The 56,983-nt window shown below is 70.6% G+C and carries 49 protein-coding genes, 1 tRNA gene and 1 other RNA gene (1 of these 51 cut by a window edge); 23 read left to right on the forward strand and 28 right to left on the reverse strand.

Going from position 1 to position 56,983, the window contains the following annotated elements:
- Positions 1 to 47: 47 nt before the first annotated feature.
- The gene (locus tag AC1Q49_RS08550) at positions 48 to 1,532 is read right to left on the reverse strand and encodes an APC family permease (protein ID WP_492491615.1); all 1,485 of its coding nucleotides are present in this window, start codon (positions 1,530 to 1,532) and stop codon (positions 48 to 50) included.
- 219 nt (positions 1,533 to 1,751) lie between these two features.
- On the opposite strand from AC1Q49_RS08550, the gene AC1Q49_RS08555 reads away from it, so the two are divergent.
- The 3 genes from AC1Q49_RS08555 (at position 1,752) to AC1Q49_RS08565 (ending at position 5,507) form a co-directional block, all read left to right on the forward strand.
- On the forward strand, positions 1,752 to 3,239 hold the full coding sequence (locus AC1Q49_RS08555; RefSeq protein WP_492491617.1) for an APC family permease: 1,488 nt from the start codon (positions 1,752 to 1,754) through the stop codon (positions 3,237 to 3,239).
- On the forward strand, positions 3,232 to 3,942 hold the full coding sequence (locus AC1Q49_RS08560; protein WP_492491619.1) for a helix-turn-helix domain-containing protein: 711 nt from the start codon (positions 3,232 to 3,234) through the stop codon (positions 3,940 to 3,942). The genes AC1Q49_RS08555 and AC1Q49_RS08560 overlap by 8 nt, the downstream gene beginning before the upstream one ends.
- A gap of 71 nt (positions 3,943 to 4,013) precedes the next feature.
- Positions 4,014 to 5,507 (forward strand): HNH endonuclease signature motif containing protein, encoded by a 1,494-nt coding sequence (locus AC1Q49_RS08565; protein ID WP_492491621.1) that lies wholly within the window; start codon positions 4,014 to 4,016, stop codon positions 5,505 to 5,507.
- Between the two features lie 42 nt (positions 5,508 to 5,549).
- Here the strand turns inward: AC1Q49_RS08565 and AC1Q49_RS08570 are convergent, their stop codons facing one another.
- From AC1Q49_RS08570 to ffs, 5 genes are all read right to left on the reverse strand, one after another.
- Complete coding sequence (locus tag AC1Q49_RS08570; protein WP_205282435.1) at positions 5,550 to 8,093, reverse strand: glycoside hydrolase family 65 protein; 2,544 nt, start codon at positions 8,091 to 8,093, stop codon at positions 5,550 to 5,552.
- 32 nt (positions 8,094 to 8,125) lie between these two features.
- Complete coding sequence (locus AC1Q49_RS08575) at positions 8,126 to 8,854, reverse strand: HAD family hydrolase (RefSeq protein WP_061782345.1); 729 nt, start codon at positions 8,852 to 8,854, stop codon at positions 8,126 to 8,128.
- A 67-nt stretch (positions 8,855 to 8,921) separates the two neighbouring features.
- The gene (locus tag AC1Q49_RS08580) at positions 8,922 to 10,112 is read right to left on the reverse strand and encodes an acetate/propionate family kinase (RefSeq protein ID WP_101305791.1); all 1,191 of its coding nucleotides are present in this window, start codon (positions 10,110 to 10,112) and stop codon (positions 8,922 to 8,924) included.
- A complete protein-coding gene (gene pta / locus AC1Q49_RS08585) occupies positions 10,109 to 12,259 on the reverse strand; it encodes a phosphate acetyltransferase (RefSeq protein WP_101305790.1) in 2,151 nt (716 codons plus the stop codon). The genes AC1Q49_RS08580 and pta overlap by 4 nt, the downstream gene beginning before the upstream one ends.
- A 103-nt stretch (positions 12,260 to 12,362) precedes the next feature.
- An RNA gene (gene ffs, locus AC1Q49_RS08590) (signal recognition particle sRNA small type) lies at positions 12,363 to 12,459 on the reverse strand.
- An 82-nt stretch (positions 12,460 to 12,541) separates the two neighbouring features.
- Here ffs and AC1Q49_RS08595 point away from each other — a divergent pair.
- From AC1Q49_RS08595 to AC1Q49_RS08605, 3 genes are read left to right on the forward strand one after another with little or no spacing between them, the layout of a single operon-like run.
- On the forward strand, positions 12,542 to 13,522 hold the full coding sequence (locus tag AC1Q49_RS08595) for an AAA family ATPase (RefSeq protein ID WP_101305789.1): 981 nt from the start codon (positions 12,542 to 12,544) through the stop codon (positions 13,520 to 13,522).
- 8 nt (positions 13,523 to 13,530) lie between these two features.
- Complete coding sequence (locus AC1Q49_RS08600) at positions 13,531 to 14,805, forward strand: DUF58 domain-containing protein (RefSeq protein ID WP_492491625.1); 1,275 nt, start codon at positions 13,531 to 13,533, stop codon at positions 14,803 to 14,805.
- Complete coding sequence (locus tag AC1Q49_RS08605; RefSeq protein ID WP_492491627.1) at positions 14,792 to 17,026, forward strand: transglutaminase TgpA family protein; 2,235 nt, start codon at positions 14,792 to 14,794, stop codon at positions 17,024 to 17,026. The genes AC1Q49_RS08600 and AC1Q49_RS08605 overlap by 14 nt, the downstream gene beginning before the upstream one ends.
- A gap of 36 nt (positions 17,027 to 17,062) precedes the next feature.
- Here the strand turns inward: AC1Q49_RS08605 and AC1Q49_RS08610 are convergent, their stop codons facing one another.
- Positions 17,063 to 18,472 carry a dicarboxylate/amino acid:cation symporter gene (locus AC1Q49_RS08610; RefSeq protein ID WP_082734188.1) on the reverse strand — a complete coding sequence of 470 codons (1,410 nt, stop codon included), beginning with the start codon at positions 18,470 to 18,472 and terminating at the stop codon, positions 17,063 to 17,065.
- Between the two features lie 403 nt (positions 18,473 to 18,875).
- On the opposite strand from AC1Q49_RS08610, the gene AC1Q49_RS08615 reads away from it, so the two are divergent.
- From AC1Q49_RS08615 to AC1Q49_RS08635, 5 genes are all read left to right on the forward strand, one after another.
- Positions 18,876 to 21,308, forward strand: coding sequence for an NACHT domain-containing protein (locus AC1Q49_RS08615; RefSeq protein ID WP_492491630.1), 2,433 nt, complete (start codon positions 18,876 to 18,878; stop codon positions 21,306 to 21,308).
- 113 nt (positions 21,309 to 21,421) lie between these two features.
- Entirely contained in the window at positions 21,422 to 22,348 is a 927-nt protein-coding gene (locus tag AC1Q49_RS08620; protein ID WP_492491632.1) for a hypothetical protein, read from the forward strand.
- Positions 22,349 to 22,637: 289 nt separating this feature from the next.
- The gene (locus tag AC1Q49_RS08625) at positions 22,638 to 24,764 is read left to right on the forward strand and encodes a KAP family P-loop NTPase fold protein (protein WP_492491634.1); all 2,127 of its coding nucleotides are present in this window, start codon (positions 22,638 to 22,640) and stop codon (positions 24,762 to 24,764) included.
- A 131-nt stretch (positions 24,765 to 24,895) separates the two neighbouring features.
- On the forward strand, positions 24,896 to 25,765 hold the full coding sequence (locus tag AC1Q49_RS08630; protein ID WP_492491636.1) for a hypothetical protein: 870 nt from the start codon (positions 24,896 to 24,898) through the stop codon (positions 25,763 to 25,765).
- 159 nt (positions 25,766 to 25,924) lie between these two features.
- Positions 25,925 to 26,830, forward strand: coding sequence for a hypothetical protein (locus tag AC1Q49_RS08635; RefSeq protein ID WP_492491638.1), 906 nt, complete (start codon positions 25,925 to 25,927; stop codon positions 26,828 to 26,830).
- Here AC1Q49_RS08635 and AC1Q49_RS08640 read toward each other — a convergent pair.
- From AC1Q49_RS08640 to AC1Q49_RS08650, 3 genes are all read right to left on the reverse strand, one after another.
- Positions 26,827 to 27,300: a hypothetical protein gene (locus AC1Q49_RS08640; protein WP_492491640.1), complete on the reverse strand. Its 474-nt coding sequence runs from the start codon at positions 27,298 to 27,300 to the stop codon at positions 26,827 to 26,829. The genes AC1Q49_RS08635 and AC1Q49_RS08640 overlap by 4 nt on opposite strands.
- Before the next feature lie 347 nt (positions 27,301 to 27,647).
- Positions 27,648 to 27,736, reverse strand: a tRNA-Ser gene (locus tag AC1Q49_RS08645).
- A 47-nt stretch (positions 27,737 to 27,783) separates the two neighbouring features.
- On the reverse strand, positions 27,784 to 28,494 hold the full coding sequence (locus tag AC1Q49_RS08650) for an NUDIX hydrolase (RefSeq protein WP_492491642.1): 711 nt from the start codon (positions 28,492 to 28,494) through the stop codon (positions 27,784 to 27,786).
- A 69-nt stretch (positions 28,495 to 28,563) separates the two neighbouring features.
- Here AC1Q49_RS08650 and AC1Q49_RS08655 point away from each other — a divergent pair, with 69 nt between their 5' ends.
- Positions 28,564 to 29,457, forward strand: a complete 894-nt coding sequence (locus AC1Q49_RS08655; RefSeq protein WP_492491644.1) for an ATP-grasp domain-containing protein — start codon at positions 28,564 to 28,566, stop codon at positions 29,455 to 29,457.
- Between the two features lie 10 nt (positions 29,458 to 29,467).
- On the opposite strand, the gene AC1Q49_RS08660 is transcribed toward AC1Q49_RS08655, so the two are convergent.
- The 5 genes from AC1Q49_RS08660 to AC1Q49_RS08680 all read right to left on the reverse strand — a co-directional run bounded on the left by AC1Q49_RS08660 (position 29,468) and on the right by AC1Q49_RS08680 (position 33,382).
- Positions 29,468 to 31,153: an ABC1 kinase family protein gene (locus AC1Q49_RS08660; RefSeq protein ID WP_492491646.1), complete on the reverse strand. Its 1,686-nt coding sequence runs from the start codon at positions 31,151 to 31,153 to the stop codon at positions 29,468 to 29,470.
- 5 nt (positions 31,154 to 31,158) lie between these two features.
- Positions 31,159 to 31,761: a PadR family transcriptional regulator gene (locus AC1Q49_RS08665; RefSeq protein WP_061782340.1), complete on the reverse strand. Its 603-nt coding sequence runs from the start codon at positions 31,759 to 31,761 to the stop codon at positions 31,159 to 31,161.
- A gap of 107 nt (positions 31,762 to 31,868) precedes the next feature.
- On the reverse strand, positions 31,869 to 32,423 hold the full coding sequence (locus tag AC1Q49_RS08670) for an NYN domain-containing protein (RefSeq protein WP_492491649.1): 555 nt from the start codon (positions 32,421 to 32,423) through the stop codon (positions 31,869 to 31,871).
- Positions 32,424 to 32,502: 79 nt separating this feature from the next.
- Positions 32,503 to 32,682 (reverse strand): hypothetical protein, encoded by a 180-nt coding sequence (locus tag AC1Q49_RS08675; RefSeq protein ID WP_060959994.1) that lies wholly within the window; start codon positions 32,680 to 32,682, stop codon positions 32,503 to 32,505.
- 55 nt (positions 32,683 to 32,737) lie between these two features.
- On the reverse strand, positions 32,738 to 33,382 hold the full coding sequence (locus AC1Q49_RS08680) for an NAD(P)H-binding protein (RefSeq protein ID WP_492491651.1): 645 nt from the start codon (positions 33,380 to 33,382) through the stop codon (positions 32,738 to 32,740).
- 63 nt (positions 33,383 to 33,445) lie between these two features.
- On the opposite strand from AC1Q49_RS08680, the gene AC1Q49_RS08685 reads away from it, so the two are divergent.
- Complete coding sequence (locus tag AC1Q49_RS08685; protein ID WP_492491653.1) at positions 33,446 to 34,480, forward strand: lactonase family protein; 1,035 nt, start codon at positions 33,446 to 33,448, stop codon at positions 34,478 to 34,480.
- A gap of 71 nt (positions 34,481 to 34,551) precedes the next feature.
- Here the strand turns inward: AC1Q49_RS08685 and AC1Q49_RS08690 are convergent, their stop codons facing one another.
- The 5 genes from AC1Q49_RS08690 to AC1Q49_RS08710 all read right to left on the reverse strand — a co-directional run bounded on the left by AC1Q49_RS08690 (position 34,552) and on the right by AC1Q49_RS08710 (position 39,395).
- Complete coding sequence (locus AC1Q49_RS08690) at positions 34,552 to 35,388, reverse strand: SDR family NAD(P)-dependent oxidoreductase (RefSeq protein ID WP_492491655.1); 837 nt, start codon at positions 35,386 to 35,388, stop codon at positions 34,552 to 34,554.
- An 18-nt stretch (positions 35,389 to 35,406) separates the two neighbouring features.
- A complete protein-coding gene (locus tag AC1Q49_RS08695; protein ID WP_101305782.1) occupies positions 35,407 to 36,717 on the reverse strand; it encodes an MFS transporter in 1,311 nt (436 codons plus the stop codon).
- Positions 36,718 to 36,864: 147 nt separating this feature from the next.
- Positions 36,865 to 38,166: a M18 family aminopeptidase gene (locus AC1Q49_RS08700; protein WP_492491657.1), complete on the reverse strand. Its 1,302-nt coding sequence runs from the start codon at positions 38,164 to 38,166 to the stop codon at positions 36,865 to 36,867.
- Positions 38,167 to 38,193: 27 nt separating this feature from the next.
- On the reverse strand, positions 38,194 to 38,574 hold the full coding sequence (locus tag AC1Q49_RS08705) for a DUF3054 domain-containing protein (RefSeq protein WP_060959988.1): 381 nt from the start codon (positions 38,572 to 38,574) through the stop codon (positions 38,194 to 38,196).
- A gap of 38 nt (positions 38,575 to 38,612) precedes the next feature.
- Positions 38,613 to 39,395: an isocitrate lyase/PEP mutase family protein gene (locus AC1Q49_RS08710; RefSeq protein ID WP_492491660.1), complete on the reverse strand. Its 783-nt coding sequence runs from the start codon at positions 39,393 to 39,395 to the stop codon at positions 38,613 to 38,615.
- A 93-nt stretch (positions 39,396 to 39,488) separates the two neighbouring features.
- Between AC1Q49_RS08710 and AC1Q49_RS08715 the strand changes: the two genes are divergently transcribed.
- The gene (locus tag AC1Q49_RS08715) at positions 39,489 to 40,124 is read left to right on the forward strand and encodes an NADPH-dependent F420 reductase (protein WP_061782337.1); all 636 of its coding nucleotides are present in this window, start codon (positions 39,489 to 39,491) and stop codon (positions 40,122 to 40,124) included.
- A gap of 16 nt (positions 40,125 to 40,140) precedes the next feature.
- Here AC1Q49_RS08715 and AC1Q49_RS08720 read toward each other — a convergent pair whose 3' ends face one another.
- On the reverse strand, positions 40,141 to 40,500 hold the full coding sequence (locus tag AC1Q49_RS08720; RefSeq protein WP_060959985.1) for a winged helix-turn-helix transcriptional regulator: 360 nt from the start codon (positions 40,498 to 40,500) through the stop codon (positions 40,141 to 40,143).
- A gap of 99 nt (positions 40,501 to 40,599) precedes the next feature.
- Here AC1Q49_RS08720 and AC1Q49_RS08725 point away from each other — a divergent pair, with 99 nt between their 5' ends.
- Positions 40,600 to 41,460 (forward strand): NmrA family NAD(P)-binding protein, encoded by an 861-nt coding sequence (locus tag AC1Q49_RS08725; protein WP_492491662.1) that lies wholly within the window; start codon positions 40,600 to 40,602, stop codon positions 41,458 to 41,460.
- Positions 41,461 to 41,488: 28 nt separating this feature from the next.
- Here the strand turns inward: AC1Q49_RS08725 and AC1Q49_RS08730 are convergent, their stop codons facing one another.
- A complete protein-coding gene (locus AC1Q49_RS08730) occupies positions 41,489 to 42,916 on the reverse strand; it encodes a dihydrolipoyl dehydrogenase family protein (protein WP_492491664.1) in 1,428 nt (475 codons plus the stop codon).
- Between the two features lie 96 nt (positions 42,917 to 43,012).
- Between AC1Q49_RS08730 and AC1Q49_RS08735 the strand changes: the two genes are divergently transcribed.
- From AC1Q49_RS08735 to AC1Q49_RS08750, 4 genes are read left to right on the forward strand one after another with little or no spacing between them, the layout of a single operon-like run.
- Positions 43,013 to 43,837, forward strand: coding sequence for an ABC transporter ATP-binding protein (locus tag AC1Q49_RS08735; protein ID WP_060959983.1), 825 nt, complete (start codon positions 43,013 to 43,015; stop codon positions 43,835 to 43,837).
- Positions 43,834 to 44,541 carry an ABC transporter permease gene (locus AC1Q49_RS08740; protein WP_060959982.1) on the forward strand — a complete coding sequence of 236 codons (708 nt, stop codon included), beginning with the start codon at positions 43,834 to 43,836 and terminating at the stop codon, positions 44,539 to 44,541. The genes AC1Q49_RS08735 and AC1Q49_RS08740 overlap by 4 nt, the downstream gene beginning before the upstream one ends.
- Positions 44,538 to 45,251: an ABC transporter permease gene (locus AC1Q49_RS08745; protein ID WP_060959981.1), complete on the forward strand. Its 714-nt coding sequence runs from the start codon at positions 44,538 to 44,540 to the stop codon at positions 45,249 to 45,251. Before AC1Q49_RS08740 ends, AC1Q49_RS08745 begins: the two co-directional genes overlap by 4 nt.
- Before the next feature lie 38 nt (positions 45,252 to 45,289).
- The gene (locus AC1Q49_RS08750; protein ID WP_060959980.1) at positions 45,290 to 46,219 is read left to right on the forward strand and encodes an ABC transporter substrate-binding protein; all 930 of its coding nucleotides are present in this window, start codon (positions 45,290 to 45,292) and stop codon (positions 46,217 to 46,219) included.
- Between the two features lie 185 nt (positions 46,220 to 46,404).
- Here AC1Q49_RS08750 and AC1Q49_RS08755 read toward each other — a convergent pair whose 3' ends face one another.
- The 5 genes from AC1Q49_RS08755 to AC1Q49_RS08775 all read right to left on the reverse strand — a co-directional run bounded on the left by AC1Q49_RS08755 (position 46,405) and on the right by AC1Q49_RS08775 (position 52,192).
- Positions 46,405 to 47,721, reverse strand: coding sequence for an LLM class flavin-dependent oxidoreductase (locus AC1Q49_RS08755; RefSeq protein ID WP_492491668.1), 1,317 nt, complete (start codon positions 47,719 to 47,721; stop codon positions 46,405 to 46,407).
- Entirely contained in the window at positions 47,718 to 49,031 is a 1,314-nt protein-coding gene (locus AC1Q49_RS08760; protein WP_205282415.1) for an O-acetylhomoserine aminocarboxypropyltransferase/cysteine synthase family protein, read from the reverse strand. Before AC1Q49_RS08760 ends, AC1Q49_RS08755 begins: the two co-directional genes overlap by 4 nt.
- A 107-nt stretch (positions 49,032 to 49,138) precedes the next feature.
- Positions 49,139 to 50,104, reverse strand: a complete 966-nt coding sequence (locus AC1Q49_RS08765; protein WP_492491671.1) for a squalene cyclase — start codon at positions 50,102 to 50,104, stop codon at positions 49,139 to 49,141.
- Positions 50,105 to 50,119: 15 nt separating this feature from the next.
- On the reverse strand, positions 50,120 to 51,196 hold the full coding sequence (locus tag AC1Q49_RS08770) for a DNA glycosylase AlkZ-like family protein (protein WP_492491673.1): 1,077 nt from the start codon (positions 51,194 to 51,196) through the stop codon (positions 50,120 to 50,122).
- A gap of 45 nt (positions 51,197 to 51,241) precedes the next feature.
- Entirely contained in the window at positions 51,242 to 52,192 is a 951-nt protein-coding gene (locus AC1Q49_RS08775) for an aldo/keto reductase (RefSeq protein WP_060959975.1), read from the reverse strand.
- A gap of 170 nt (positions 52,193 to 52,362) precedes the next feature.
- On the opposite strand from AC1Q49_RS08775, the gene AC1Q49_RS08780 reads away from it, so the two are divergent.
- The 3 genes from AC1Q49_RS08780 (at position 52,363) to AC1Q49_RS08790 (ending at position 54,857) form a co-directional block, all read left to right on the forward strand.
- Entirely contained in the window at positions 52,363 to 52,956 is a 594-nt protein-coding gene (locus tag AC1Q49_RS08780) for an FBP domain-containing protein (RefSeq protein WP_492491675.1), read from the forward strand.
- Positions 52,957 to 53,034: 78 nt separating this feature from the next.
- The gene (locus AC1Q49_RS08785) at positions 53,035 to 54,066 is read left to right on the forward strand and encodes an LLM class flavin-dependent oxidoreductase (RefSeq protein ID WP_060959974.1); all 1,032 of its coding nucleotides are present in this window, start codon (positions 53,035 to 53,037) and stop codon (positions 54,064 to 54,066) included.
- A 137-nt stretch (positions 54,067 to 54,203) separates the two neighbouring features.
- The gene (locus tag AC1Q49_RS08790; protein WP_061782334.1) at positions 54,204 to 54,857 is read left to right on the forward strand and encodes a dihydrofolate reductase family protein; all 654 of its coding nucleotides are present in this window, start codon (positions 54,204 to 54,206) and stop codon (positions 54,855 to 54,857) included.
- Between the two features lie 295 nt (positions 54,858 to 55,152).
- On the opposite strand, the gene AC1Q49_RS08795 is transcribed toward AC1Q49_RS08790, so the two are convergent.
- Positions 55,153 to 56,460 carry an alpha/beta hydrolase gene (locus tag AC1Q49_RS08795; RefSeq protein WP_101305775.1) on the reverse strand — a complete coding sequence of 436 codons (1,308 nt, stop codon included), beginning with the start codon at positions 56,458 to 56,460 and terminating at the stop codon, positions 55,153 to 55,155.
- A gap of 124 nt (positions 56,461 to 56,584) precedes the next feature.
- On the opposite strand from AC1Q49_RS08795, the gene AC1Q49_RS08800 reads away from it, so the two are divergent.
- On the forward strand, positions 56,585 to 56,983 hold the 5' portion of the coding sequence (locus AC1Q49_RS08800; protein ID WP_101305774.1) for a helix-turn-helix transcriptional regulator. 225 nt of this gene lie beyond the right edge of the window; only the first 399 of its 624 coding nucleotides appear in the window; its start codon is at positions 56,585 to 56,587; the stop codon falls past the right edge of the window.

Genomic DNA, 56,983 nt, shown 5'->3' on the forward strand with positions numbered 1-56,983 from the left:
GGCTTTCGTGGGGTGGGGCTTTCGTGGGGTGCGGCGTTCGAGGGTGCTCAGCCGGCGATGGCGTCGGTGAGCTTCGCGTAGGCGGCGGGGCGGCGCGCGCGGATCCACGCGGCCTGGACGTAGCCCAGAGCGGGGAAGAGCACGACGAGCCCGATGAGGAACCAGCTCAGCCCGCCGAACACCGGGGCGCCCTCGGCATCCACATCGCCCACCATGATCGGGAAATAGGCGATGATGAGCGCCGCCGAGATGACGAGACCCGCGAACCCGAGCGCCGGGGCGACGATGGTGTTCCAGACCCGCCGGTCGGAGCGCCGCCTCAGGAAGTAGACGATCACCGCCACCGAGGTGACGGCCATGAGGATCGCGATGGCGAGCGTGGCGACGCCGGCGAACCACGTGAAGACGGCCAGCACCGGGTCGAGCTGGAAGGCCGCGAAGATCCCCGTCAGCACGGCGGCCGTGACGGTCTGGACGATGGAGGACGCGTGCGGCGACAGGTGGCGGTGGTGCACGGCGGACAGCCGCTCGGGCAGAACGCCGGCGGTGGCCATCGAGTGCTGGTAGCGGGTGACGACGTTGTGGAAGGAGAGCACGCACGCGAACATCGACGTGATCAGCAGCACGTTCGTGACGATCTCCCCGATCGGTCCCAGGTAGGTGGCCATCGTGCGCAGGATGAGGCTGCCCGGATCGGCGGCCGCCTCGTCGACGATCGCGCTCGGTCCCCACGCCATCACGAGACCCCACGAGGCCACGGTGTAGAAGACGCCGATGCCGATCACGGCCATGTAGGTGGCCCGCGGGATGGTGCGATCCGGGTCGCGAGCCTCGTCGCGGAAGATGGCGGTGGCCTCGAAGCCGATGAAGGCCGCGATGGCGAACATGAGCCCGACCCCCGGCGAGCCGCTGGCGATGTTGGCGGGCTCGAAGGGGGCGAGGCTCAGCCCCTCGGGGGCACGGAACAGCACGACGGCGACGAGCACGACGACGACACCGACCTCCGCGATCAGCAGCACCCCGAGCACCTTGCTCGACAGGTCGATGTGCCGATAGCCGAGGATGCCGACCAGTCCGATGACCAGCAGCGAGAACAGCCACCACGGCAGCGAGATCCCGGCCGTCGACGCGAGCGTGTAGGAGAGGATGTAGCCGACGTAGCCGTACACCGAGACCTGGATCGTCGTGTAGGTCAGCATCGCGATCCATGCCGCCGCCAGTCCCGTCGAACGTCCGAGGCCGTAGCCGACGTAGGTGAAGAAGGCGCCCGGCCGCGGGATGTGCCGCGACATCGCGGCGAGACCCACGGAGAACAGCAGCAGGATGACGGCGCTGACGGCGTACAGGGCCGGGAAGCCGACCCCGTTTCCGATCAGGATGCCGAGCGGCGCCGCACCCCCGATGACGGTGAGGGGCGACGCCGCGGCGACGACCATGAAGACGATGGCCGTCGCGCCCAGCGAGCCCGTCAGGGCGCGGGCGGGCGACGCGGCGGACGGGGCGGCGGCGCCGGGTGAGTCGATTCTCGTCATGATGACCTCTCCAGATCGGGGTGCGGAGCGAGGTGGAAGGAACGGATACCGGGATCGTCGCGCAGGGCCGTCACGGCACCGTCTCCGGGCCGTGAAAATCCCGCGCTCCCGGAATGGGAGGGCCCGCCGACGGCGTCTCATTCGGGGAAACCAGGCGGAAACACGAGAGACGTGGGGCGGCAACGGCGCCGCCCTAGCATCGGCGGGCAAGGAGGGACGATGACCGCACTGGAGCGCGCGATCCGCAGCCCCGCGCCGGTCCGCGACTTCGGCGGACGCTCACCGCTGCACGGCCTGGACCGGCGCAGCGTCGGGTTCATCGACGTGATGGCGCAGTCGGTCGCCGCCGTCGCTCCGGCCGCGGCGGCGACCACGGTCACGGTCCTGGTCGCCGGCGTGTCGCCCGGTGGCGTCATCGTGTCGGTGCTCGTCGCCGGGGTCCTGAGCCTGCTGGTCGCCTCGGCCGTCGGCCAGTTCGCGCGCCGCCTCGCCGCGTCGGGCGCGCTGTACACGTACGCGGCGCGCGGACTCGGGCCGGCGGGCGGACTCGCGACGGGAACCGCCGCCGTGGTCGGGTACGCCGCCGTCGCGATGTTCGCGCTCCTCGGCGGCGCCTATTACACCGCCCTCCTGCTCCGGCCGTTCTGGCCGGCCGCCGACGCACCGCTCGGGATCGCCTGCGTCCTGCTGGCCGAGGCGGGACTGCTGACTCTCGTGCTCGTCCGCGGCATCCGCATCTCCGCTCGCGTCGCGCTGCTCGTGGAGTTCGCCTCCGTCGTGCTCATCGTCGTCCTGCTCGTGGTGCTGCTGACGCGGATCGGTCCGGTCGATCCGGCGGCGCTGCTGCCGTCGCCCGCCGCCGACACGCCGCTGGGGGTAGGCGCCGGGGCGCTCATCGCCCTGACCGCCTACGTCGGGTTCGAGAGCGCGGCGACGCTCGGGGTGGAGGCGCGCACCCCGCTGCGGACGATCCCCCGCGCCGTCCGCGCCACCGTCGTGATCTCGCTCCTGCTCTACCTCCTGGCCGCGGCCGCCCAGGTCGCCGGGTTCGCCGCGCTGGGCCGCGACTTCGCCGCCAGCGCGTCGCCGCTCAACGAGCTCGCCGACGCGTTCGGCATCGGCGGGTGGGCGAGCGTCGCCGACCTCGGCATCGCGGCATCCTTCCTGGCGTGCGCCATCGGGTCGACCACGGCGTTGGCGAGGGTGCTGTTCGCGATGGGACGCGACGACGTCATGCCGCGCCTCGCGGGACGCACCCACGCGCGCTACGGCACGCCCATCGGCGCCATCGCAATCGCCCTGCCCGCGGTGGTGGGCGTTCCGCTGGCGCTCGTCGTCTGCGGCGTCGACCTCCGCGACGCGATGCACATCACGATCGCCCTCGGCGGCATCGGCTACATCGTCTCGTACGTGTTCGCCTGCATCGCGGTGCCGCTGTTCCTGCGCAGGATCGGGGAGCTGACGCCGCTCGTCGCGGTGACGGCCCTGTGCGCCGCCGTCGCGCTGTCGGGGGCCGTGGTCGCCTTCGCGGCGGCCGACGTCGCGGCGGGCAGCGCCGCCGTGTGGATCGCCGCCGCGGTCGGCGCCGTCTCGGCCGCGCTGATCGCGTGGCGCCTGCGCCGCCCGATCGGGCCGTTGGGGGCGTACGACGTCCCCGTCGCCGCGGCCGTGCTCGGCGGCATCGCACGAGATGACCGGGATGGCTGAGACACGCGCCGGCCCCTCGCAGCCGACGCTCTCCGCGCGCCAGCCGCGCGCGATCCACAGCGCGCTCACCGTGCTCGAAGCGGTCGCGGAGCTCGGCGCCGGCGTGACGGCGCGCGAGCTCTCGACACGGCTCGCGCTGCCGCGCGCGACGACCTACCGTCTGCTCAACCTGCTCGTCGAGGACGAGTACCTCGTTCGCACCCCCGATCTGTCCGGATTCGCGCTGGGGTCGAAGGTGGCGCAGCTGGCCGCGGCTGCCGCCCCCGCTCGACTGCCCACCCGCGCCCACGACATGGTCGCCGACGCGCGATCGACCATACGAGGAGGCGTCCACGTCGCCGTGTACGTCGACCGCCGCGTGCAGTTGCTCGACGAGGACCCCGATTTCCCCTTCAGCGATCCGGTGCGCCTCGCGCGCGAGCCGGAGCGCTACGCGCTCGGCGCCCTCATGCTGGTCGCCGCGGGCGATTCCGGACCCACCGCGACGACCGCGGCGGCCGAGCTCGGGCGGATCGGCGGTGTGCGCCGGCTCGACGGCGGCGTGGCGGGGTTCGGATGCCTGGCCGTCCCCCTCCGCGGCGCCGACGGCGGCATCGCCGGCGCGCTGGCCTTCTCCGGCCCGCGGCACCGGATCGTCGAGGCGGACGAGCTGCTCGGGCGGCTGACCCCCGTCGCCGAGGACGTCGCGCCGTACGTCGCGTGATGCGAGAACTCTCCCGAACCCGTTGCGTCCTTCGAACTTTTGTTCTATACTGGGGCGGAGAAGTCCCGCGCGTGCCCACCTCCTTTCAGCGGGTTCTGCCTCCCGGCCTCGGCCGGGCGGAGGTGATGATGCACGCGATCCCGGATGCCCCGGCTCGAGGTTCGGCCTGGCCGGCGTTGGATGATCTGGTCACGCGTCTGCGGGCGGCCCGGCGCCGCATCGCCGCGGCGCAGGCGGAGGAAGCGGCCGTGCTCGCGGCGGCGGTCGAGCTCGTCGCAGACCGGGTGGCGGTGTCACGGCAGGAGGCCCAGCAGCAGGGCCGGGCTCTGCCGATGGGGGAAGCGGATTTCCCGGTGCGCGAAGTGTGCCTCGAACTGGGCATGGCGATCCGGGCTTCCGACAGGGGCGTGCAGCGGCGGATGTCCGATGCGCATCAGCTGATGACCTCGTTCTCCCGCACCCATGCGGCGTGGGCGGCCGGTGAGATCGACGCCGGTCATGCCTGGGCGATCAGCAGGACCGGGACCATGCTGACCGGCGACGAGGATCGCGCGCGGTTCGAGGATCGTGCGCTGGAGGTCGCCCGATCCGAATCCCCGACGCGCGCGGCGCCGGCGATCACGGCGATCGCCGCGAGCATCGACCCGGCCGCGTTCGAGCAGTCCGCCCGTCGGGGCTTCGATGAGCGCTCGGTGCGCCTGTTCGACCTCGACGACGGGATGGCGAGGTTGATCGCCGACCTCCCGGCCCCGCTCGCCCACGCGATCCACGACGCCCTGACCACCTGCGCCCGCGCGATCCTCGACCGCGAGCCGGAGGCCGACGCCGACGCGGCCACGCCGCGCGCCGACGCCGATTCCGATGGCGGACACGACGGCGACGAGGATGCCGTGGTCACCGGGAACGGCAGGGGAACCGGCCAGGGAACGGGCGGGCGAACCGGCAGCCGCCACCGGGCGGACGCCCGCACACTGGCCCAGGTGCGCGCGGACGTCTTCAGCGACCTGGTGCTCACCGGCCGGCCGACGACCCGCGCGACCGGCGCCGGCCTCGAGGCCGTCGCGGCGCGGATCCACGTCACGATCCCCGCCCTCACCCTCGCCGGCGACCCGGCCGGCGGCCCGGCCCTGCTGGCGGGGTACGGCCCGATCGCCACATCTCTCGCCCGTCGCCTCGCGGGGCTCGCCCCCGGCTGGGACCGGATCTTCACCGACCCGCACACCGGCGAGGTCCGCGCGGTCGACCGATACCGCCCCAGCGCGGAGCTACGCCGCTATCTCACCGCCCGCGACGAGCACTGCCGCACCCCCGGCTGCACCCGCCCCGCGCAGCGGTGCGACATCGACCACACGACCGCGGCCGCGCAGGGCGGCGCCACCGCCCACGACAACCTCGCCCACCTGTGCCGGCGACACCATACGACGAAGCACCACACGGCGTGGCGCGTCCGGCACCTCGGAAACGGCACGCTTGAGTGGACGAGCCCCGCCGGACACCACTACCGCGACCACCCACCCGCCACCGTCAGGTTCGTCCTCACCGCGGAGGACCCGCCGCCGTTCTGACCCGCGCCGAAACGCGGGCACATCGGCGACCGGGTCGCACCGCTACGAGTCGATGCCGAGGTTCGCGTCATCGCCCGCGACCGCGCCGACCACCGGGATGCTGCCGGTGATCACCGGGATCGAGGTGGTCATCGTCGGGACCGAGGCCGACAGCAGTGTGCCGTCCTCACGCAGCGCCTCACCGATGTCGCTGATCGTGGGGCGGCCCGACAGCTCCGGCCCCTGGCCGCGCAACGGCACGACCACCGTGGCGCCCGGCTGCACGACGAGCGACTCGCCCCGCACCGAGAATGCGACGGGCTCGCCGGCACCGGCATCCACGCGCAGCTCGTCGGCGGTGATCTCGACCTTCAGGCTCGTCCCCTGCCACTGGAGGGAGAACGAGAGCGACGGCCAGTCCTTCGGCAGACGCGGGTCGAAGCTCAACTCACCGTAGTGGTCGCGCATGCCGCCGAAGCCGGCGACGAGCGCGGTCCACACCCCGCCGGCCGACGCGACGTGCACGCCGTCCGCGGCGTTGTGATGCAGGTCGCCGAGGTCGACGAAGATCGACTGCGAGAAGTACTCGCGCGCGAGGTCCTGGTAACCGACCTCCGCGGCGAGGATCGCCTGGACCACCGCGGACAGCGTCGAGTCGCCCGTGGTCAGCGGGTCGTAGTACTCGAAGTCGGCGAGCTTCTCCTCGTCGGTGAAGTGGTTGCCCTGCAGATACAGCGCCAGCACGACATCCGCCTGCTTCAGCACCTGGTAGCGGTAGATGACGAGCGGGTGGAAGTGCAGCAGCAGCGGACGCTGCTCGCGCGGCGTGTTCTCGAGATCCCACACCTCGCGCTCGAGGAACACCTCATCCTGCGGGTGGATGCCGAGGCCCTCGCTGTACGGGATGTGCATGGCCTCGGCCGCGGCATCCCACGCGTCGGCCTCCGCCGGGTCGAAGGAGAGCCGCTCGACCATCTGCGCGTAGTGCTCGGGAGCGTCCTCTGCCATCTCGCGCACCGCACGCGCCGCGAAGCGCAGATTGAAGCGCGCCATCACGTTCGTGAACAGGTTGTCGTTGACGACCGTCGTGTACTCGTCCGGGCCGGTCACGCCGTGGATGTGGAACACCTCGGGTTGGCCGTCCTCGGTGAAGCGCCAGAAGCCGAGCGTCGCCCACAGCCGTGCCGTCTCGACGGCGATGTCGACGCCCTCGCGGTAGAGGAACTCGTCGTCGCCGGTGGCGCGCACGTACTTGGCGAGCGCGAAACTGACGTCCGCGTTGATGTGGTACTGCGCGGTGCCGGCGGCGTAGTAGGCCGACGCCTCCTCGCCGCTGATCGTGCGCCACGGGAACAGTGCCCCCGCCTCGTTGAGCTGCGCCGCACGACGTCGGGCCGCCGGCAGCATGAGGTAGCGCATCCGCAGGGCGTTGCGCGCCCAGATCGGGGTCGTGTACATGAGGAACGGGAGCACGTAGATCTCGGTGTCCCAGAAATAGTGGCCGCTGTAGCCCGAGCCCGACACGCCCTTCGCGGGGACGCCCTGACCGTCGGCGCGCGCCGCGGCCTGCGCGAGCTGGAAGAGGCACCAGCGCGTCGCCTGCTGCAGGTCGTCGTGGCCGCCGATGACCACGTCGGAACGGTCCCAGAAGGCCGACATCCACTCGCGCTGACGCTCGAACTGGCGCTCGATGCCCTCGGCCGCCACGCGGTCCAGCGCGCGACGTCCGCGGTCGACCAGCTCGCGAGCGGGCACCCCGCGCGACGTGTGATAGCTGACGAGCTTGGTGACCGTCACGGGCACCCCGGCCTTCGCCTGCACCCGGTAGACGTTCTTGGCGATGTCGGGCTCGATGAGCGTGCGCGACGAGTACTCGTTGTCCGTCTCGATCACGTGGTCGGCGACCACCGACATCGTCATCCCCGACGCGGTCACGCGGTAGGCGAGCGCGGCGCGGTCGCCCTCCTGCCAGTACTCCTCGGGCTGGAGCACGCGGTCCTCGATCTTCTCCGCCTTGCGCGGATCGAATCCCTTCGCGGTGCCGCCGCCGGGAGCCGAGCCCCCGTACACGTCCTCGCCGTCCTGACGGTTGATGATCTGGCAGCTCACCGTGATCGGGGCGTCGCTGTTGAGCACCGTGACCGTGACACGCATCACGGCGAGGTGGCGCTCTTCGAACGAGACCATGCGCTCGAAATCGATGACGACGTCCTTGCCGCTGGGGGTCATCCAGCGCACGTGGCGCGTGAGGAGCCCGTTGCGCATGTCGAGGGCGCGCTCGTACTCGCGGATGTCGGCGACGTCGAACGACAGGGGCTCGTCGTCGACGTAGACGCGCATGACCTTGGCATCCGGCGCATTGATGATCGTCTGGCCGACCTCGGCGAAGCCGTAGGCCTGCTCCGCGTGGCGGATCGGGAAGATCTCGTGGAACCCGTTGATGAACGTGCCGTGCTCGTGGGCATGGCGGCCCTCGGGCTGGTTGCCTCGCAGGCCCAGGTAGCCGTTGCCGAGCGCGAACAGCGTCTCGGTGACGCCGACGTCGTCGAGCGAGAAGCGCTTCTCCACCAGACGCCACGGGTCGATCGGGAAACGGTCGCGATCCATCCTGTCCATCCTTCCGTCGGACTGGTCGGTCATCAGGCGACGAACGCCGCGAGGTCGTCGACGACGAGCGTCGCGCCGAGGTCCAGCAGCGCCTGGGCACCCGCGCCGCGGTCGACGCCGACCACGAGCCCGAACCCGGCCGCCACGGCGGAGGCGACGCCCGAATGCGCGTCTTCGACGGCGGCGCTGCGCGCCGGGTCGACGCCGAGCATGCGGGCCCCGGCGGCGAACATGTCGGGCGCGGGCTTGGAGCGCAGCCCCTCGCGCGCCGAGACCACTCCGTCGACGACGACGGGGAAGAAGTCGCGGATGCCGGCCGCGGCCAGCACCTCCTCGGCGTTCTTGGAGCTCGAAACCACGCCGATCGGCGTCCCCGCCGCGCGCAGCTGTTCGAGGAGCGCCAGAGAGCCCGGGTAGGGCGCGATGCCGTCGGCGCGCAGGACGCGCGCGAACACCTCGTTCTTGCGGTTGCCGATGCCGCAGACGGTGTCCGCGGAGGGATCGTCGTCCGGATCGCCCCAGGGCACCTCGACGTCGCGCGAGCGCAGGAGGCTCGCGACGCCGTCGTAGCGCTGCTTTCCGTCGAGGTACCGGAAGTAGTCCTCTTCCGTGTACGCGGGCTCGATGCCCCACGCGGAGAACAGTTCGGTGAACATCGATTCCCACGCGTGCATGTGCACCTCGGCGGTCGGGGTCAGCACGCCGTCGAGGTCGAAGAGCACGCCGTCGAGAGCGCTGAGGTCGGGAAGGTCGGCTGTCACGGATTCAGCGTAGTGGGCAGGTGCGGACGTCGCGTATCGGTGAGCCGCGTCGCGGCGGATCGGCGCGTCAGTCGGCCACGACCGCGAGCGTCTGACGGGCGATCTCGAGCTCCTCGTTGGTCGGCACGACGAGCACCGTGACGCTCGAGTCGTCGGTCGAGATCGTGCGGATGCCGCGTTCGCGGGCCTCGTTGCGCTCCGCGTCGACACGGATGCCGAGGAATCCCAGCGTCGCCAGGGCCTCCGCACGCACGAGCGGCGAGTTCTCCCCCACCCCGGCCGTGAACGAGATCACATCCACCCCGCCGAGCTGCGCGATGTAGGCGCCGATGTACGCCCGCAGCCGGTGGATGTAGACGTCGAAGGCGAGCATGGCCGCACCGGCGCCCTCTTCGCGGCGGTCCTCGATGTCACGCATGTCGGAGACGCCGGCGAGACCGACCATTCCGCTGCGCTTGTTGAGGAAGTCGTCGAGGTCTCCGGGGCTCATCTCCTCACGGCGGGCGAGCACGAGCAGCACGGAGGGATCGAGGTCGCCGGAGCGCGTCCCCATCACGAGCCCCTCCAGCGGCGTCAGCCCCATCGAGGTGTCGACGGAGTGCCCGCCGTCGATCGCGGTGATCGAGGCGCCGTTTCCCAGGTGCAGCACGAGCTGCTTGAGCTCGCGCAGCGGCCGTCCCACATAGTCGGCGGCGGCCTCGCTGACGAACTTGTGGCTGGTGCCGTGGAAGCCGTAACGGCGGATGCGGTGCTTGCGCGCGATCGTCTGGTCGATCGCGTAGGTGTAGGCGGCCGGGGGCAGCGTCTGGTGGAAGGCGGTGTCGAAGACCGCGACGTGCGGCAGGGCGGGGAAGGCCGCGCGTGCCGCGCGGATCCCCTGCAGCGCTCCGGGGTTGTGCAGCGGCGCGAGCACCGAGAGCTCGTCGATGTTGATCTCGACGAGGTCGTCGATGAGCGTCGGACGGAAGAAGCGCGCGCCGCCCTGGACGACGCGGTGGCCCACGGCCGACGGCGGGGTCTCGACGAGCGACGGGCCGTACTCCTCGAACGCATCGAGCATCACGCGAAAGCCGGCGGTGTGGTCGGGGATGGGCAGCTCGCGCGTGTGGTCGGCATCCCCCGTCTTGTGCCGGGCCGACCCGATCTCCTGTCCGATGCGCTCGACGAGTCCCGATGCGAGCGCCGTCTGCGACTCGACGTCGACGAGCTGGTACTTGAACGACGAGGAGCCGCTGTTGATGACGAGGACGACGGTCATGCGTTGTTTCCCTGCTGCTGGTTCTGCGCCTGGATCGCGGTGATCGCGATCGTGTTGACGATGTCTTCGACCAGCGCACCGCGCGACAGGTCGTTGATCGGCTTGTTGAGCCCCTGGAGGACGGGGCCCATGGCGACCGCGCCCGCCGAGCGCTGCACGGCCTTGTAGGTGTTGTTGCCCGTGTTGAGGTCGGGGAACACGAACACGGTGGCCCGTCCCGCGACGGCGGAATCGGGCATCTTCGCCTTGGCGACGGCGGCGTCGGCGGCCGCGTCGTACTGGATCGGTCCCTCGACCAGCAGCTCCGGTGCGCGCTCGCGCACGAAGGCCGTGGCCTCGCGGACCTTGTCGACGTCCTCGCCCGAACCCGACTCGCCGGTCGAGTAGGAGAGCATCGCGATACGCGGGTCGATGCCGAACTGGCGAGCGGTCGCGGCGGACGAGATCGCGATGTCGGACAGCTGCGTCGCCGTCGGATCGGGGATGACCGCGCAGTCGCCGTAGACGAGCACCCGGTCGGCGAGCGCCATGAGGAACACGCTCGAGACGACCGAGACGCCGGGCCGGGTCTTGATGATCTCGAAGGCGGGACGGATCGTGTGCGCCGTGGTGTGCGCGGCGCCCGAGACCATGCCGTCGGCCAGGCCGAGGTGCACCATCATCGTGCCGAAGTACGAGACGTCGGTGATGGTGTCGGCCGCCTTCTCGTACGTGATGCCCTTGTGCTTGCGCAGCTCCGCGTATTCCTCGGCGAAGCGGTGCACGATCTGGGGGTCGAAGGGGCTGAGCACCTGTGCGGCGCCGAGGTCGAGACCGAGCTCGACGGCCCGGCCGCGCACCTCGGCCTCGTCGCCGAGGATCGTGAGGTCGGCGATGCCGCGGGCGAGCACCGTCGCCGCAGCCTTGAGCACGCGGTCGTCGCCGCCCTCGGGCAGCACGATGCGCTTGCGTCCCGTACGGGCGCGCTCCAGCAGCTGGTACTCGAACATGAGCGGCGTGACCACGGTGGAGTGGGCGAGGCCCAGCGCGCGCGTGAACTCGTCGGTGTCGACGTGCTGCTCGAACAGGGCCAGGGCGGTGTCGAACCGGCGCTGCGAGCCGGCCGCGAGACGACCCCGGGTGCCCATGACCCGCACCGCGGTGTCGTAGGTGTCGAGGTCGGTCTGGATGATCGGCAGCGGCGAGTCGAGGCCGACCATCAGGTCCTGGACCGCCGGCGGGAGCGGGAACGGGCCGTTGAGGATGATGCCCGCGATGGAGGGGAACGTCCCCGACGAGTTGGCCAGCAGCAGGCCCAGCAGCACCTCGGTGCGGTCGGCGGGGACGATGACGATGGCGCCCTCGGTGAGTCGCGGAAGGATGTTGTTGAGCGACATGCCGGCGACGACGACGTCGAGCACCTCGCGCACGAGCAGGGCCTCGTCGCCGCGCAGCAGCGTGCCGCCGAGGGTCAGCATGATGTCGCGCACGGCGGGAGCGACGAGGAACACGTCCTCGGGGATGGACCACACGGCCACGTCGGCCTCGCGACTGCCGTCGACGGCCGGGATGTCGCGCACGACCTCGCCGATCGCCGCGTTGATCTCGTCCAGGTGGTCGGGGTCGGCGCGGTTGGTGATCACCGCGAACAGCTCGGCGCGCTGGTGCGTGATGTCGGTGAGCGCGAGCGCGGTGAGCTGCGCCAGCTGCTGCGGCGTGCGCGCCTCGCTGACCCCGAGACGGTCGCCTTCGTGGCCGCGCCCGTTGAGCACGACGAGCACCGGCGCGCCGAGGTTCGCGGCGATGCGCGCGTTGTAGCCGAGCTCGCTCGTGGAGCCGACGTCGGTGAAGTCGCTGCCGACGACGACGACCGCGTCGCACTTCGCCTCGACGGCCTTGAACCGCTCGACGATGCGCGAGAGCGCGGCATCCGGGTCGTTGCGCACGTCGTCGTAGGTGACGCCGACCGCCTCCTCGTAGTCGAGGTCGACGCCGATGTGGTCGAGCAGCATCTCGAGCACGTAGTCGCGCTCGTCGATGGAGCGCGCGATGGCGCGGAACACCCCGACCCGCGGAGTGGAACGGCTCAGCGCGTCCAGCACTCCGAGAACGATCGTGGATTTTCCGGACAGGCCCTCGGTGGAGGTGATGTAGATGCTCTGCGCCACGGGTTCCAGCCTAGGCGGGGCCCCCGCGGGGCCGTGAGGGATCTGCCGGAGAAAACCTTCCGGCGGGACGGAAGCACGGCGCGGTCCGTACCCCGTCGGGCAAAAGAAAGACTCTCCGCGAACCCGGCAGAGCCCGGTTACCCTTGCTACGTTTCCGTCCTGGGGGAGTTGGCCTGGATGCCGTCTCGCGGAGAGCTACATGCGAGTTTACCCGACGTCGCGCCCGCGGCTCGCCAGCCGGGTTAGCATCGAGCAAGCACCGCCGCTGAGACAGGGAGACGCATGCCCGACCACCCGCTCACCGCCGCCACGTTCGCCCGGGCCGCCGAGGCGGTCGAGACCTCCGTCACGCGCGTGATCGACGGCAAGCCGGATGCCGTGCGCGCCGCGCTGGTCTGTCTGCTGGCCGAGGGCCACCTCCTCATCGAGGACGTGCCGGGGGTCGGCAAGACCATGCTGGCGCGCGCCCTGGCCTCCTCGATCGACGCGAGCGTGCGCCGCATCCAGTTCACCCCCGACCTTCTGCCGGGTGATGTGACCGGGGTCAGCGTCTACAACCCGGTGGACCGCGAGTTCGAGTTCAAGCCGGGGGCGATCTTCGCGCAGATCGTCATCGCCGACGAGATCAACCGTGCCTCCCCCAAGACCCAGTCCGCTCTCCTGGAGGCGATGGAGGAGCGTCAGGTGACCGTCGACGGCACCAGCCACCGGCTGGCCGATCCGTTCCTCGTCGTCGCCACGCAGAACCCCCTCGAGATGGAGGGCACCTACGCACTTCCGGAGGCGCAGCGCGACCGCTTCATGATGCGCATCTCCATGGGCTATCCGGATGCCGCGAGCGAAGCGCTCATGCTCCGCCAGCGCGAGACCGTCAACCCGCTCGACGGGGTGGCCCCCGTGCTCGGCGCCGCGGATGTGCGCGCCCTGATCGCGTGGGCACGCGGGGTGCACGTCTCCCCCGCCGTCGAGGAGTACACCGTGGGGCTCGCGCGCGCCACGCGCGAGCACCCGGATCTGCGGCTGGGCGCGAGTCCTCGCGCGACCCTGCAGCTGGTGCGCGCCGCCAAGGTGCGCGCCGCGCTCGACGGCCGCGAGTTCGTCATCCCCGACGACGTGGCCGCGCTCGTCGAACCGGTCTTCGCCCATCGCCTCATCGCCGCCCGCGGCACCGCGTCGGCGCGGGGGCGCTCGTCGGCCGACACCATCGCCGCCGTCCTGCGCGCGATCGTCGGGTCGGTGCGAGTGCCGCTGGCCACCCGCTGAGGCCGGTCGTGTCCGGCTGGCCTCTGACCGCGCGCGGCACCGGCGCGGTGCTGCTCGCGGCGGTGTGCGGGTTCCTCGCGCAGCGCTTCGGCATCGCCGAGCTCGCCTATGTCGGCGCGCTCCTCGCGATCGTCGTCGCCGTCAGCGCGGCGACGCTGTACTTGGTGCCCCGCTCGGCGCGCGTCTCCCGCTCGTTCTCACCCGACGTGGCGCCGGTCGGCACCGACGTCCGCGTGCGCCTCCGCGTGCGCACCCGATCCTCCCTCCCCTCCAGCGAGGGCCGTTGGCGCGACCGACTGCCGGACGGCATCGACGCGAGCCCCGACGCCACCGCCGCGGGGCCGGCCGGCGTGTTCCCGGCGACCGCCTCCGCCGTGGCCGGCACCGAGGGCGTCGAGCTCGTCTACTCGGCGCGGGCGATGCGCCGCGGCATCCGCACGGTCGGGCCCCTCTCCGTCGTCTCGACCGATCCCTTCGGCTTCACCCGCCGGCGGCGCTCGGTCGGTGACGGCTCTCCGCTCGTGATCGTGCCGGAGGTCGTGGAGCTCGGGCCGCTGAGCGATCTGCCCGGCGACGCCGGCGGCAGCACCCGCAGTGTCGTCGACCGTCTCGGGCAGGGAGCCGACAACCTCATCCCGCGCACCTACGCACCGGGCGACTCGATGCGCCGCATCCACTGGCGCGCCAGCGCCCACCGCGACGAGTTGATGGTGCGACAGGAGGAGCAGGAGACGACGCCCGAGGCCGTCGTCGTGCTCGACCGCGGCGCACCCCGCTGGCCCGTCGAGGCGGCGCGCGCCCCGGGCGGCGACCCGGGCTTCGAGATCGCCGTGTCGGCATGCCTGTCCGCGACGGCGCTGCTGGTGCGCGAGGGCTACCTCGTGACGGTGATCGACGCGGACGGCGCCGTGCTGGCCGATCCCATCGAGGGCGGCGACGGCGGCGGTGTCGAGCAGCTGGCCATCGCGCTGGCGACCGTGACGGCACGACGCGACCTCCCCCTCGACGCGCTGGTGCGCCTGTTCACGGGTATCTCGGCCGGTCCCGTCGTGCTCGTCACCGGCGCGATCGACGACGCGGATGCCGCGGCGCTGTCTGCGCTGCCCCATCACAGCACGCTGCCGGTGCTTCTGACCGTGGCGGCCTCCGAGGCGGCGCGTGCTCGAGCCGTCGACACCGGGTGGCGGCTCGGCGTCATCGCTCCGGGCGCCGACCTCGCATCGGCGTGGTCAGATGCCGTCGCCGCGACCAGCACGCGAGGGGGCGGCCGTGCCGTCGCGTGAGGGCCGCCGGCGGCGGACGGCGCAAGGCGGAGAGCTGCGACTCTCCCTCGCTCTGTGGCTCGGACTGCTCGCCACCCTCGTGCCGCTCACGCGCGTCGTGCAGAGCGGCTCGTGGCTGTGGGGCGCGGCCGGCCTGCCGCTGGCGCTCCTGACGATCGGCTACGTGCTGCGCCGGCTGCGGGTCGCGGCGACCGTGGTGACGCTCATCGAGCTCGCGGTGTGGGCCGGCGCCGTCACGGCCGTCTTCTTCCCCCGCGATGCGCTCCTCGGCGTCATTCCGACGGGGACGCTCGTCGAGGCGGTGCCGCGCATGATCGCCGCGGCATCCACGTCGATCGCCGACGGCATCGCTCCGCTGACGGCGACGACGCCGTTGACCTTCGTGATCGTCGCCTCGCTCGGGCTGCTGACGATCGCGCTCGACCATGTCGTCGTGACGGCGCGGATGCCGCTGCTGGCGAGCGTCGCGCTGGTCGCCGTGTGGCTGATCCCCGCGATCGCCGTTCCCGCGGGCGTCGACGTCGTCGCCTTCGTACTGCTGGCCGTCGCGGTGCTCCTGTTGATCCGGGCGGAGACGCGCACCCGCGAGTCGCGGGCGCCGCGTCGGGCGGGGGGCGTCTCCGCCGTCGCCGTGACCATCGGCGCGGTGGCGATCGTGACGGCGCTCGCGCTCGGGCCGACGATCCAGGCGGCCACGCCGGCGGCGGGCCCCGGCACGGCCACCATGATCGACCCGTCGTTGGATCTCGGCGCCGACCTGCGCCGCCAGAGCGATGCGACCGTGCTCACGATGCGCAGCGACAGCTCCGTCGTGCCCTACCTCCGTGTCGCGACGCTCTCCGTCTTCGACGGCGCCGTCTGGCAGCCCGATCGCACGAGCACGGTCGATCTCGGCGGCGAGCCGCTGGAGGGTCTCGAGGTCGGCCCCGACATCACCGTCGCGCAGGAGCGCACGACCATCACCGTCAAGAACCTGGCCACGGCCTACGCGCCCGTCCCCTACGCGGCCGCGCAGGTCGACGGCCTCGTCGGGTCGTGGCGGTTCGTGCCGTACAACCGCACGGTCATGGGCTCCCAGGGCGCGACCCAGGGGCAGGAGTACACCGTCCTCGCGGATGTCGCCCGCCCCACCCTCGAGCAGATCCGCGCGACCTCCGCGGGCGGCACGGGCCTGCGGATCGAGGTCGACTCGGTGCCCGCCGACACCCCGCCCATCATCGGCGCGCTCGCCCGCGAGGTCACGGCATCGGCGACCACCGACTACGACAGACTCATCGCCCTGCAGGACTGGTTCCGCGGCCCCGCGTTCACCTACTCGCTCGACGCTCCCGTGCAGGAGGGCTTCGACGGCCAGGGATCGGATGCGGTCGCGGCGTTCCTCGAGGCCAAGACGGGCTACTGCGTGCATTTCGCGGGCGCGTTCGCGCTGATGGCGCGAAGCCTCGGCATGCCCACCCGCATCGTCGTGGGCTTCCTTCCGGGCGCGTTCACCGGCCAGGTCGTCGACGGCGAGCGCGTCGTGAACGTCACCGGCAGCCAGCTGCACGCGTGGCCCGAAGTGTACTTCCGCGGGATCGGCTGGGTGCCGTTCGAGCCGACGAAGAGCCTCGGCACGGCGACACGGTTCCAGAGCGCCGCGTCGAGCGGCACCGACGCGCCCACGAGCGCGCCGACCGCGTCGCCGACCGCCGCGGCCACGACGGCTCCCACCGACAGCGTGAACGGTCCGGCCGAGACCGCGCCCGCGGATGCCGCCGGTGCCGGGGCGGCCCTCATCGATCCCCGGCCGGTGCTCGGCGTCGTCGCCGCCGTGATCGTCCTGGCGATCCTGCCGGCCGCGGCCGGCGCCGCGCGGAGGATGCTCCTCCGGCGCCGCGCCAGTGTGGCCGCCGCCTGGCGACTCGTGCAGGACACCGCGATCGACGCAGGCGTGCCCGTGTCGTCGTCCCAGACGCCGCGGGCCTTCGGCGCCGTGCTCGTAGCCGCGGCCGACGCGCCGCCCGACGCCGTCTCCCGGCTGGTCTCCGCGGTGGAGCGCGCGAACTACGCCGCGGGAGCGGGAGCGGATGCCGGTGCGCGCGCCGTCGAGGACGCTCTCGGCATCCGCGCCGCGATGCTCGCCGCGATGACGCCCGCTCGGCGCGCGCGCGTGATCGCGCTGCCCCGCTCGCTGCTCATCCGGCCCGGGTCGGCCTTCGCCGACCGCCACCCCCCGGCCTGATCGGGACCGGGGCGTCGCGGGGCGAGAGCCGAGGGGTCAGCTCCGCGACAGTGCCGGGGCGCTCTCGGCGTCGTCCGCCGAGTCGTCCGCGAAGGGCTCCCCGTCGCGGGGCGCGTCGTAGAGCGCGCGGTCGAGGATGCCTTCGCGCTTCGCGACGATCGTCGGAACGAGCGCCTGCCCGGCGACGTTCACCGCGGTGCGGCCCATGTCGAGGATGGGATCGATCGCGAGCAGCAGTCCGACGCCTTCCAGCGGCAGGCCGAGCGTGGACAGCGTGAGCGTCAGCATGACCGTCGCGCCCGTCGTCCCCGCCGTCGCGGCCGATCCGACCACCGACACCAGCGCGATGAGCAGGTACGACACGATGTTCAGCTCGATGCCGAAGAACTGCGCGACGAAGATCGCGGCGATGGCCGGGTAGATCGCGGCGCAGCCGTCCATCTTGGTCGTCGCGCCGAGCGGCACGGCGAACGACGCGTACTCGCGCGGCACGCCGAGGTTGCGCTCGGTCACCCGTTCGGTCAGCGGCAGCGTGCCGATCGACGACCGCGACACGAAGCCGAGCTGGACAGCGGGCCACACGCCGGAGAAGTACTGCTTGATCGACAGCCCGTGGCTCTTGATGAGGATCGGGTACACGACGAACAGCACCAGCACCAGGCCGGCGTAGACGGCGACCACGAACCACACGAGCGTGAGCAGCTTGTCCGTGCCGTACTGCACCACCGCGGACGCGATGAGCCCGAGGGTGCCGAGGGGCGCGATGCGGATGATCCACCACAGCACGCGCTGGACGATCTTCAGCGACGACTGCGTGAACGCGACGAACGGTTCCGCGCGGGCGCCGATCTTCAGCGCCGCGATGCCGACGGCCACCGACACCACGATCACCTGGAGGACGTTGAAGCCCACCGTCGACGTCACGGCGCCGGTGGCGGCATCCGCGGAGCTCGAGACGGTGAGACCGAGGACGTTCTGCGGGATCAGGCCCTTGAGGAAGTTCCACCAGGTGCCGACCGTGTACGGGTCGGCGGTGGTCAGCTGGTCGTGCGCGACGCGGTTGCCGGGCTGGATCGTGACGCCCAGGACGATGCCGATCGTCACCGCGATCAGCGCCGTGATGCCGAACCAGAGCAGCGTCTGCCCGGCCAGGCGTGCGGCGTTCGTGACGTTGCGCAACTGGGTGATGCTCGCGACGATGGCGAGGAAGATCAGCGGCACGACGGCCGCCTTCAGCAGCGTGACGTACCCGTTTCCGATGGTCGACAGCGTCGCCGTCAGTCCGTTCGGGCCTCCCGCGGCATCCGGACCCAGGTTCAGCGCGAGGACGCCGAGCAGGATGCCGGCGATCAGCGCGATCGTGATCTGGAAGCCGAACGACCGGTAGAACGGCTTCTTCGGCTTGGGCGGACGCGCGGCGGGCGCGGTGGTGCTGGTGGAACTCATGAGGGGGATATCTCCAGATTGACGGATGCCGGGTGGAGCGGCGGCCGCGGCGGCGACCACGGAGGATCACCCGACTCGTGAGGCCAACCTCGTCCTCATCCACCGTATTCCCGGCTTCGTAGCCAGATCGCGTCCGCGCGGGTGAACGGCCGGCCCTTCCGTCCCGGGAATGACGATGAGCCCCACCATGGAGAGGTGGGGCTCATCTCGGAGCGGAAGTGACGCAATGGCTTTCGAACCCGTCATGGGAGACACAGCGCCTACTGGACTGGATTGTCGGGCGTCGTTCATGACGAGGTGCAGCGGACGGTGACCTTCCGCTGATGCCTATACCCACATTGCCACGCTAGGAGCGCGGCCGATACCTGGGTGCTGGGATAGTCTCGCTGCGGGGAGGGGGCTTGTGGCCGGTACAGACACGGTTCGCGGCATTGCGTACCAGCAAGCGCACGCGATTCATGCCGCTCTCGATCTCGTCGACAACGGCTCGGATCACAGTCTCCGCGTCGAAGGCATGGAGGACGTCGTCGACATCGAGATTCTCGACGGCAACGGTGCGTTGGTCGGTGCGCAGCAGGTGAAGAGTCGGCTGAGCTCAGCGTGGAATCCAAAGCCCATCGCCGAGATCATGCTTCGGTGGGCGGCTCTGAACGCCGGGGATGCGCGGTTCGCGTTCACGACCAACGGTGAGCTGGGGCCCGGAGCACGGGAACTTCGGGATGCACTGGCGAACATCGACCCGGATCGCGTCACGCGTCTGGCGAAGGTCCTCAAGACGGACGAGGACATCGCGACGCGTCTGCGCAATGCTCGAATGCGAGTGGACCCGTCCTCCGTAGGAGCGCTACTGTCATCCGCGGAACGGCGGGTGGCCAGCATGCTCGACCCTCTCGAGAGGGATCGAGACCGTGTCGCTAGCCAACGCGTGGACGCTCTCTTCCGCGTTCTCACTGAACGCGCGTCGCACGCCGACCCAGAAGCGCGGGTGGTGACGGCGGAGGAGCTAAGAAACCTGATCGGCGGCGCGTACGGACAGCTGCCCACCTTCCAGTGGAATAGCGAGCTCAAGACGCGATTCGTCGAAGCAGTCGGTGGAGCGACCACCGAGCTAGTGGCGCTCAACCTCTTCCGCGTATCCACCGATCAGCCAATGGCGAATATCGAAAGCCTCGCTTCCGGAAAGGCGGTCGCCCTGTCCGGCCCGACCGGCACGGGCAAGTCCAGTGCGGTGCGGATGTTGCAGGCGTCGTGCGCTCTGTCGGGTCGCGCCGTCGTCATCTGCCGGGCGGAAACATACACACCCGGTCATCTCGACGCGCTCGTAGCTGACTCGATGGGCTTCGCTCTGAATCAGGCGGTACCGACGTACTCGGGGCGACAAGCGCTCGCGGACGCGGACACCGTCATCGTCGTGGACGGCGTGTCAGAGATCCCGGATGCCATCGCTGAATGCCTGGCAGAGGATCTGCACGCTGTTCTGACGCGACCCGACCTTGCGCGAACGATTCTCATCGGACGGGATCTGCCCACACTTCGACGTGTGCTCGCCCCCGCCGATGTCGTGGACGCGTTCACCGTCTCCCCACTAGACAGCGATGCACAGCACGACCTCGTAGGTCGCGTCGTCGGCGACAGTCTTGCCCCGGAGGAACGAACGCAAGTCCTCCAGAGGGCGCACAGATCCCTCGGCGATGAATCCCGCAGCCCACTTGCTCTCACCATCTACCTCGAAGCCTCCCGAGACAGCGACGGCGACCTATCCCGCGCAAGGGTCTACGAGCGCTTCATCGAGCAGCTGTCCGACCGGGCCCCGAGTGTGGATGCACGCGCGTCCCTGCCTGTCCTCGGTTCGGTTTACGCGCAGCTCCTCAAGGCGCAACGCCGCTACGCCGATCCGTACGAGTGGGCTCGCATCACCGACGAGGTTGCCACGACGCTGTCCTCCCCCGTCAGTGGGGCAGTCGTGAGAGAGGCAGCACGAAGCATCGGCCTGGTGGCAGAGGTGGGCGTAACGGGAATCATCGCCCCGTTCCATGACTCCCTCGCCGACTACCTGGCCGCCACCGCCGTCGCATCCGACCACGCCACGTTCCCCGACACCCTGGGAGAGACACACGCGGAATGGGTGCTGTTCTCTGCCGAACTCGGACACGATGTATCCGACGAGGTGGTCGAGCGGCTTCCGTTCCTCGCCGTTAGAGCCTCGAAGTCGGATCACCACTTCTCCGGCGCCGACGGGTTCTCGGTCCGGATCGCCGCGCTGCTGGACACCTTGGTAGGCGTGCCCAAGCACGTCGTCCAGGCAACTGAGGCGCTGGACGGAAGGTGGAAGATCGAAGCCACCTCTCCGGCGGGCGTGTCGTTGGGCGTAGCTGTTATCGATGCCGGGAGGGGTCCTCTGTACGCAGCGGTGCGGCTGTGGCGGCTTGTGCTTCGGTCTCGGGTCAACACGGCTCGGCCCTCGCCGTCCCGGCGACCCACCTCAGCCCAAGACGCCGAAGCTCTGGTGACGCAATTCGTCCGCGCCAGACAGGGGACGACGTCGGACCTGCTCAGCTCCTTTCCGGAGATACAGCGCGCCGGCCTTCTTGAGGAGCTTCGGCCACTCGGGGTGAGCTTCCATGTCAGCGAGCCCGAAGAGATCCTGGGCGTGACGGACTACCGGATGACTTACACGTCGACGACAGAAACCCGGGCACTCAGCGCCGCACCGTCGGGACGCGTCGGGCAGACCGTCGTCGGCGACTACCTCGACAGCGGACCCGCGCTGTCTGCGCAGTCGTCATTGTCGACTGCCATCGAGCAGCTGACGGACACGAGCGGTTGGCTGGCATGACAGTTGCACTGTGGGCGGCCGTGCACGAGCTGGCGGAACGGTGGCGTCGCCTGCCGCCGGTGCGGACAGTCGCCAGCGCTCTCCCTCGGCCAGGGAAACAGGCAACCACACCGATGGCGAAGATGCTCTCGGAGCTGAACGGCATGACGCGCTTACGCAACCCTTTCCGCGTCGGCAGCGAGGTTCCTTTCCTGCTCTCGCACGTATTTCTTGCCCACATCACGCGTCCCACGAACTACGACGCATGGCAGAGGACTGCGCTCGAGATCGAGCTTGCCTACCGTGAGCAGATTGCGTGGATCCGCGCCCAGGTGCCGGGCTACCCCCTGCTTCGCGTGCCGCAACTCGTCCAGAACACGCCGTTCACAACCGAGGAGTTCACCTGGCGCGCGGTGTGGCCTCGTTCAGATATGAAGCTCGGCTTCCAGGGAGCCCAGCCCCCTTTTACGCGCATCGGAACACTGCAAGTAGACATGCGCCGCGAACTACGGCAGGTCAGCCGAGCGCTGCAGGCAAGCACCGCCTGGGTGGAGCTCGGGACAGCACGTGCGTCATTGACATCCGCGGACCGGCAAGAACTCACCGACACCTGCCAAGACCTTCGCGTCGCACTGTCCGACGACGCTATCAACTCGTTCGAGCCGGCACGGGCCATGCGCCGCGACCACTACCGCTCGATGAAGATGGAGGACGCACTCGCGACTTTGAGCGCTCGCGCGTCTCGATATGCCACCGCCTTCACGGCCGCAGCAGACCACGTCGACTTCGCCATCAATGACGTCATGACTCGCCTCGCGGCATTCGGTCCGCCAGCCGACATCGGCGGGGCGAGCAACCTTGACTTCATTGACGCGGACACCGTCACCTTCGAACCGGGCATCCCGTTCTTCGACGTGGGAGAGCTTGTGATGATTTCCGATCCGCTGGTCGAAGAGGTTGGGCAAGTGATGGGTGCGCAAATGTCAATGCACTACGGCACCTTCTCACAACGGATTGAAGTGCGGTTGGCACGCGGTGCCGCCAAAGGTCTGCGCCTGTAGAGCGAACGTCAGGAGCCGTCCGAAACCTACACCCTTCCACGAGGGCTGGACCGCGGTGACGGCGTGCCAGAGCTGAGGCCGCTCTGCTCAGCTTCTCGACACGTCAGATCTGCACATTCGCGAGAACCCCGGCCGGGCTTTCGCACGGACGGGGCTCTCGACGGAGCGGAGGTCACGCAATGGCTTTCGAACCCGTCGTGCGAGACGAAGCGGCTACTGGATCGGACCGAGACCGGTGATCGAAGGAAAATAGCCGCGGAGCGGGGCGTCGAAGCGCCACAATCGTCCCATGACTGCTCAAGGCCCCGAGGGGCATCGACACTGGACCGATGACCCACTGAAAGCCGGGGACGAGGACGATCTCGGTCGTCAGGCCTTCGTAGACACCGTTGCAAAGAGAATCGAATTCGCGACAGCAACCGACCCCAGCACCGTGTTTGGGCTAGTGGGACCGTGGGGCTCGGGCAAGACATCAATCATCGCCAAGGTCCGCAGCAGCCTCTCTCCTGACTGGTATGTCGGCGACTTCACGCCCTGGTCGAGTGGCGACTCGGCTGCGATGTCGCTTGAGTTTGTGAGCACACTCGCGAGCATCTTCGGCAAACGTGTCAAAGGAGACCTAAGCCGGAAGCTCGCCCTGTACGCCAGCCACGCAACGCCGATGCTCTCTGCGATTCCTTTGATCGGGTCGGGACTTGGTGGCTCGGCAAAGAGGGTCCTCGACGCCGTCGCAACTCGCGCGCCGTGGCACAAGCAGTTCGACGCGTTGTCCACCGAGATCCAGGCGCTCGGAAGGCGCGTCCTGATCGTGGTCGATGACGTCGATCGCTTGGGTGGTAACGAGCTATTGAGTCTGCTCCGCATTCTGAGGTTGTTGGGCCGATTCCGGGGCGTGCATTATCTGGTGGCCTACGACCAGGAGACGGTCGAGGACCTCCTCGGGGCGACCGGTTCCGTGGGACGATCCGCGTCATTCATGGAGAAGATCGTTCAGTATCCATTCGAGATCCCACCTATCTCACAGGCAACGGTCATCCGACTGATCGATGAACTTATTCAAGACCTCCTCGCGAAGACGGGTCATCGTCTTGACGATCTGGGGATCCAGCGTGCGGCGGAGATCACGGGCATCCTCGCTCCGCAGATCAGAACACCGCGGACTCTCGGACGGTTCGGCGAGCAGCTGAGAGCGTTCGCTCAGCACGTCGAGCATGCTGAGCTCGATGTGCTCGACTACGTCGGAATGACCTGGCTTCGCATCTCGGCCCATGGCGTTTGGTCAGCATTGCCCGATTGGCGTGACGAGCTGGAGACCGGACGGCGCTCGCTTTCACTGACCGAGAGCGTGGATATCAAAACGCAGGATTGGGAACACTGGATAGCGAAGGTAGGGCATGGCCGTAACTCTGCAAGCACGATCCGCCTACTCTCGTTCCTCTTTCCTGGCGTGAGCGTCGGAGGTATGAGTTCCTTCGTCCGACATCCACGAGCCGCCGCCGAGGCGTCCTACTTCGGCCGGTACATGCTCCTCGCTTTGCCCGAAGACGACGTAAGCGACGAGCTGATCGGTGACGTGATCAACGCGCTGGTCACGGATACTGCGACCGAGCGGCTCACCGAACTAACGCATGTCCTCGACGGCCCGGACGATGCTCTGGCCACTCTTGGGTACAGCCGCGCAAGCGCCCTGCGTCGCGAATCCACGATGACCAGTCGAGTGCTCCTTGAGTTTCTCGTCGACCGATTCAGTGCTCGTCGAGACGAGGCTGCCCGCGTAGGGTCTCCGCTCAACGGTCTCCGTGCGTGGCTTTCGCGGGAGGTCGCTCTTGGGTTGACAACTGACGTCTGCGACGCCCGAGACGTCATCAGGTGGATCGGCGAGGATGAATCCTTCACTCTGATCCTCTTGATCTCAAAGCTCCCCGGCTATCGGGACCGAGCCAGGGAGCTCGCCTACGACTTCGCCGAATACTGGATCGACCAGCTCCCCACGCGCCTAGGCACGCTGATCACAGAGTCCAAGCTGGGTGCGATCTCGGACCTAGTGGTGTTCGCGCGGGGGGCGTCGAACGTCGCGGGCATGCTCGATTTCGCAGTCCCTGATTTCGACAGCTACGTCCGTGTTGCTGAATCCTTCGTGACCTTCAACCGGTGGGTAGGCTCCGGTGATGCCGAATACGAAGCGAGGTTCCGCGGAGACCAATTCACTGCCTTGATCAGCCCGCCGATCCGCGAGAAGTTCGCGAACCAGGTAGCCGAAGCTAGGACGGGAGCCAAGTACGCCATCGATGAGCTGCCCGCAGAGCAACTAGACCCCGAAGTCAGACGAGAGTTCACACTCGACTCTCTCAGCGGTCTGAGGGCGTCCCACCGGGCCGATGAAGATGATCCCGACGCGGGAGCGACGACTCAGTGAGTTCGACGCGGCTTCATTCGGGGGGCGGGATCGTCAAGTCGATCCTGCGTGCCGCTACGGAGCGCGTCCTCTCCGGGGGCATCGCAACGGTGACATAGTTCAACGTCGCCACCCGTCGCCATACTGTATCCATGACGTCTTGGGATGACCCCGCCGTGATCGTGCAAGGTGCCGCGGTCGTCGTCGCAGCAATCGCCGCCACCGCGGTCATCTGGCAAGCCGTCCTCACAAGGAAGGCACTATCGGAAGCCGAGGGCAGCTTGCAGCTAGCCCGAGACTCACTCGACGTGGCTCGGGCGGCACAAGCGCATACCGCTCTGATGAGCATCGAAGCACTCAAGTCTCGCATCGCCCTTAACGCTCCGAGCGCTGACCTAGAGGTCCGATCCGGGACGCTGAGCTTTCTCGCACCAAGCACCGTGTCGGCGGGATTTCCTCAACCATGGCCCGAAGGTCACGTGTTCCACGTCAACGATGGCGACCAGCCGATCATGGTGCGAGTTGCCGTGGCACTAAGAAATACCGGTGCTCGAACTGCACGTTTCGTGCTGCACGGCGCCCTTAGGGAGCCCGTCCTCACACCACTCGGCTTGGATCTGCTCGGCACTAGGCAAGGCCGAGAAGACGTGCTCCTGGGTCCAGACGAAACAGTGGACGGATATTGGGAGGTAACTCGTTCTCTCAACGAGTGGATCGCGATCTACGACGCACGCCAAAGCGATCAACCCGGAATCGAGAGCAATTTCTCGGTGCACGTTGACGACGGCCAGGACACCGGCGCTACGTACTCGTTCAGCTTGAGCATGGATGGTACTGCGGTCCAGCCGAAGGCGCCCGGACTGCGTGAGACGTGGGTGCTCACGGGACCGTATGCGTTCCCCGCCGAGCCTGACGGTGTCGGCTTCGGTCGTAACCCAGTGGCAGCAAGCTACTGGGTGTCAAAGATGCAGAACATGCCTCTTCGCGAAGGCCCAATCGAAGTCATCGGCGAAAGGCGCTAAGAAGAAGGGGGTCTAGCCTCACCACTCGGCAGCAACCTGGCAACAGGCACTGCTACCGAGCGGTCCCTTCGTCGCACGGCCAGGACGAAGTAGCGACTGTTGCGCTCGACCTAGGATGAGCACGATCCGTGGTGGAAAGCGAGCCACTCAGGAGGAGTAGTGGAGACCGAGTACGGGCCGCTGTCGCCGCAGCCCGTTGAACGTGAAGCCATACTTCCCTGGATAGAAGTGGCGCAGAGTGGACGTCTTAACGCCGAGGTGCTTGCCCGCCTCATGCCTCCGAAGGAGGGCTCGTCGCTGCGCCCAACTGCAGACGATCCCTTCGGGAACATGGCCTGGTTCTGTCATGGCCTCCTGGAGTCCGCGGCTGACCACATGACATTATGGGCGGACTACGCGGTCCCGCTGAAGTTCAACCCCGAGGCCGTGCTGGTGCATACGTTGCGCCCTGTCTTTACGCTGGCGCGAGCTGCGATCGAAGCCGCAGCACAAGCCATCTGGATGCTTAGCCCGGAGGAGCCAGCAGCGCGCGCCGCGCGCTACATCAAACTCGCAACGTGGGACCTGAATGAACAATTGAAGGCGGCTGTCGATGAGGAGGCCATCACTGAGCTAAGGGGGCGTCGAGACCCTATCTTCGCGGCCCTCGGCGTCACAGCCCGCACCTTCCGCCCACCGAAGTACCTCGACATGATCCGCGAGGCCACAGAGTTCCTAGACCTCAATGAGCCATCCGCCATGAAAAGCGCTGATGCCGCTGAACGTGTGTGGAGGTGCGCAGCGGCTGCCGCACACGGTAAGCGCTGGCCGGACTTCGAGCTACATGATAGGACTGAGGTAGGAGGTGGTCTGTGCTCGTCCGTACCAAAGATTGAAGCCATCTCCGAGGTGCTGAAGGTTGCGGACTCGCTCCTCAGTGCCGGAGTAATCCTCTTCGCAACGCACGCCGACTGCATCGACGAGTACCGGTTTCTGTGGGATGAAGCTAGCCAGCGACTTCGAAACGAAATGACGCTGGCGGACAATGCAGACGTGCTTTCAGACCAGACGGACGATCACGGCTAACCGACCCCGGCTGCTTCTGCTGAGATGCCAAGTTGAGGGAACATCCAGGCGTAGACCTCGCGGGTGGCCCCGTGATGCCACCAGTCAGGAACCTTGTCGGTCGCCATGATGGTCGGCGCATAATCCGGGAAGAACTGCTGGTCGACGGGCGAGGGGCCGTACCCTACGAAGGGATGTTCCGCGACCTGTGGGAATTGGTCCATCGTCGCGTCGATGGTGACCCAAGTGTCTGCATCAAGCTGACGAGTCAACCAAGTGTGCGACGTAGATCCGCTTGCCTTTGACACGAGCTGCCACACCTCGCCATACCGCTGGTGAAGCACCGCGCCGATCGCGAACGAGACGATTGAACATGAGCCGTTCGGGAAGCCCTTGAGCCATAGATTCTCTGCGCGCTCCGGGTAGTCCCGTGCGAGAGTTCGCACTTCCCACATGACGTCCTCCCAGCGCGCGAGGTCTTGATCGGACATGCCCTACTCCTCCACTGACGAGCACTACCCACTGGTAGTACCGATGCACATGCCATCCGATCTCACCCTTATACGGGTCTGCTGCGCGGGTAGGGGACATCTTGTCCGGCTCGATCCGTCCCGCGCTGATCACGAGCTACTCAGTAGGGACTGCTTGCTGTGGTTGCTTCAAGGTGAGGGCTTGGAGCGCCCGCCCGTGGAGTTCTTGGCGAAGCGCAGAACTGCCCCCATTTTGGTATGCGTCAACGAACCCTGAGGCCGCTCTGCTGAGCTTCCAAACACGTCAGAGCGACACAAGGTGCGAGAACCCCGCCCAGGCTTTCGCGTGGACGGGGTTCTCGGCGGAGCGGAAGTGACAGGATTTGAACCTGCGAGGCGAGTTACCCCGCCTACATGGATTCCAGCCATGCTCCTTAGGCCGCTCGGACACACTTCCGCCGACGATCCTATCAGCCGCGGGGAAGCCTCGATGTCGACCGAGGGTCAGGACGGCAGCGGGATACGACGGGTCCGATCGCCGAGATCCCACGGCTCGGTCCAGCCGAGGCGGTCGAACAGGGCATCGAGCAGCATCGCCGTGAAGCCCCACACCAGGTGCCCCTGAACCTCGAACGCCGGTCCGCGCCAGATCCGGCCGTCGCGCTCGATCACGGTGACGGCGCGGTTGCGCGGGTCGAGCAGGTCCGCGACGGGGGCGCGGAAGACCGCGGCCGACTCGGCGTCGTCCACGACGCGGACGGGCGACGGATGCCGCCACCACCCGAGCACGGGCGTGACGAGGTGACCGGAGAACTCGAGGGGAACCGAGGGAAGCGCCCCCAGCACCTCCACGCCCGCGGGGTCGAGCCCCGTCTCCTCCTCCGCCTCGCGCAGCGCGGCCGCGATCGGACCGGCATCCCCGGGGTCGAGACGACCGCCGGGGAAGGCGACCTGGCCGGGGTGGGCACGCAGCGTCGTGGCACGCTCGAGCAGCAGCACATCGAGCTCGCGCGAGACCGCGGCATCCTGCGCGTCGTGCGCACTGGGCACCGCGTCGAGCACACCGAACAGGATGAGCACGGCGGCGGGCCGCGCCGATACCGGGGCGGGCAGCTCGCGCAACGGCACGCTCCAGCCCTCGCCGCCGGTGGCGAGCGCGATCAGCTCGGCCCGTGCTCCCCCGCCCGCGGGGTCGAGAGCAGGTTCTGAGGGCACCCGTTCAGGCTACGGCCTCCCGGCGGCGGACGGCGCGGGGGCGGGCACGCCCGTCGATAGGGTGGAGCGGTGAGCTCGCCTGCGCCGCGAATCGGCATCGTCGTGACGGACGCCTACTCCGACGAAGACCCCGACCACGACACCCCGCTGCTGCTCGACGCTCTTCGCAGCCGCGGCGCCGCGGCGGACGCCGTGGTCTGGCATGACGATCGCGTCGACCTCGCCGCGTTCGACCTGCTCGCGATCCGATCGCCGTGGGACTACCCCGAGCGTCCCGCGCAGTTCCAGGCATGGCTCGACCGCGCCGAGGCGTCCACGCGTGTCGTGAACGCCCCCGCGACGATGCGCTGGAACCTCGACAAGCACTATCTGGCCGAGCTGGACGGCGCGGGCATCCGCGTGGTGCCGACCGCCTACGCGCGGAGCGTCGACGAGGCTCGCGCGGCCCTCGGTGCCCACGAACGCGCCGTCGTGAAGCCGTCGGTGTCGGCGGGGGCCCGCGACACCGGGCTGTTCGACGCCGCCGACCCGGCGGCGCTCGCCCTCGCCGCGCGGATCATCGACGGCGGCGGCACGGCGATGATCCAGCCCGAGGTGGCGGAGCTCTCGCGCGGATGGGAGAAGGCCCTCTACCTCGTCGACGGCGTCTTCACCCACGCGATCTCGAAGGGTGCGCTGCTGGAGGTGGGCGGCGGTCTCATCGGCGGCGTGTACGAGGAGCATCCCGAGCAGGTCCCCGCGTTCGACGACGAGATCGCCTTCGCGACCGAGGTCGTGCGCGCGGTGCAGACCGTGACCGGCGGACCCCTCCCCCTGTACGCCCGCATCGACACGGTGCGCTCGCGCCGCTACGGCCTCGTGCTGCTGGAAGTCGAGCTCGTCGAGCCGGCGCTCAACCTGCACGTGGCGCCGCACGCGACGCCCACGGTCGTCGACGCGCTCCTGCGCGCCGCCGCGCGCTGACGCGGCGGCCTCACCGTCGGGGTCGACCCGACCGCGGCAGCAGCGTCATGACGAGCGGCACGACGGATGCCGCCATCAGCACGGTGCCGAACACCCCGTCGGTGGCGCGCAGCAGGATGCCGGCGATGAGGAGGATGCCGAACACCATCGCCGCGAGCCCTCGCGAGGCGATCCGCTCCAGACGGTCCAATCGCCGCTCCAGCCGCGACATGTCGACGGCGACCGTGCCCTCCTCGAAACCCGTGATGAGGCCGTCGAGACGCCCCGGCAGCCGCCACGAGGTGGCCAGCACCTCGCCGACCTGGGCGAGGGCGTCCCTGACGACGTTGCCGCCCTCGTCGCGCAGCACCTGGCCGGCGAACGGTTCGACGCTCTCCCAGATGTTGAACTCGGGGTCGAGCGTGCTGCAGACGCCCGACGTCAGCGAGATCGCGCGGATGATCAGCAGGAAGTTCTCCGGCAACTGGAACGGAAGGGTCCGCACGACGTCGCCGAACTCCTCCGCGAAGTCGCGGAACTCGCGCGGATCGACCTCGCGCAGCTGCGCGAAGCCCATCCCGCCGAAGCGCGCGAACAGCTTCGAGTAGGCGCGCTCGAGGTCACGGGTGTCGGCGCCGGGCAGGAGCGCACCGACGTCGAGGATGCCCTGGACCAGACGCTTGCTGTCGCGCGCGGCGACCGCCAGCAGCACGGTGCGCAGCCCCGAGCGCAGCCGCGTGTCGACCGTGCCCATCATCCCGAAGTCGATGAAGGTGAGCGTCCAGGGCGGCGCCGCGGCATCCGCCGACGCCGGTCGCGGCGTGACGAACACGTTGCCGGGGTGGGGGTCGGCGTGGAAGAAGCCCGTGCGGAACAGCTGGGTGAACATCGTCGTCGCGAAGGCGTGCGCGACCTCGGACGGGTCGATCCCCGCGGCGCGCAGGGCGTCGACGTCGGAGATCTTGATCGCCGTGACGTCCTCGAGCGTGAGCACCTTGCGGGTCGAGCGCTCCCAGACGACCTCCGGGACGGCGACCCGGGCATCGGCGGCGGTGTCGGCGGCGAAGCGCTCGGCGTTCTGCGCCTCGTGGAGATAGTCGATCTCCTCGAGGGAGGTCGCCGCGAACTCCTCCGCGAGCGCCGGGGCGTCGACCCGGTCGGACACCAGCCGCACGCGGCTCAGCCAGCCCGCGACACGACGGAGGGCGGCGAGGTCGACCTCGACGATCTCATCGATCCCGGGCCGCTGCACCTTGACGATCACCGCGCCGTAACCGGTGAGCGTCGCATCGGCCGGCGTGAGCCGCGCGCGGTGCGCCTGCCCGAGGGATGCCGCCGCCACCGGCGACTCGTCGAACCAGGCGAACGCCCGTTCGAGGGGCAGGCCCAGCTCGGCCTCGGCGGCCGCGCGGATCAGCGCGAACGGCACCGGCGGCACCTCGTCCTGCAGCCCTTCCAGCTCCTGCGTGATCTCCGGCGGCAGCACGTCCAGCCGCGACGACATGAACTGCCCGACCTTGATCATCAGGCCGCCGAGGTCGACGGCGAGCGCGTGGAAGCGGCGTGCGATGCGCTGCATCCGGGCGCTGCGCGAACGTTCGGCCAGCCGGCGCAGCCCGACGCGCGGGAGGAACAGGTCGTACCACCAGGTCTGCGCCAGCGACAGTGCGGCGAAGCGGAGGATGCGCCGGTATCGCGCGCGGGACCCGGACGGCACGCCGGTCAGTCCTGCGCGAGGAGGGCGTAGATGCGGCGACGCGCCTCGTCGAGCACATCCACGGCCTGCTGCACCTGCGCGGGCGTGCCGGTGCGTCCGACCTGCGCGACGGCCTGAGCGAGCTCGAACCCGGCCTTGGGCAGCGCGCTCATGCGCCCGCCGTCGCGCTGGCCCGGCGTCTCCCACGGTGCCGTCCGCTCCGCGGCCGCGTCGGCCTCGGCGCGACCCGCGTCGGTGAGGCTGTAGGTCTTGCGCCCGTTCGCCTCCTCGGCGGCGATCAGGCCCTCATCGGCGAGCATCTGCAGGGTCGGGTACACCGAGCCCGCACTGGGCTTCCACGCCCCGCCGCTGCGCTGCTCGATCTCCTGGATGATCTGGTAGCCGTGCATGGGCTGTTCGGCGAGCAGTGCGAGCACCGCCGCGCGCACGTCCCCGCGTCCCATGCGCGGGCCGGTGCGCTGCTCGAACGACGCGCGGAGGTTCTCCATCGCGTCCCACATGCCGCCCGGACCTCCGCCGAATGCTCCCGCGCCGAACCCGCGCCCGCCGAAGCCGTGGGCTCCCGGCCGGCGTCCGCCGAAGTCTGCACCTGCGAATGAGTCGTTCATGATGCCTCCCGATGTCGCGTCGACGATTCGACGATAGTCAACGATATATCGTTCGTCTGTGTGCGGGCTTGGAATCCGAGCAGCGGCGCGGGCGGCGCGACGCGGTCTCAGCCGAGGAACTGCAGCGGATCGAACTCCTCGATCGGGATGACCCGCACCCGCGGCAGGACGGCGTCGAACGCGTGCACGTCGTACTCGAGGTCGAAGAACTCCAGGCCCGGCACGGCGGCGAACTCGCTGCTGCGGAACTCGTGGAATCCGATGAGGCCCACCCGCCGGTCCTCGTCGGCGAGGACGGCGAGATCGTCGACGAAGTCGCGGTCGTGGCTGACGAGCACGACGTCGCCCCCGCGATCGCGAAGCGCGCGGAGGGTCCGCTGGATCGCCAGATCGACCACCTTCGCGTCGCTCGGACCCGACAGGGGCACGGGCGTGTAGCCGAGCGCGAGCAGCGCCTGCACGAACGGCATCGGCAGGTGCGTCGAGGCGTTGAGGAAGAACAGCCCGCGCACCGGCTGCTGCCACCGCTCCTCGAGGAACCCGAGGAGGCGGTCCCAGCGCGGTCGCTCGTCCGGTTGCGGTCGACGACCGAGGATCGATCCGCCGAGCGTGGCGTCGATGTTCTCACCGTCGACGAGGATCCAGCTGGTCCGTTCCGTCACGTTGCCTCCCTCGGCATCCACGCGTCCTCTCGCGGTCCGCGCCCCTCGACCGTAGCAGCGGGCACGGAGCGGGCGGCGATCAGTCGTCGCCGCGGGCGAAGGCGCCGCGCAGGAAGAAGAACACGATCACGGCGACCACGAGCACGACGCCGATCTTCGCGATGAACCACAGCACGCTGAAGACCACGTTCACCAGTACCCACGCGATGAGGATCGCCACGACGACCCCGACGACGGTCCCGAGAGTGCTCCTGCTCATGGTTCCAGCGTAGACGCTGAAGCGCGCGGGCGACCGGGATGCCGCGGCTCGGAGCTCAGCGCCGAAGCGCCGACGCGATGGGGGTCGCGCCCGCGTTGAAGCGGATCGTCCGCCCGACGGTCGACGGCTCGTCGATCACCGCGGCGATCACGGCCGCGACGTCGGCGCGCGACACCGACGCGCTCCGTTCGGCATCCACGTCGATGAGCCCCGCCGGCGGGTCGAGCGTCAGCGCCGACGGCGCGACGATCGTGTAGGCGAGGCCGCTGGCGCGCAGGTGCTCGTCCGCGGCGGCCTTCGCCTCGGCATACGCGTAGAACCCGTCCTCGGGGTCGACGCCGTGATCGGGCCCCGCGCCGAAGTACGACACCATCACGAAGCGAGAGACCCCCGCGGCACGCGTGGCGTCGATCGTGCGGATCGCCGCGTCGCGGTCGACCGCGTAGGTACGGGCGGCGTCTCCCCCGCCCGCGCCCGCCGACCACACGACGACGTCGAAGCCGCTCACGAGCCCGGTGAGCCGGTCGAGGTCGAAACGCTCGACATCCGCGACGAGCGGGTGCGCGCCGGTGGCGGAGACCTCGTGCTCGTGGGCGGGGTTGCGGATGACGGCGGTGACCTCGTGGCCCCGGTCGGCCAGGAGCGGCTCGAGGAGCAGGGCCACCTTGCCGTGTCCGCCGATGAGCAGGATGCGCGCCATGGTCAGTCCTCCGGTCGTCGCTGCGGTGACTCCAGCGTACGCGCCGCCGCCTACGCTGGAGCCATGACCGCAACGACTCCCCTCGTCCTCGTCGCCAACGCCGCGGACGGCTCGATCTCGACCTTCCGCCTCGCCGACGGCGCCCTCGAGCGGCTCGCCGTCACCGAGGGTCTGACCGGATGCTCGACCTTCGCCGTCGACGCCGCGCGCGACCTGGTCTACGCGGCGGTCAAGGGCGAGCCCGCCGGGATCGTGACCCTCGCGCTCGATCGCGAGAGCGGTCGGCTGACGACGGTGTCGCGGCTCGACCTGCCGGGCGGCGGCATGAACTACCTGGCGCTCACGCGCGACGGCACCGCCCTCCTGGGCGCGAGCTACGGCGGCGGCTACGGCATCAGCTGCCCCGTCGCGGACGGCTCCGTCGGCGCGCCGGTCTCGCGGATCGCCTACCCGAACCTGCATTCCGTGCTCGCCAGCGCCGACGGCCGCTTCGCGTACTTCGTCTCGCTCGGAGCCGACCTCGTCGCCCAGTACGCCCTCGCCGACGACCTCTCGCTCGTCCCGCTCGAGCCCGCGACCGCCGCGGCCCCGGCCGGCAGCGGCCCGCGCCACCTGGTGCTCAACGACGCGCAGGATGCCGTGTACGTGCTGACCGAGTTCTCCGGCGAGGTGCTGCACTACCGCCGCGACACCGCCGCGGGAACGCTCGAGCTCGTGGGCGCGGCATCCGCCTTCGACAGGTCGAAGGGCCTCGGCCACAGCGAGTTCGGCGCCGACCCGCTCGCCCATCACTACATCTGGGGCGCCGACCTGCACTGGGGCACCGACGGCGCGGTGCTGTGGGCGTCGGAGCGCACCGAGAGCACGCTGGCCGCGGTGCCGGTCGCCGCGGACGGGACGGTCGCGGATGCCGAGTCCTTCACCGTGACCGAGCAGCAGCCTCGCGGCTTCGCCACGGGCCTCGGGGGGCGTTACCTCGTCGCGGCCGGGGAGAAGTCGACGACCGTCACGCTCTACGCGGCGGACGGCGCGCAGCTCGAGCGCCGCCAGCGCGCCGAGACCGGCCGCGGCGCGAACTGGGTGCGCTTCGTCGAGTGACCGCCGGTTCGTCCGTCCCGTTCCGCCGCTTCCGCGCCGCCGTGGCGACCACGCGGGACGGATGAACGAGGTCAGAGACCGACCATCTCCGCACTGCGCTCCCACAGGCGCCCCGCCATCACCGGATCGGCGGCGAGCGGCGAGGTCCGGGCCGGGCGGTTGGCCTCGTAGTAGCCGCCCGACTCCCAGTCCAGACCGGGCTTGCCGAGCGCCAGCCAGGCCAGTCGCGCGCCGCCGACGTCCACCGACGTCAGCAGCCGGCTCGTGACCGGGTTCGTGTACAGGAACCGCCAGGCGCCCTTCGCGGTCGACGCGAAGCTGCTGCCGATCACCCCCGGGTGGAAGGCGGCCGCCGCGACCCCGTCGCCGCCCCAGCGCCGGGCGAGCTCCTTCGTGAACAGCACGTTCGCCAGCTTCGCGTTTCCGTAGGCCGCACTGGCGGAGTAGCGCCGTTCGGCGTTGAGGTCGTCGATGTCCCAACGGGCGAAGCGGCGTGCGGCGACGCTCGAGGTCTGGATGACCGAGGCTCCGCTGTCGACCAGGCGCTCGCGCAGCAGGTTCGTGAGCAGGAACGGCGCGAGGTGGTTGGTCTGGAACGTCGCCTCCAGGCCGTCGACCGTCACCGTGCGGTCGCCGAAGATGCCGCCGGCGTTGTTGGCGAGCACGTCGATGCGCGGATGGGCGGCGAGCAGCTCCTCCGCGAGCGCGCGCACCTCGGCGAGCACGGCGAAATCGGCGACGTGGAACGGCATGCCCAGCTCGCCGGCGACCAGCTGCGTACGACGCCGGTCACGGCCGACGATCACCACGCGCTGCCCGGCCAGCACCAGCTGACGCGCGGCGGCGGCGCCGATGCCGCTGCTGGCCCCCGTGATCACGATCGTGCGGGCTGCGGCATCCTCTGTCATGGGTCGCGAGTCTACGCGTCAGCGCACGCGGGCGCGTTCGTCCGTCCCGTCGTGCCGCCACGCCGCCGGCACAGCGACCTCGCCGGACGGATGAACGGGTGCGACCGGGCGGCGGCGTTCGATCGCGACGTTCCACGCGCCGAGCGCGAGCACGATCGCGGCGGCGACGGCGGGCACGACCATCGCGACGCCCACCGACACCTGCTCGGCCAGCCAGCCCGTGAACGCGGCCGACAGCGCCTGCGCCAGCGTCAGCGCCGAGCTCAGCAGCGTCATGGTCGTCGCCGAACGGCCCTGCGGCGCGCGGTGGCCGGCGAGGGAGAACAGGGTCACGAGGGTCGGCCCCACGCCGAGCCCCATCACCAGCAGCCACACGGCCACGGCGCCCAGTCCCGCCGCGGTCGCGTACCCGATGGATGCCGCGGTCAGCACGGCCGCGAACGCCAGCCACCGGTGACGCAGCGCGAAGCGCGCGGGAAGCAGCACGACGCCGAGCGCGAGGACGGCCGAGCCGATGCCCATCAGGCCGTAGAGCAGACCGGCCTGCGCCTCGTCTCCCGCGTCGCGGGCGACGGCGGTCAGCGAGGTGAGCGTGGAGCCGAAGAACATGCCGACGGCGAAGGTCGCCGCGACGAGGACGAGCAGGGGCCGCGTCAGGACCGCGCGGAACGAGGCGCGCTCCGCGTCGGCGTCGGCGCGGCTCTGCAGCATCCGGGCCGTGGGGTGCAGCGCGAAGGCGAGCACGAACCCGAAGCTCAGGGCGGCCGCGATCGCGATGGGCGCCCACGGCGCGATGAGGGCGGCGAGGATGCCGACGAGGAACGGGCCGATCACGAACGCGGTCTCATCCGCCGCCGACTCGTACGACATCAACCGTGCCGTGGTCGTCGTGCGGCGCTCCGGGGCGATGCGGGCCGCGACGATCGCGAGCAGGCGGCTGCGCGACATCGCGGCGGCCTGCGGACCGGTGAGCCCGATCGCGAGGGCGGCGGCCAGGACCACCCCTTCGGGCATCCCGCCGGTCGCGACGAGGGGGAACACGGCCAGCAGCAGACCGTTCGCGAGGCCGATCGGGACGAGCACACGGCGCTGGCCGTGGCGGTCGACGAGGTCGCCCATGATCGGGCCGGCGATGACGACGCCGATGCCGACGGCCGCCGAGGTCAGCCCGCCGAAGCCGACGGAGCCGGTGGCGTGGACGACGAGCATCAGCACGCCGACGGTCATCATCGCGAACGGCAGACGCGCGATGAAGGCGATCGGCCAGTACGACCAGCCGGTGTGCGCGATCAGCGACTGCCGACCGCGTGCGGTCGAGGGGTGGTGCACAGAATCCTCCGGGACATCGGCTCGTTATTCACGTGCCGCCTTGCCCTCCGAATGGATCCGGGGCCGCGTTCCCGCCGCGACGTCGCGGCCGGATGGCTGGGTGGAGCAGGTAGATGCACTTCGCGTCCCCGTCGGGGACACAGCGCTTCAGTGTACCCGATGCGACCCGTCGGAGGCGAAGAACGCCGCCGCCACCCGCGTGAGCGCGTGGAGATCCGCCGTCCCGGCGAGCTCCCGCGCGGAGTGCATCGAGAGGATCGGGATGCCGACGTCGACCGTCCGGATGCCGAGACGCGTCGCCGTGATCGGGCCGATGGTCGACCCGCACGGCACGGCGTTGTTCGAGACGAACTCCTGCGAGACGACCCCGGCCGCGTCGCACCAGCCGTGCCAGGCGGCGGCGCCCGCGGCATCCGTCGCGTAGCGCTGGTTCGCATTGATCTTGAGGATGGGGCCGCTGCCGAGCACGGGCTGGACGACCGGGTCGTGCTTGTCGGGGTAGTTCGGGTGCACCGAATGGCCGACGTCGCTCGAGACGCACCAGGATGCCGCGAGCGCCCGCAGCTGCTGGTCGCGATCGGCTCCGAGCCCGAGCTGGATCCGCTCGATCACGTCGGCGAGGAACGGCCCCGCCGCCCCGGAGCGGGTCGCGGAGCCGACCTCTTCGTGGTCGAACACGGCGAGCATCGCGATGTGGTCGGCGTCGGCGTCGGCAGCGGCGAGGGCGACGACCCCGGCGTGCACGGAGGCGAGGTCGTCGAGGCGTCCGCTCGCGAAGAACGCGTCGTCCTTGCCGAAGACCGCGCCCGGGGCCGCGTCGGCGGTGACGACGTCGTAGCCGCGGATGCGCGCGGCATCCACGCCGGCCGCGTCGGCGAGCTCGCCGAGCAGATCGGCGGATGCCGCGTCGCCCAGTCCCCACACGGGCTGGGTGTGGGCCTGCTTGTTCAGGGCGAGGTGGTCGTTCGCCTCGCGGTCGAGGTGGATCGCGAGCTGCGGCAGGCGCAGCAGGGGCCCGGTGGCGGCGAGCGCGGTCGTGCCGTCGTCGAGGACGAGGCGGCCGGCGAGGCGCAGCTCGCGGTCGAGCCACGAGTTCAGCAGCGGTCCGCCGTAGATCTCGACGCCCGCCTGCAGCCAGCCGAGGCGGCCCGTCGTGGGCTTCGGCTTGAGCTTGAAGGCCGGCGAGTCGCTGTGCGCACCGAACACGCGCACCGGCGTCGCGGCGTCCGCCCGTGTGGGCACGACCCACGCGATGACGGCGCCGTCGCGGACGACGAGGTGCTTGCCGCCGGCAGCGTGCGGCCACGCCTGGTCCTCGGCGAGCGCCGTGAACCCGGCATCCCGAAGCCGTCGCGCGACCTCCGCGGCGGCGTGGAAGCTGGACGGCGAGGCGGCGACGAACGCGGCCAGATCCTCGGCGTGGGCGCGGATCGCGGTGGAGTCGGGCATCGTCTCAGCGTAGTTCGCGGGGGCGCCTCACGCGGCGCGGCGCCGCGTCGTGGCCCGGCGCAGCAGCAGCGCGACGAGCCGCCAGCCGAGGAGGAACACCGCGAGCACGATGCCCGCCACGATCACGAACGAGACCGCGATGCCCTGACCGGACGCCACCCGCAGCAGCATGCCGCCGACGAGGGTCACCGCCCACACGGGCAGGCCGGTGCGCCCGAGGGCGAACGGCGCCTTCCACCCCTGGGCGATCAGCCATCCCAGCACGAGGGCGGCGAGGAACGGCCAGGCCGTCGTCGCGAGCCCCGTCCAGACGTCGGAGTCGTGGCTGGCCCGGCCGACGGCGGCGAAGGTGATCACGAGCGCGACGTCGAGGGCGGCGGCGAGCAGGAGGGAGGCGGAACGCGACATGCCTCCATCCTCCTCCCCCGTCGCCGGGCTGCCGTCCGTCAGTTCAGCGCGCGTGTCCCCTCGGGGATCACCCCGTCGGCGTAGAGCTGGGCGGCGACGTCCTGGAACGCGGTCAGCGCGACGCGCTGCGTCAGCGGACCGTACGAGATGCGGGCGACGCCGAGCTTCTCGTAGTCGGCGGCCGCGAGCGCTCCGGGCAGGCCGATCACGCTGACGGCGCGCTCGCCGATGCCCGCGACCAGCTGGGCGGTCGCGTCGGCGTCGAGCACGCCGGGGATGAACACCGAGGTCGCGCCCGCCTCGAGGAACGCGCGACCGCGGGCGATCGCGTCGGCGATCGACTCCGCCGGCGGGCGCTCTCCGCCGCGCACGATCGCGTCGGTGCGAGCGTTCAGCGCGAACGGCACGCCCTCGGCCTCGGCAGCGGCGACCGCGGCGGCGACCCGCGCGACCGACTCGTCGAAGGGGCGCAGGCGGTCTTCCATGTTGGCGCCGACGATCCCCACGCCGATGGCGCGGCGAACCGTCTCGCCGGGCTCGTCGTAGCCGTCGTCCAGGTCGGCGCTGACCGGCACCTCGCCTGCGACGGACACGATGCGTCCGACCATGTCGAGCGTCGTCTCCAGCGGGATGGTGCCGTCGGCGTATCCGAAGGATGCCGCGATCGAGTGGCCGGCGGTGGCGAGGGCGCGGGTCTCGGGCAGCGCGAGCACCGCCTGCGCGGAGACGACGTCCCACACGTTCACGACGCGGAGGATCTCGGGGGCGGTGTACAGGTCGCGCAGGCGCTGAGCGCGGGCGGCCGTGGTGTCATCGGTCATGACCTCAGCCTGTCGCGCGCGGCGCCTCCTCGCCAGGTCTTGACAGCGGACCCACGGGGAATGCGCACAGGAGGCATGGCTGTTGCCCCTCGCATGACAACAGTGGGAATCATCGGAGCAGGACACATCGGCAGCGCGCTCGCGGAAGGTCTCGTCGCCCACGGGTACGACGTCGTGATCAGCAACTCGCGCGGCCCCGAGACGCTGGCCGGTCTCGTCGACCGTCTGGGCGCGCGCGCCCGCGCGGCGACCGCCGCGGAGGCCGCGGAGGCGGCGGACTGGGCCGTCGTCACGGTGCCGCTGAAGGCGATCGGCGACGTGCCGGCCGCCCCCCTGGCCGGCAAGATCGTGCTCGACACCAACAACTACTACTGGGAGCGGGACGGTCGCATCGCCGCGCTCGAGGACAAGACCACGACCACCACCGCCCTCGTCCAGGACCATCTCGCGGGTGCACGCGTCGTGAAGGCGTTCAACCACATCCCCGCCGCCGACATCCTCACCACCGGCGCTCCCGCCGGCACGCCCGGCCGACGCGCCCTCGCGATCGCGAGCGACCACGCGGATGCCGCGGCACTCGCCACGGCGCTCTACGACGCGTTCGGCTTCGACACCGTCGACATCGGCTCGGTCGCCGAGAGCTGGCGCGTCGAGCGCGACCAGCCGGCCTACGTCGTGCGCCAGGACGCCGACGAGCTGCGGGCGAACCTGGCGCGCGCGACGCGCTGATCCTCCCGCGGCGCGATCAGCGACCGACGATCTCGCCGGCGTTGTCGGCGATCCAGCTCATGAGCGGCAGGACGCGCTCCATGAGCTGGTCGCCGCGCGCGGTGAGGGCGTACTCGACGCGGGGCGGGACCTCCGGGTAGGCGGTGCGCACGACGAGCCCGTCGGCCTCGAGGGTTCGCAGCGTCGACGCCAGCATCTTCTCGCTGATGCCGTCGACGGCGCGCCGCAGCTCGCCCCAGCGGGCGGTGCCCTCGCTGAGCGCCAGCAGCACGAGGACGCCCCACTTGCTCATGACGTGGTCGAGGACCACCCGGGTCGGACAGTTCTCCGTGAACGCCTGATCGTTCTGGGTGCGTATTTCCGCAAGACTAACCATCACGTAGGTACCTTACGTGAAAGTGGGTACATGTTCTTCGGAATGTACTGATCCTCCGTATGGGTTCCCTCCCTCGGACCCCAACGAAAGGACCAACTCATGACCATCCTCGTCACCGGTGCCAGCGGGCACCTCGGCCACCTCGTCGTCGACGCGCTGCTGACGCGCGGCGCCACGGCATCCGACATCGTCGCCGGCGCGCGCTCCGTCGCCAAGCTCGACGACCTCGCCGCCCGCGGTGTGCGCACCGCCCACGTCGACTACGACGACCCCGCCACGATCGCCGCCGCCCTGGAGGGCGTCGACACCGTGCTGCTGATCTCGGCCTCCGAGGCCGGTCGCCGCTTCGCCGGGCACAAGAACGTCATCGACGCGGCCGTCGCCGCGGGCGTGCAGAAGTTCGTGTACACGAGCGTCTCGAAGGCGACCACGTTCGACTGGGCCCTCGGCGCCGAGCACAAGGCCACCGAGGAGGCGCTCGCGGCGAGCGGCCTGCCGATGGTGATCCTCCGCAACGACTGGTACACCGAGAACTACCTCACCGACCTCCAGCGCGCGGCCGACTCCGGTGTCATCGCCGCCTCCGTCGCCGACGGTCGCGTCGCCGCGGCCGCCCGGGCCGACTACGCCGAGGCCGCCGCCGTCGTGCTGCTCGAGGACGGCCACCTCGGCCAGGTGTACGAGCTCGCCGGCGACCGCAGCCTGGGCTACGACGACCTCGCGGCCGCGGCCGGCGAGGCGCTCGGCCGCGAGGTCGCGTACGTTCCGGTCTCGCGCGACGACTTCGTCGCGGCCCTTCAGGGCGCCGGCCTGGATGCCGGGACCGCCGAGTTCGTCGCGGGCATGGAGGACGGCATCCGCGGCGGTGTCCTCGCCGACACGGATGGCACGCTGGCGCGCCTCATCGGCCGCCCGACGACCCCCGTCGTCGACACCTTCCGCGCCGCCCTCGCGGGCTGAACGGACGGCTCGGGGCGGTCGGGTCCGCTCAGACGGGACGCCCGATCGCCTCGAGCCACCGCAGCCACAGCTCGCTGAGCGTGGGGTACGCCGGCACCGCGTGCCACAGCCGCGTCAGCGGCACCTCGCCGACGATCGCGATCGTCGCCGCCTGCAGCAGCTCCGCCGTGTCGGCTCCGACGAGCGTCGCCCCCACGAGCACGCCGCGGTCGGTGTCGACCACGGCGCGGGCCTGCCCGCGGTAGTGCGCCGCGCGCGTGCTGGCACCGGCGATGTTGGCGAGATCGAGGTCGACGACGCGCGCCGCGAGCCCCTTCTCCTCGGCCTCCGCGGCGGTCAGTCCGACGGCCGCGACCTCGGGTGAGGTGAAGACGACCTGCGGCACGGCCGTGTGATCGGCCGTCGCGACGTGCGCACCCCACGGCGCGTCGTCGACCTCGCCGCCGCGGGCGCGCGCGGCGATGACGTCGCCGGCGGCGCGCGCCTGGTACTTGCCCTGATGCGTGAGCAGGGCGCGGTGGTTGACGTCGCCCACCGCGTACAGCCAGTCGCTGCCGCGCACGAGCATCGTGTCGTCGACGTCGAGCCACGACCCCGGTTCCCGTCCGGCGACCTCGAGGCCGACGTCGCCGGTGCGCGGGACGCGCCCGGTCGCGACGAGGATCTCGGATGCCGTCACCTCGCCGTCGGCGAGCGTCACCGTGACCGCGCCCGTCGCGGCATCCCGCGACACAGCCTGCGGGTGAGCGCCCGTGCGCACGTCCACGCCGTCGTCCCGGAGCGCCTGAGCGACCGCCTCCCCGGCGAACGGCTCCATCGAGCCCAGGAGCCCCGAGCGGGCGAGCACCGTGACCGTGCAGCCGAACGACGCGTACGCCGTCGCCATCTCGCACGCCACGACGCCGCCGCCGAGGATCACGAGGGACTCCGGCACCTCCCGCACACCGGTCGCCTCGCGGGAGGTCCAGGGCGAGGCCGCGGCGAGCCCGGGGATGTCGGGCAGCAGCGCCGCCGACCCCGTGCACACCGCGACCGCGTGGCGGGCACGGAGCACCGCGGCATCCGCACCGTCGCGCGTGACGGTCACCTCCTTCTCCGCGCTCAGGCGGCCATGCCCGCGGACGAGCGCGATGCCCGCACCGTCGAGCCACTCGACCTGGCCGGAGTCGTTCCAGTCGTGCACGATCTCGTCGCGGCGCGCGAGCACCGCGGGCACGTCGACCGGGCCGGCGGGCGGGCTCGCGAGGGCCCCGGGCGCGTCGGCGGCGTCCGCGCGCGCGGCACCCGCGCGCAGCAGCACCTTCGAGGGCATGCACGCCCAGTACGAGCACTCCCCTCCGACCAGCTCCGACTCGACGATCGCGACCGTCAGTCCGCCCTGTACCGCCCGATCGGCGACGTTCTCGCCGACGGGTCCTGCTCCGATCACGATGAGGTCGTACTCTTGGACATCCATTCCTCACGCATACCGGACTGTGACGCCAGATTCCAGCCCCTTGTCGCCGTGTCGGGGGTATGTGGTTGGGTGGTTGAATCCGAGCCCGGAGGACGTATGGCGATCGAGTTCCGCTCCGTCACGAAGCGATTCGCTGACGGCACCGTCGCGGTGGACGACTTCAGCCTCGTCCTGCCCGCCCACAAGACGACGGTCTTCGTCGGCTCGTCCGGATGCGGCAAGACGACGCTCCTGCGCATGATCAACCGGCTCGTCGAGCCGACGAGCGGCGAGATCACGATCGACGGCGAATCGATCCGCGACCGCGATCCGGTGCAGCTGCGCCGGGGCATCGGCTACGTCCTGCAGAGCGCGGGGCTGCTGCCCCACTTCAGCGTCCTCGACAACGTCGCGACCGTCCCGATCCTCAACGGCACGCCCAAGAAGCAGGCGCGTGCGCGTGCGCTCGAGCTGCTCGACATCGTCGGACTCGATCGCGCGCTCGCCGACCGCTATCCCCGCCAGCTGTCCGGCGGCCAGCAGCAGCGCGTCGGCGTCGCGCGCGGACTCGCGGCCGATCCCAACATCCTGCTGATGGACGAGCCCTTCGGCGCGGTGGATCCCATCGTGCGCAAGGAGCTGCAGACCGAGACGCGTCGCCTGCAGCGCGACCTCGACAAGACGGTCGTCTTCGTCACGCACGACATCGACGAGGCGTTCCTCCTCGGCGACCAGGTCGTGATCCTCGAGAAGGGCGCGCACATCGCGCAGGTCGGCACGCCCGACGAGATCATCGAGAACCCCGCCAGCGCGTTCGTCGCCGAGTTCGTGGGGGTCGAGCGCGGATCGCGCGCGCTGACGCCGAAGAAGACCGCGCACGGCACGGTGCTCGTGGATGCCGCGGGCCGGGCACAGGGCGTGCTCGTCGACGGGGTGCCATGAACTGGGTCGCGAACAACCTCGATCTGATCGGCTCGCTGGCGCTCGCGCACCTGCGCCAGAGCGCGATCGCGATCGTCGCCGCCTTCGTCATCGCGCTCCCCCTCGGGTGGCTCGCCTGGCGGTACACGGCGCTGCGCGGGTCGGTGCTCACCACGATCGGGCTGCTGTACACGATCCCCTCGCTGGGGCTGTTCGCGCTGCTGTGGGCGGTCTTCGGCATCCCCTATCTCTCCGAGAGCAACCTCGTGATCGCGCTGACCGTCTACGGCGTGGCGATCATGACGCGCTCGGTCACCGATGGACTCGACTCCGTCGACGCCGCCACCCGCGACGCCGCGATCGCCGTCGGCTACGGCCCGTGGCGACGGTTCTGGACGGTCGACCTCCCGCTCGCCGGCCCGGTGCTGCTGGCCGGTCTGCGCGTCACCGCGACCTCCACGATCGCGCTCGCGACCGTCGGCATCCTCATCGGCGTCGAGAACCTCGGCTACCTCTTCACCAACGGGCTCCAGCGCCGGATCATCCCCGAGGTGCTGGCGGGCGTGGTGATCGTCGTGGTCATCGCGCTCGTCTTCGACCTCCTGCTCGTCCTCGCCGGACGCGTGCTCATGCCGTGGATGCCGCGACGCGACGGCAGCCGGGCCGAGCGCCGCGCACTGCGCCGTCTCGCCGCCCGTCGGCTCGACTCCGCGGAGGCGGCATGAATCTGTTCGCCGACGCCTTCGCGTGGATCTTCTCCCCCGACCGCCTCACCGGGTCGCTGCCCCTGCCCGAGGCGATCGCCCAGCACCTCGCCTTCACGTTCGGCTCGGTGCTCATCGCCGCGCTGATCGCGATCCCGGCCGGGTGGGCCATCGGGCACACCGGCCGCGGGCGCGAGTTCGCCGTCGCCCTCTCGGGCGCCGCGCGCGCCATCCCCACACTCGGACTCGTCGTGCTGCTCTACCTCCTCGTCGGCGTCGTCTACAAGAGCCAGGCCGCGGTCGTCGCGTTCGTGATCCTCGCGATCCCGTCGATCCTCGCGGGGGCCTACGCGGGGTTCGAGGCGATCGACCGCTCGACCATCTCCGCCGCGCGGGCCGTCGGCATGACCGGCCGCCAGATCCTGTGGAAGGTGGAGGTGCCCCTCGGTCTGCCCCTGCTGATCGGCGGCCTGCGCTCGGCCACCCTGCAGGTGGTCGCCACCGTGACCATCGCCACCTACGTGGGCTTGGGCGGCCTCGGCTTCTACATCATCCAGGGCATCCAGCTGCGCGACACCGCCCAGATCCTCGGGGCCTCGATCCTCGTCGTCGTGCTGGCCCTCGTCCTCGACGGCGTGTTCGCCCTGCTGCAGCGCATCGTCGTCCCCCGCGGCGTCGCCGCCCGCACGGCGCGTTCCCGCCCCGTGGCCCGGGCCGCCACGGCATCCTGACTCTCTCCTCCCACAGCACCCAACGAAAGGCACCTCTCATGTCCGCACTGCGCACCTCCCGTCTCGGAGCGCGGCTCGCCCTGGCGGCGACAGCGCTCACCGTGACCGCCCTCGCCCTCACCGGCTGCGGCTCCAGCAGCTCCCTCGAGCAGCCCGCCGCCACCGGCGACGCGACCGGCTCGGCCTCCACCATCACCATCGGCTCTCAGGCGTACTACTCCAACGAGGTCATCGCCGAGATCTACGCCCAGGCGCTCGAGGGCGCGGGCTACACGGTGGAGCGCAAGTTCAACATCGGCCAGCGCGACGCCATCGTGCCGTCGCTGCAGAACGGCACCATCTCGCTGACGCCGGAGTACACCGGCAACCTGCTGCAGTACTTCGACAAGAACACCACCGCCACCACCACCGAGGACGTCTACGCGGCACTCAAGAAGGCGCTGCCCGAGGGTCTCAGCGTCCTCGACCAGGCCTCGGCGACCGACCAGGACTCGTACAACGTGACCGCGGCCTTCGCCGCGGAGCACAACCTCACCTCGATCGCCGACCTGGCCAACGTCCCGAACCTCGTGCTCGGCGGCGCGCCCGAGCTCGAGCAGCGCCCCTACGGCCCCACCGGCCTGAAGGACAAGTACGGCGTCACCGTGAGCTTCAGCGCGACGGCGGACACCACGGTCGACGAGCTCGTCGCCGGCGGCGTCCAGCTCGCCGACGTCTACAGCGCCGACCCGAGCATCAAGACGAAGAACCTCGTCACGCTGGAAGACCCCAAGGGCCTCTTCCTCGCGTCGCACGTCGTCCCGCTCGTGAGCAGCTCGTTCCCCGCCGACGCGGCGGATGTCATCAACGCGGTCAACGCGAAGCTGACGCCCGAGGGCCTCGTCGCCCTCAACGTCGAGTCCAAGGTCGACCAGAAGTCGACGAAGGACATCGCCGCCGCCTGGCTGAAGGCCAACGGCCTGAGCTGAGGCGTCGGGCGTTTCGACTCCTCTGCGTTTCGACTCGTCGCTGTGCTCCTCGCTCAACGACCGGGCTACAAACTCCCGGTCGTTGAGCGAGCGCAGCGAGTCGAAACGCAGAGCACAGCGAGTCGAAACGCAGAGCGCAGCGAGTGGAAACGCCCCACCCCTCGCCCGTGCCGGCCGGAGCAGCGTCAGAGCGACTGCAGGTTCGCCCGCAAGCCGCCGTCCGAGAGCTCGTCGCGGAGGATGCCGCGGCGACGCAGCACGGGAACCAGCTCGTCGAGCGTGCGGTGGATCGTCACCGGATGCAGGTCGCCCCACAGCAGCACGCCGTCGTTGCCCCAGTCGCCGAGCTCCTCGATGAGGTCGGCGAACTCCTCCGCCGTACCGACGAAGCCCGACCGGTCCGAGATGCGCCCCAGCCGCGCGAGCGCGGTCAGGTGCGCGCGCAACGGCGCGGTCGCGGCATCCCGATCGCCGATGAGCCGGCGCAGGGATCCCTGCGAGACGTGATCCGCGAACAGTCCCGCCGGCAGCGGCGCGTCGAGCTCGAGCGCGGTCAGATCGGTCTCCAGGTCGCTGGACTGGCGCTGCGCGATCAGGCGCAGCGCGTCGTCGTCGGGCCGCGCGGAGGCGGCGACCAGGCGATCGGCCTCCTCCGGCGACGATACGATCACCGGTGAGATGGCGAACATCACCGTCACATCCGACGGCGCACGCCCGCGCTCCACCGCGGCGGCGTGGATCTTCGCGCGGTACGCGCGGACGCTCTGCTCGGTGAGCGGAGCGAGCGCCAACTGGATGTCGGAGTTCGCCCCCGCGAACGCGAGCCCGCGGCCCGACCCGCCCGGAGAGGCGATCACCGGCTCCCCGCGGGTGAAGGGCACGGCGTTGAGCGGACCGTCGAAGGCGAAGTACTCGCCGCGGTGGCGGACGGCGTCGAGCCGGGTGCCATCGGCGTAGACGCCGGTCGCGGCATCGCGCACGAGAGCGCCCTCCCCCCACGAGTTCCACAGCTCCCGCAGACCGGCCAGCCATTCCTCCGCGCGGTCGTAGGCGGCGTCGTGGCCGAGCGGCGCGGCATCGCCGAAATGGCGCGCACTGCCGGTGTCGGTCACGACGTTCAGCCCCAGCCGGTCGCCGCTCAGGTGCTGCAGCGTGGCGAACTGGCGGGCCGCGGTGTAGGGCAGGTACGCGGCGGGGTTGACCGTCGGGATCACGCCGAGGCGCTGCGTCGCCTGGAAGAGGTAGGGGGCGAGCAGCAGCGGGTCGAGCTTGGGACCGCCGAAGGCGTGGCGGATGCGCAGGTCGATCGTGTCTGGCGACCCGAGCGAGGGCGCGTCCTCGATGAGCACGAACTCGAACCCCGCGCGCTCGAGCTCGCGGACGGACTGCTGATACAGCTCGGGCCGGGTCCAGTCCCAGTTCCAGTCCAGGTACGGATGACCCCACCCGTGCGGCCCGAAGCCGCGCGCGAGGAACCAGCCGAAGTGCTGCGGACGCGTCATGCCAGGACCGCGACCGGCACGTCGCTGGCGACGGTGAGCGCGTGCGACAGGTCGTCGATGAGGTCGGCGGCATCCTCGATGCCGATCGACACGCGCAGCGTGCCGTCGTGCACGCCCACGGCGGCGCGCTCGGCATCCGTGAGCGCGGCGTGCGACGTGGATGCCGGGTGCAGCACCAGCGACCGCACGTCGCCGAGGTGGGTCATGTGGGTGAAGACCTCGAGGGCCTCGACGAACGCGCGGGCCGTGTCGGCGTCGCCGTGGAGGGTGAAGCTGAACACGGATCCGAAGCCGTCCGGGAGGTCGCGCAGCGCGAGGTGGTGGTCGCGGTGGGCGGGGAGCCCGACGTAGTCGACGGAGGCCACCTCTGGACGTCCCGCCAACCATTGCGCGACCGCGAGCGCGTTCGCGCTCTGCCGCTCGACGCGCAGGCTCAGCGTCTCGATGCCCTGCCCGATCAGGAAGGCGTTCAGCGGCGACGGCGTGGGACCGAACCGGGGAGCGACGGCCTCGCGCGCATACGCGATCCGCGCATCGCCGCCCACCCGCTCGAACACGCTCGGGACACCGCCGCGACCGGGCGCCGTCAGATGCGGGTAGAACCGTCCGAGGCTGGTCTCGTCGAGGCGACCGCTGTCGACGATCGCTCCCCCCAGCACGCTGCCGTGCCCGGCGAGGAACTTGCTCGCCGAGTGGACGACCACGTCGGCGCCGAGCTCCAGCGGACGGACGAGGTACGGGGTGGCGAACGTGTTGTCGATGACCAGGGCGATCCCGTGGCGGTGCGCGAGGTCGGCGAGCGCCGGGATGTCGACGAGGCGGTTGCTGGCGTTCGAGATGGACTCGGCGAACAGCACGCGCGTGGTCGGCAGGATCGCGGCCTCCCACGCCTCGAGGTCGTCGATCTCGGAGACGAAGGTCGTCGTGATGCCCAACCGCGAGAGGTTGTCGCGCAGCAGGCCCCGGGTGCCCTCGTACACGTGCGTCGAGGACACGACGTGCTGGCCCGCCTCGAGCAGTCCGAGCAAGGCGACCGTGGTGGCGGCCTGGCCGCTCGCGAGCAGGAGCGCCTGAGAGCCGCCCTCGAGGGCGGCGAGGGTGTGCTCGACGGCGTCGACGGTCGGATTGCCGATGCGCGTGTAGGCGTAGCCCTCGCCGCGACCGAAGTGCGCGGCCGCGTCGTCGTACTCGCCGAACTCGAAACCGGCGGTCAGGTAGATGGGCGTCGCGCGGGACGTCGCGATCCGGGCGTCGCCGTCGCGGCGTGCGCGCTCGTGCACCTGTCGGGTCGCGAATCCTCGCCTGCTCATGGCGTCCTCCTGTCCGCGCCGACGGCTCGGGACGCGTCGACGTCCCCATCGTCTCGGGACGGCGCGGTCACGGGCGAATCGCGTTTCGTCGTGTGACGCGTCGCGCGTCAGCCGTACGCGGCATCCCAGCGTCGCAGCGCACGCAGCGCGAGGAAGGTGACCCACTTCGACGGCTCGCCCACGGCGACGTCGAGCGGGAACCAGACATCGCCGGCGAAGTGATGGCCCTGGAGCCACGTGCCGTCGGGGCGGCGGGCGGCGCGCACGATCGCGATGCTGTCGGCGGCGCGGGGATCGGGCGGGATGCCGTCGTGCACCGCAGCGGCCGTCACGTGGTCGATCGCCTTGAGCGCGGTGAAGGGCGCCCGGTAAGGATGGACGATGACGTCGGTCCACGGCCCGACCTGCTCCCCCGTCGACAGGCGGGTGCGCAGGCGGCGTGCGAGCAGGTACTCCTCGCCCCGCCGGCGCGAGGCCGCGAGGGAGGCGTCACCGGTGAGCTGCTCGTAGGCGAGGAGTCCGCGGACGGCGTTGATCGTCGAGTGGAACGACGACCGCACCGAACCGTCGACCCATTCGCAGTTCCACCCGCCGTCGGCGAGCTGGTGCGCGGGAAACCACGCCGCCAGCGCCGACATGTCGCGCCCCAGCCACGCGCCGTTGGCGAGCGTCATGGCGTTGATGCACACGTCGACCTCACCGTCCCAGTAGGGCAGATCGTCGTACTCCCACCGGGCGCTGCGTTCCAGCCGATCGGCGGTGTCTCCGAGCGCGCCCGCATCGGTGCCCCACTCGCGGAGGGTCGTCAGGGTCCAGGTGGTCGCGGTGTACGGCTGACCGGGCGTCTGATCCTGCGTGTCGACGTCGAAGTCGGCGGGAAAGAACGCTCCCCCCGCCCACCGGCCGTCGGCATCCTGGTGCGCGAGCAGGCGCGCACCGTCGCCCTCGACGGCGATCCGCGACCGCGTGCGCGCCCACACGTCCTCCGGCAGATCGAGCAGGTCGCGCTGCACCTGCCATCGCAACGTCGGGTCTGAATCCAGCAGCCAGTCACGGACGGCGTCGTCGATCATGCGGCCCCGCTCCTCTCACCGCGCCCGCTGCACGGGCACACCCAGCCATCCGGCGAGGTCGTCGATCTCGGCATCCACCATCTCGCGCTCCTCCGGCTCCAGCGGCGTGAACTCGTGCACGGCGGTGACGACGAGGTTCTCCTTCTTCTTGTCGAGCTCGGCGTCGAGCAGCCCCACGAAACCGTCGCCGATGAGGATGGGATGCGCGAAGTATCCGTACCGGCGCTGCGCCTTCGGCTTGAACTGCTCGAGCACGAACTCGAACGCGAAGAGCTCGGTCAGGCGCGGACGGTCGAAGAGCATGCCGTCGTAGGGGTTGAGGATCGCGACGCGACCGCCGGCGTCGTCGTCGAGAGCCGCCAGCGCCGCCGGATCGACGCGCCACGACCACGACGAGCCCTCGACGGTCGCGGGCTCCCCCGCCATCCCCACCGGGGTCCACCGGGACTTCTGGCGGGCGATGCCCGCCGCCTGCAGCCGGCGCTCCTCCAGCAGCGCCGTCGCCTCGTCGGGGTCGATCACCGGGACGTCGGCGTACACGCGTTCGCCGAGGTCCCACACGCGCTGGCGGCCCTCCCGACGGACCACCGCGGTCTCGCCGACGTACGACAGCAGGTCGAGCATCCTGGGCACCTGGTTCGAGCCGTACCAGCCGGCCTCGTCTTTGTGTGCGACCTGGCTGGTGTCGTCGATCTGACCGGCCAGCAGCGGGCCGTCGGCGCGGAGGCGCGCGATCACGTCGGCACGGAAGCGCGCGTTGGCCTCCACCCAGCCCGCCGCCTGCGCGCGGAAGACCCGCGCGCGCATCCGCGCGAGCATCGCCGGCAGCAGGGATGCCGCGTGGAACTGGCCGTCGAATTCGAACAGCGCCCGGTCGTCCTCGACCGCCTTCACGAGCTGACCGGGCTCGTAACCCCAGCCGATGCGGCTGAACGGGATCGTCTGCTCGGCGGGCGCGATCGTGGCCGTCGGGTCGATCTTGATGGACCCGAGCTGCTCGCCGACCTCGACCACGTCTCCGGGACGATCGGCGTCGAGCAGCTGCGCCCGCACGGCGATGCGACGCGCCTGCTCCCGGCTCAGGTGATGCATGCCGCCACGGTACCCGCCGCATCCGACACCGCGCAGCCCGGGGGCTCACATGTCGGTGGGCGTCCACTCCGAGACCTCGTCGAGCTCGGCGACCTCGTCGGCCGTGAGCTCCACGCGACCGCCGTCGAGCAGATCGGCGACCTGCGACAGCTTCGACGCCGACGCGATCGGGGCGACGACGGTCGGCTTCGCGCGCAGCCAGCCGAGGGCGGTCGCGGCGATCGACACGTCGTGGGCCGTGCCGATGCGCTCCAGCACCTGGATGATCTGCAGGCCCTGCGGGGTCGCGTACACCGCGGCGCCCTGCGCGCGCGGGGTGTCGTGGGCAGCGGCATCCGTCGAGCGGTACTTGCCCGTCAGGAAACCCTTCGCGAGCGAGAAGTAGGGCACCAGCGACAGGCCGAACTCCTCGGCGACCGGCACGATGTCGTCCTCGGTCTCGCGGTGCACGAGGTTGTAGTGCGGCTGGATCGCGACCGGCTCGGCGACGCCCAGCTCACGGGCGATGCGCACCCACTCGCGGATGCGGTCGGCCGAGTAGTTCGACACGGCGGTGTAGCGGACGAGGCCGTCGGACACGAGCTGGCCGAAGGCCGCGACCGTCTCCTCCAAGGGCGTCTCGGCGTCGTCGAAGTGGGCGTAGTACAGGTCGATCGACTCGACGCCGAGCCGCTCGAGCGACGCCTCCGCGGCGGCGCGCACGGTGGATGCCGCGAGCCCCTTGAACTGCGGATGCTGGCTGACCTTCGTCGCGACGGTGACGTCGCCGTGGCCGCGCTCGGCCAGCCAGGCACCGATGATCGTCTCGCTCTCGCCGCCGCTGTGGCCGGGAGCCCAGGCGCTGTAGGAGTCGGCGGTGTCGATGAAGGTGCCGCCGCCGGCGTGGAACGCGTCGAGGATGCGGAAGGACTCCTCGCGGTCGGCCGTCCAGCCGAACACGTTGCCGCCGAGGGCGAGGGGGAAGACGTCGATGTCGGTGTGCGCGATGCGGGTCATACCTGGATCCAACCACCGCCGTGGCGGACGTGTTCCGCGCATTCCGATCTGTTGCAGGGCCGGACGCGTACGCTGGAGGGGTGAGTATCGGGAACGGCCCCCGCCGTGCGGGCCAGAGGGAGGTCATCGGCGAGCTCTTCGCCGATGAGAGGTGACGTCGCCCCGGCGCCGTGAGCCGCGTCTCGCACGCGGCCGGCGCTGATCGTCGACCTTCCGTCACGGATGCCGCCGCGGCATCCGCCTTCGCACGACTCTCACCGAAGGGCATGCTCATGCACGCACTCACCGAAGCGCAGATCCGCGCCTCGCTCATCAACGTCACCCAGTCCGAACGCCGCAGCCTCACCCTGCCGTCCGACTTCCCGGACACGGACTGGGACTCCCGGCAGTTCTACGGCACCCGCGACCGCAAGCTGGCGCTGGTCGGCTACGTCGTCGTCGAGCTCGACGGCGAGCCCACCGGCCTGCTGCTGCGCCAGGCCGACACCCGGCCGAAGAGCCGCGCGCAATGCTCGTGGTGCGCCGACATCCACCTGCCGAACGACGTGCTGCTGTTCACCGCGAAGCGCGTGGGTGACGCCGGACGCCGCGGCGACACGGTCGGCACGCTCGCGTGCGATCGCTTCCAGTGCAACGACAACGCGCGCCGCCGCCCCGCGTCGGCCTACGTCGGGTTCGACGTGGAAGCCGCGCGCGCGGCGCGCATCGCCGCGCTGCGCGCGAACGTCGAGGCGTTCGTCCGCAGCGTGCGCGACGGACGCTAGACGCGGTCGAGCGTCCCCGCGGCGGCCGCGACATCCATTCAGTGGAATGGATGCGGGAAGCGTAACGTTGCCCCCATCATGCAACGCTTCGGAACCCTCTCCTTCGGCCACTACGGCCCGCTCGGCGGCGGGCGCGAGCTCACCGCCGGCGACATGCTGCACCAGGCGATCGACCTCGCGCAGGGCATGGACGACCTCGGCGTCAACGGCGTCGCGGTGCGCGTGCACCACTTCGCGCGCCAGCAGGCCGCCCCCATGCCGCTGCTGTCGGCGATGGCCGCCAAGACGAAGCGGATCGAGGTGGGCACCGGCGTCATCGACATGCGCTACGAGAACCCGCTCTACCTCGCCGAGGAGGCCGCCGCCGTCGACCTCATCTCCGACGGGCGCCTGGCGCTCGGCGTGAGCCGCGGCTCACCCGAGACGGTCGTGCGCGGCTACGAGAAGTTCGGCTACACCGGGGCAGACCCCCGCGGGGCCGACCTCGCCCGCGAGCACATGGACCTCTTCCTCCGCGCGATCGACGGCGAGGGCCTCGCCGAGCGCGACGCGAACTCCCCGTTCGGCGGCGGCCACGGCCTGCAGCGCATCGAGCCGCACTCGCCCGGGCTGCGCTCGCGCGTGTGGTGGGGCGCGGGCTCGCGCGACACGGCCGAGTGGGCGGGGCGCACGGGCCTCAACCTCATGTCCTCGACCCTCGTGACCGAGGCGGACGGCCGTCCCTTCGACATTCTGCAGGCCGAGCAGATCGACCGCTTCCGCGCCGCCTGGGCCGAGGCCGGGCACACCGGCACGCCCCGTGTCTCGGTGAGCCGCTCCGTGTTCCCGATCACGACCGCGGAGGACGAGCTGTACTTCGGCCACAGCCAGGAGGGCGACGGCATCGGCTACATCGACGGCTTCCGCTCGACCTTCGGCAAGACCTACGCCGCGGCGCCCGACGTGCTCGTCGAGCAGCTGCGACAGGATGCCGCGGTCATGTCCGCCGACACCCTCATGCTCACCATCCCCAGCCAGCTGGGCGTGGAGTTCAACCTGCGGATCATCGAGTCCTTCGCCCGCCACGTCGCCCCGGCGCTCGGCTGGCAGTCCACCCTCGCCTCCGCGTAGGGAGCGGATGCGGAGGAACGCATCGGATTCGGACGGCGGATGCCACGGCATCCGAATCCGGTGCGTGTCTCCGCAGACGGGCATGACGTCCGGATCGGCGATTGACGCCGCGACGGGGATGATCGACGCTGGTGACCATGAGCCGCGTCCGCCTCGACCTGAACATCTCCCTCGACGGTTTCGCCACCACCACCGACCAGACGCCCGAGAACCCGTTCGGTGAGGACTGGATGCGGCTGACGCGGGACTACACGGCGACCCGCACCTTCCGCGAGCGTGTGCTGCACGACTCGTCGGGCGCCGGCACGACCGGCGTCGACGACCGCTACGCGATGCGCTACTTCGCCGACCTGGGCGCGGAGATCATGGGCGCCGGCATGTTCGGTCTGCACGAGCACGGCGACGACCCCGAGTGGCGCGGCTGGTGGGGCGAGGAGCCGCCCTTCCGCATCCCCGTGTTCGTCCTCACCCACACACCCCGGGCATCGATCGAGATGGCCAACGGCACGAGCTTCCACTTCCTCGACGCGAGCCCGCACGACGCCCTGGCCCGGGCGCGCGCCGTCGCCGGCGGCGGCGACATCCGCATCGGCGGTGGGGCCACCACGGCGCGCGACTTCCTCGACGAAGGGCTCGTGGACGACATCCACGTGGCGGTCGTGCCGATCCTGCTGGGGCGCGGCATCCGCCTGTGGGACGACCTCCGCGGGCTGGAGAACGGCTACCGCGTGACGTCGGAAGCGGCCGAGAGCGGCGTGACCCACATCACCTTCAGCCGACCGCCGGAGTGACCGCGCGCCGCCGTCGGTGCCGGACGGACGATGAAGGCGACCGCCGTATCCCCCCAGACCGGCGATCGCCCTCATCGATGCGCTGGCCGACTTCGGGCGCCGGCTCGCGTACTGACGACGCTACGTGGTTCGGCTCGTACGAGACAGCGATCGGCGCGAATCTTGCGGCATCCTCAACATTCACGCGCATACGACCCGGGAACGCCGTCCGAGGCACTCTCGGCCTGCGGAAATCTTGCGCAGATCTTGAGGTCGCCGATCTTGACGCGACGCCGACGCGAAGGTAAAAGCGTCGTCACCCGCCGGGCGTCACGGAGAGCCCGAGCACGGGGTACAGCACCGTGAAACCCTCCACGATCCCGAGCTTCAACGCGTCGCCGGTGTGACCGGCGCCGGGGATGTCGTAGCGCGTCACGGTCATTCCGGCCTTCTGCGCGGCGGCCGCGACGGCGTCGGCGTGGGCGCGATAGGTCGGATCGTCCGCTCCCGCGGTGAACACCGCGGTCATTCCGGCATACGTGCCCGCCGGCGCGGCGGCCAGGACGTTGACCGGCTTGGACGCCTCGAACGCGGCCGCGTCACCGCCGAAGATCGTCTTCGTGATGTTCTCCACCTGCTCGGAGCCGGGGAACGGCTCCCCCGAGATGTCCAGGATGTTCTTCCAGAGTCCGGGGTAGTCGGCACCGAACGACAGCGCACAGCCGCCGCCGTTGGAGTACCCCGCGATCGTCCAGTAGGCGGGGTCTTGGATGATGTTCAGGTTCGCCTTGGCCCACGCCACCACGTCCTGCGTGACGTAGGTGCGGGCGCGGCCGTAGGCGCTCGAATCGGCGCACGCAGTGTCGTTGACCGCCGAGCCCACCTGGTCTGCGACGATCACGATCGGCGCCAGGCCGTGGTTGCGCGCCGCGAAGTCGTCCAGCACGTCGCTGATCGCCGTCGGGTCGGGGTTGCCGGGGTGGCCCATCATCATGATCACCAGCGGCAGCGCCGGCGCGTTCGGGACGAGGGCGGCGGGCGGGAGGTAGATGCCCGCCGGACGCGCGTCGAACCCGGATGCCGTGGCGGGGATGTTCCGGGTTCCGCGGGTGCCTTTCTGCGGCATCCCCGCGGGCGGGACGAACGACTGCGCGAGCGGGACGGCCGGCGCCGCCCCGTTCGTGTTGTCGGCGTGCGGAAGATCGATGCTGTTGTCGACCGCGATCCCGAACAGCGTGCCGAGCGTCGGGTTGAGCCCGAAGGAGGCGTTGGCCCCGATCGTCGCGGAGACGAGGAAGCTGAGGACGGCCACCGCCGACACGATCCGCCGCCACGGACGGGCACCGACCATCGCCCCGATCGCCCATCCGGATGCCGCGAGCGCACCGGCCGCCCACTGGAGCACGAACGCGGGGAGCGGGTCGGCGCCGAACACCTGCGAGCGGTCCACGAGGTGCACCGCGAGCACCGCGAGGCCGGCCCCGGCGACCGCGCCGATCACCGCCCACAGGAGGGCGCGTCGATCCCACCGGCGCACGAGCACGACGGCGAGGAACACGGCGGCCACGGCGTGGACCACGATCGGAACGGCACCACCGATGATCGGCAACTGCCAGATCTGCATGCTCCGACTCTAGGGGCGCAGACCTGAGGTCGCGCTGAGCGGATGCGGAGCTTCCGCGGGACCGGAAGAAAGCGCCGGATTTCGGGGGTGGCGGTGGGGGGCGTCACCGTGAATAATGTGAGGTATGACCACAGGTCGCCCGGTTGGGTACAGCGCCATTTCCAGCTATTCACGTGTCGAGATCCTGCACCTCGTGCAGGAGCAGCCGCGTCGCACGATCACCGAGATCGTCGATGCGACGGGGCTGCATCCGAACACCGTGCGCGAGCATCTGCAGCGCCTGATCGACGAGGGATACGTCGTCTCGGCAGCGGAGCACCGCACGACCCGCGGGCGTCCGCGCGTGCTCTACAGCGCGGCCGACGGCGTGCGCGCCTCGAGCCCGATCCAGCGGCGCAAGGTGCGCGCCGCCGCCGAACGCGGCGACCTCATGCGGCGGGTGCTCCCCGGCGCGGCGCCCGAGCTCGACACCGACGCGCTGCACCAGGTCGACGCCCTGGTCGAGGACCTCATCGACGCCGGC

The organism is Microbacterium sp. MPR-TSA4, assembly GCF_058792815.1.

Coding starts and splice junctions, on each gene's coding strand:
- AC1Q49_RS08715 (WP_061782337.1), top strand. CDS start 39,489: ATGACAACAGTGGGAATCATCGGAGCAGGACACATCGGCAGCGCGCTC.
- AC1Q49_RS08675 (WP_060959994.1), bottom strand. CDS start 32,682: ATGAGCAGGAGCACTCTCGGGACCGTCGTCGGGGTCGTCGTGGCGATC.
- AC1Q49_RS08710 (WP_492491660.1), bottom strand. CDS start 39,395: ATGACCGATGACACCACGGCCGCCCGCGCTCAGCGCCTGCGCGACCTG.
- AC1Q49_RS08720 (WP_060959985.1), bottom strand. CDS start 40,500: ATGGTTAGTCTTGCGGAAATACGCACCCAGAACGATCAGGCGTTCACG.
- AC1Q49_RS08685 (WP_492491653.1), top strand. CDS start 33,446: ATGACCGCAACGACTCCCCTCGTCCTCGTCGCCAACGCCGCGGACGGC.
- AC1Q49_RS08705 (WP_060959988.1), bottom strand. CDS start 38,574: ATGTCGCGTTCCGCCTCCCTCCTGCTCGCCGCCGCCCTCGACGTCGCG.
- AC1Q49_RS08620 (WP_492491632.1), top strand. CDS start 21,422: ATGGCGAAGATGCTCTCGGAGCTGAACGGCATGACGCGCTTACGCAAC.
- AC1Q49_RS08630 (WP_492491636.1), top strand. CDS start 24,896: ATGACGTCTTGGGATGACCCCGCCGTGATCGTGCAAGGTGCCGCGGTC.
- AC1Q49_RS08765 (WP_492491671.1), bottom strand. CDS start 50,104: ATGATCGACGACGCCGTCCGTGACTGGCTGCTGGATTCAGACCCGACG.
- AC1Q49_RS08730 (WP_492491664.1), bottom strand. CDS start 42,916: ATGGATGTCCAAGAGTACGACCTCATCGTGATCGGAGCAGGACCCGTC.
- AC1Q49_RS08580 (WP_101305791.1), bottom strand. CDS start 10,112: ATGACCGTCGTCCTCGTCATCAACAGCGGCTCCTCGTCGTTCAAGTAC.
- AC1Q49_RS08570 (WP_205282435.1), bottom strand. CDS start 8,093: ATGGATCGCGACCGTTTCCCGATCGACCCGTGGCGTCTGGTGGAGAAG.
- AC1Q49_RS08595 (WP_101305789.1), top strand. CDS start 12,542: ATGCCCGACCACCCGCTCACCGCCGCCACGTTCGCCCGGGCCGCCGAG.
- AC1Q49_RS08755 (WP_492491668.1), bottom strand. CDS start 47,721: ATGACGCGTCCGCAGCACTTCGGCTGGTTCCTCGCGCGCGGCTTCGGG.
- AC1Q49_RS08795 (WP_101305775.1), bottom strand. CDS start 56,460: ATGCAGATCTGGCAGTTGCCGATCATCGGTGGTGCCGTTCCGATCGTG.
- AC1Q49_RS08740 (WP_060959982.1), top strand. CDS start 43,834: ATGAACTGGGTCGCGAACAACCTCGATCTGATCGGCTCGCTGGCGCTC.
- AC1Q49_RS08735 (WP_060959983.1), top strand. CDS start 43,013: ATGGCGATCGAGTTCCGCTCCGTCACGAAGCGATTCGCTGACGGCACC.
- AC1Q49_RS08770 (WP_492491673.1), bottom strand. CDS start 51,196: ATGCATCACCTGAGCCGGGAGCAGGCGCGTCGCATCGCCGTGCGGGCG.
- AC1Q49_RS08745 (WP_060959981.1), top strand. CDS start 44,538: ATGAATCTGTTCGCCGACGCCTTCGCGTGGATCTTCTCCCCCGACCGC.
- AC1Q49_RS08640 (WP_492491640.1), bottom strand. CDS start 27,300: ATGTCCGATCAAGACCTCGCGCGCTGGGAGGACGTCATGTGGGAAGTG.
- AC1Q49_RS08775 (WP_060959975.1), bottom strand. CDS start 52,192: ATGACCCGCATCGCGCACACCGACATCGACGTCTTCCCCCTCGCCCTC.
- AC1Q49_RS08785 (WP_060959974.1), top strand. CDS start 53,035: ATGCAACGCTTCGGAACCCTCTCCTTCGGCCACTACGGCCCGCTCGGC.
- AC1Q49_RS08750 (WP_060959980.1), top strand. CDS start 45,290: ATGTCCGCACTGCGCACCTCCCGTCTCGGAGCGCGGCTCGCCCTGGCG.
- AC1Q49_RS08625 (WP_492491634.1), top strand. CDS start 22,638: ATGACTGCTCAAGGCCCCGAGGGGCATCGACACTGGACCGATGACCCA.
- AC1Q49_RS08610 (WP_082734188.1), bottom strand. CDS start 18,472: ATGAGTTCCACCAGCACCACCGCGCCCGCCGCGCGTCCGCCCAAGCCG.
- AC1Q49_RS08760 (WP_205282415.1), bottom strand. CDS start 49,031: ATGAGCAGGCGAGGATTCGCGACCCGACAGGTGCACGAGCGCGCACGC.
- AC1Q49_RS08725 (WP_492491662.1), top strand. CDS start 40,600: ATGACCATCCTCGTCACCGGTGCCAGCGGGCACCTCGGCCACCTCGTC.
- AC1Q49_RS08700 (WP_492491657.1), bottom strand. CDS start 38,166: ATGCCCGACTCCACCGCGATCCGCGCCCACGCCGAGGATCTGGCCGCG.
- AC1Q49_RS08680 (WP_492491651.1), bottom strand. CDS start 33,382: ATGGCGCGCATCCTGCTCATCGGCGGACACGGCAAGGTGGCCCTGCTC.
- AC1Q49_RS08790 (WP_061782334.1), top strand. CDS start 54,204: ATGAGCCGCGTCCGCCTCGACCTGAACATCTCCCTCGACGGTTTCGCC.
- AC1Q49_RS08690 (WP_492491655.1), bottom strand. CDS start 35,388: ATGACAGAGGATGCCGCAGCCCGCACGATCGTGATCACGGGGGCCAGC.
- AC1Q49_RS08665 (WP_061782340.1), bottom strand. CDS start 31,761: ATGAACGACTCATTCGCAGGTGCAGACTTCGGCGGACGCCGGCCGGGA.
- AC1Q49_RS08550 (WP_492491615.1), bottom strand. CDS start 1,532: ATGACGAGAATCGACTCACCCGGCGCCGCCGCCCCGTCCGCCGCGTCG.
- AC1Q49_RS08555 (WP_492491617.1), top strand. CDS start 1,752: ATGACCGCACTGGAGCGCGCGATCCGCAGCCCCGCGCCGGTCCGCGAC.
- AC1Q49_RS08560 (WP_492491619.1), top strand. CDS start 3,232: ATGGCTGAGACACGCGCCGGCCCCTCGCAGCCGACGCTCTCCGCGCGC.